The organism is Massilia sp. DWR3-1-1 (genome assembly GCF_049898325.1).
Lineage (GTDB): Bacteria > Pseudomonadota > Gammaproteobacteria > Burkholderiales > Burkholderiaceae_D > JAFCUW01.
The window spans coordinates 1-56058 of sequence record NZ_JAFCXL010000006.1; the positions used below are offsets into that span (position 1 = coordinate 1).

Sequence of the window (56058 nt, forward strand, 5' to 3'; positions counted from 1 at the left end):
TTCTTGCGAATCCCCCACTTTCATCCTTAGATCGTATGCGGTATTAGCGTAACTTTCGCTACGTTATCCCCCACTCCAGGGTACGTTCCGATATATTACTCACCCGTTCGCCACTCGCCACCAGGTTGCCCCGTGCTGCCGTTCGACTTGCATGTGTAAGGCATGCCGCCAGCGTTCAATCTGAGCCAGGATCAAACTCTTCAGTTCAATCTCTGTTTGTCGGACCTTTCGGCCCGAATTCGTCCCATTGGTCCGAATTCGCTCACTCAAAATACTGACAGGCCACTTCTTGCGAAGCGCCTATATTTCTTTTTTGTGAACATTTGATAATTTAAGTATTCAAGGACCGAAGTCCTTGGCACTTTCATCAAACGCCCACACTTATCGACTGTTAATTGTTAAAGAACTTTATTCGGTGTTGCTTACTGCGCGGTACGAAGCGTTGTGTTCGTTGCAGCAGAGAGATGAGATTATGTAGGATAAGTCCTGCACTGTCAAGCTCTTTTCACGCAACTGCTGTTGAGGCAGTCCCCGATGAATCGGTCGCAACATGTTGATTTGTTGCAGCTTTTTAACCGGGAGGCGAACTATAGCAAAGACCGCCGGCCCCCGCAAGGGCCGCCGTCCACAATCCGAAACAAGTTGTGGCGGACAGGTAGAATGGCAGCCTCCGCCCCATCTCTTCTGCCCCCATGACCATTACCCTCTCTACCCTCAACGCCCGCTACACCCACGCCTCCCTCGGCTTGCGTTATCTATTGGCGAACATGGCGGAGTTGACGGGGCAGACCCAGATCCAGGAATTCGTCATCGGCGCCAAGACCACTGAAATCGTCGAGCGCCTGCTGGCCAAACAACCGCGCATCATCGGTTTTGGTGTCTATATATGGAACGTCGAGGAAACCACGCGCGTCGTGGCCATGCTCAAGCGGGTGGCGCCGCAGGTAACGGTGGTGCTGGGCGGCCCCGAGGTCTCCCATGAAACGGCGCTGCAGGAGATCGTCAGGCTGGCCGACTACGTGGTGACGGGATGGGGAGAAGTGACCTTCACTGCCCTGTGCCGCCAGATCCTCGACGGCCCGCAGCCTTTGATGAAGGTCCATGCGGGGGTGCAGCCGCCACTGGCCGAACTGCAGCTGCCCTACGCGCTCTATTCCGACCATGACATCGCCCACCGCACCTTGTATGTGGAGGCCTCGCGCGGCTGCCCGTTCAAGTGCGAGTTCTGCCTGTCGGCGCTGGACAAGACCGCATGGCCGTTCGCGCTCGACACCTTCCTCGCGGAGATGGAAGCGCTGCACGCACGCGGGGCGCGGCTGTTCAAGTTCGTCGACCGCACCTTCAATCTGAACATCAAGACCAGCTTGAAGATCATGCAGTTCTTTCTCGATAAGCTGGCAGCGAACCCCGATGATCCCGTCTACGCCCACTTCGAACTGGTGCCGGACCACCTGCCCGACGCGCTCAAGGAGGGCATTGCCAAATTCCCGCCGGGCGCGCTGCAATTTGAAATCGGCATCCAGAGTTTTAATCCGACCGTGCAGGCCTTGGTGAGCCGCCGCCAGGACAACGCCAAGGCGGCCGAGAATATCCGCTGGCTGTGCGAGCATTCGCACGCCCACCTGCACGTCGACCTGATCGCCGGCCTGCCAGGCGAGGACGTGGCCAGCTTCGCCCGCGGCTTCAATCAGCTGGTGGCCTTGCAACCGCACGAAATCCAGTTCGGTATCCTCAAGCGCCTGCGTGGCACGCCCATCATCCGCCACACCGAAACGTTCGGCATGGTGTTCGATCCCTACCCGCCTTACACCATCCTGGCCACCGACAAGATCGATTTCGGCACCATGCTGCGGCTGGTGCGCTTTGCCCGCTACTGGGACCTGGTGGCCAACTCGGGCCGCTTTGGCCACACCATCGGCACCATGCTGGGCGACGCCCCGTTCGAGAACTTCATGGCCTTTAGCGACTGGATGTATGGACAGACCGATGCCACCCACCGCATCGCCCTCGATCGCCTGGCCGCGCTGGTGACGCGCTGGCTGCAGGTGCAGGGCATGGCGCCGGCAGCGGCGGTGGCGCTGGTCGCGCGCGACTACGCCGGCAAGCTCGATGGCGCTGCCAAGGCGGCGGCACCGCAGCGCCAGGCCCGCCACCTGGCCGCCTGAGACGAGCACGCGCCGCACACGACAGAACATCGGTGTAGCAGATGCGGCCAAAGTCTTTTACACTGGCGTAATGCCAATTGAAAATGCGCCAACCCTCGACACCCATGCAAGCGATGCCGGCGCAGCCGATGCCATCGTCGCCGGCGGTATCTGGCAAGTGCACGCGCTGGGCAATCGGCGCACCATCAAGGCGCTCAGCAAGCAGGTGGCCGACCTCAAGGACGCGCCGCGCACCTGGGACCTGTCGCAGGTGGCCAGCATCGACCATATCGGCGCCCAGCTGTTCTGGAACGCCTGGGGCAAGAAGCGCCCCGCCGACCTGATCCTGGCGCCGCGCCAGGAAGAGCTGTTCAAGCGGGTCGAAGAATCGAGCAAGGCCACCGCGCCGCGCAAGGCCGAGCGCATCAACTTCGTGATGAAGCTCGGTGTGCTGATCCTGAGCTTCTTCGAGCACATGCGAGGCTTCATCAAGCTGATCGGCCAGGTGGTGCAGGACATCGGCCGCTTCCTCCGCCATCCCGTCAGCGGCCCATGGCGCGAGATCTCCGCCAATATTTATCATGCGGGCTTCCAGGCGCTGGGCGTCACCGCCCTGGTCGGCTTCCTGATCGGCATCGTGCTCTCTTACCTGTCGGCCCAGCAGCTGCGCATGTTCGGCGGCGATATGTACCTCGTCAATATCCTCGGCATGAGCGTGATCCGCGAGCTCGGCCCCTTGCTGGCGGCGATCCTGGTGGCCGGCCGTTCCGGTTCGTCGATCACCGCGCAACTGGGCGTGATGCGGGTCACCGAGGAACTCGATGCCATGCTGGTGATGGGGATCTCGCACGGTTACCGCCTGATCATGCCGAAAGTGCTGGCCCTGGCCATCTCGATGCCCCTGCTGGTGGTGTGGACCGATTCGATGGCCCTGATCGGCGGCATGATCTCGGCCAAACTCGAACTGGGCCTGTCGGCCCGCTACTTCATTCAAAAGCTGCCCGACGCCGTGCCACTGGCGAACTACAGCATCGGCCTGTTAAAGGGCTGCGTATTCGGCATCCTGATCGCGCTGGTGTCCTGCCATTTCGGCTTGCGCATCAAACCGAACACGGAGAGCCTGGGCGTGGGCACCACCACCTCGGTGGTGACCGCCATTACCGTGGTGATCCTGGCCGACGCCGTGTTTGCCATCATTTTCAACGGCGTGGGGTTCTGATGGCCGACCCCAGCAAAGCCGATCGCGCACCGCCGCGGCTGACCATGATGCCGGTGCAGGACGTCGGCCCGCCCGTGGTGGAGATCGATGGCCTGTGGACCAAGTTCGGCAAAACCGTCGTGCACCAGGACCTCAACCTGGAAATTTACTCGGGCGAGATCCTGTCGATCGTGGGCGGCTCCGGTACCGGCAAGACGGTGCTGCTGCGGCAGATGCTGGGCCTGGAGCGACCCGCGCGCGGCACCGTCAAGGTGTTCGGTGAAGACATCAGCGCGGCCGGCGCCGACCAGCTGCGCCGCATGCGCAATCACTGGGGCATGCTGTTCCAGCAGGGCGCGCTGTATTCGGCCCTGACGGTGTTCGACAATATCGCCCTGCCCATGCGCGAACTGCGGGCGCTGCCCGAGGACGTCATCTACGACGCGGTGCTGCTGAAAATGACCATGGTGGGGCTGGGCATCGAGCACGCCTTTAAAATGCCGGCGGACCTGTCGGGCGGGATGATCAAGCGGGCCGCCCTGGCGCGCGCGCTGGCGCTCGAGCCGCAGCTGCTGTTTCTCGACGAGCCCACCGCCGGCCTCGATCCCGACCTGTCGGACGCCTTCGTCACCCTGATCCAGTCGCTGCACCGCGAACTGGGACTGACGGTGGTGATGGTCACGCACGATCTGGACACGCTGTTCGCGCTGTCGACGCGCATCGCCGTCCTCGCCGAAAAACACGTGATCGCCATCGGCCCCACGCGCGACGTGCTGGCCGTCGACCATCCCTTCATCAAACAATTTTTCCTCGGCGCGCGTGGCCAGCGCGCCCTCGAAGTGCTCGACGAGCACGACGAAGAACTCAAGCAGTACGAGCAGGAGAACGAACAACTGGAGCAGGCGCACCAACAGCAGCAGCAGGAGCGGCAGGAACAGCACGAGCACAATACGCTCGACGAGAGCGCCCAGAAATCGCCTGCGCCGACCAGCCAAGCACCGGAGAATTAATATGGAAAACAGATCGCACGCCCTCATGACCGGCTTCTTCACCATCGCCCTGCTGATCGCAGCGGTGCTGGCGGGGCTGTGGTTCAATCGCGACCGCACCGAACGGGTGCCTTACGTGATCGCCACCACCGAGTCCATTCCCGGCCTGAATCCGCAGGCCGCGGTGCGTTACCGCGGCCTCGAAGTGGGCCGGGTCGACGACATCAATTTCAATCCGGCGGTGGCCGGCCAGATCGTCATTCGGCTGTCGGTCGACCAGGAGACGCCCATCACCACCACCACCTTCGCCACCCTGGGCTACCAGGGCGTGACGGGCATCGCCTTCATCCAGCTCGACGACGAAAAGACCGGCTCGCCCCTGCTCAAGAGCGAAAAGGGGCACCTGGCGGCATTGCCGCTGCGTCCCGGCCTGCTCGACATGCTGGAAAAGCGCGGCCTGGTCATTCTCGACAAGACCAACCAGATCACCACCAAGCTCAACAACTTGATGAGCGACGACAACCAGAAAATCATGATCGGCGCCTTCGACAAGATCGGCAAGACGGCCGAGGCCTACGGGGCCATCCCGAAACAGCTCGAGCCGACCTTGAAACGCCTGCCGGAACTGAGCGCCAAGGCCGAACAAAGCCTGGCTTCGTTCAATGAACTGTCGGGCAGCGCCACCCGCATGAGCAAAAACATCGACCGCCTGGCCACCACCCTGCAGGCGCCAGACGGCCCCATCACCCGGCTGACCGACACCATCGACAAGGTTGGCGGCAACCTGCAGGACGTCACCAGCGACCTCACGCTCGAGACGCTGCCGCACGTGGTGTCCATGACGGACGAAGCGCGCATCTCGCTGCGCGCCGTCAAGCGCACCGCCAATTCGCTGTCGGACCGCCCGCAGGGCCTCATCTTCGGCAATTCCCCGGCCACCCCGGGACCTGGCGAAGCCGGTTTCGTCGCCCCGACCAAATAAGGAGCATCGATGAACCCTGTTTTCCACCGCCTCGCCGGCGCCGCCGCCCTCGCCCTGATCCTGGCCGGCTGCGCCGCGGGCGCCAAGACGAGCAACATCGTCACCTACGATTTCGGCTCTCCCGCGCGGCCCATCGTCGCTTCCGCGGCAGCCGGCGCGATCCCGGCCATCGTCGTCACCGACGTCACCGGCAACGCCGCCTTCGACAGTGAGCGCATGTACTACCGCCTGAACTACGCCGATCCCTTGCAGGCACGCCCGTATGCCAACAGCCGCTGGTCGACCACCCCGCTGCAGCTGCTGACCCAGCGCTTCAAATCGCGCGTGGGCCAGGCGGGCCTCAAGGTGCTGTCGGCCACCGACGCCTCGACCGGCGTGCCGCTGCTGCGCATCGACGTCGATGACTTTACCCATACCTTCGACAGCACCAGCGCCAGCTACGGCGAGGTGGTGCTGCGCGCGTCGCTGTTCAATGGCCGCATCCTCACCGACCAGCGCACCTTCACGCGCAAGGTGACGGCCCTGACGGCCGACGCCGGTGGCGGCGCGCGCGCGCTGGCCGAAGCGACCGACGCCGTTGCAGCCGACATGATCGGCTGGCTGGGGACGGCGCAGCAGCGCAAGCAGTGACGCCTGCAATGGACCAGGCCGATGGGGCTGAAGGGCTGGAAGCGGCGCCCGCGCCGCCGTCGGCGCGCGAGCGCCGCAAGGGCTCGCCGATCGCCCGCGCCGCCCTGCTGGCCTACCTGCTGCTGATCGTCTACGCCAGCTGGTTTCCGTTCACCGGCTGGCGCAGCACGGGGCTGTCGCCATTCGCCTATCTGACCCTGGTGCCGCCGCGCTACTGGACGGCGTTCGACGTGGGCGTCAATATCGTCGGCTACATCCCGCTGGGCATGCTGATCGTGCCGTCGCTCAACCCGCGCCTGCGTGGCATGTGGGCCGTGCTCGTCACGGCCGTGCTGGGCGTGCTGGTGTCGGGCACCATGGAAGCGGTGCAGACCTATCTGCCCAGCCGGGTGCCTTCCAACCTCGACATCCTGACCAACTCGCTGGGCTGCTTCATCGGCGCCTTCATCGGCGCCGCCGGCGCCCGCAAGTACCTCAACCAGAGCCGCATGCTCAAGATCCGCGAGGCCTGGTTCGCCCAGCACGCCAGCCAGGGCCTGGTGCTGGTGGCGCTGTGGCCGCTGGCCCAGGTGTACCCGCAAAACTACCTGTTCGGCAACGGCCAGGTGCTGCCGATCCTGTCCGAGTGGCTCTCCGACTGGCTCGAGCGCGATATCGACCTGGTGGCCCTGCTGCATCCCGGTGCGGCCATGACGGTGGAGCAGTACTGGCTGTCGGAAACCATCATCACCGCCTGCGGCATGGCCGGCGCCGTGCTGATGATGATGTGCCTGCTGCGCCCGGGCGCCCCACGCATGCTGCTGATGCTGCTCACGCTGGCGGCGGCGCTGGTGCTAAAAACCCTGGCCAGCTCGCTGCTGTTTACCCCCGACAATGCCTACGTGTGGATCACCCCGGGCGCCCAGGGCGGCCTGCTGATCGGCGCGATTTTACTGGCCGGCCTGGCCTTCGCGCCGCAGGTGGCGCAGCGCCGGCTGGCCATCGTGACGATTCTGCTCAGCCTGGTGGTGGTCAACGCGATTCCCGCCAACCCGTATTTTGTGTCGACCCTGCAAGGCTGGGTGCAAGGAAAATTCCTCAACTTTAATGGGGCGGCGCAGTTTCTGTCGCTGCTGTGGCCGTTTATTGCCCTATGGTATTTGCTGCTGCCGTCCCATCAACTCAATCGGCAGTAGCGGGTATCATGAGCGCATTCCCGCTTGCCGAACGATCACAGAGAGCCATCATATGAGCGATACCATGAGCGAAAAACCGTATTTTGAAAAACACGTGTTCTTCTGCACCAATGCCCGTGAAGACGGCCGCCAGTCCTGCGGCCACCAGGGCGCCGTCGCGGCCCAAAGGCACTGCAAATCGCGCGTCAAGCAACTGGGCTTGAATGGCCACGGCAAGATCCGCGTCAACCAGGCCGGCTGCCTCGACCGCTGCGAAGAAGGCCCGGTGCTGGTGATTTATCCCGAGGGCACCTGGTACACCTATGTCGACAACAGCGACATCGACGACATCGTCGACAGCCATCTGGCCGGTGGCGTGGTCGTCGAACGCCTCAAAATCTGACCATCATTTCACTCCCATGAGCAAACAAACCGAACGATTCTCACTCGCCGGCCACGCCGGCAACATGGAATGCGTGATCGACTATCCCGACGTCGAGCTGTACCCCGTGCCGCGTGGCATCGCCCTGGTGGCCCATCCCCACCCCCTGTACGGCGGCACCATGGACAACAAGGTGGCCCATGCCCTGGCGCGCACCTTTGTCGGCATCGGCTACCTCGCCGTGCGTTTCAATTTCCGCGGCGTGGGCGCCTCGGAAGGGGTGCATGACAATGGCCACGGCGAAACGGACGACATGGCATTGATGTACGCGCACATCACCGCAAAGTTCCCCGGCCTGCCCGTGGCGCTGGCGGGCTTTTCCTTCGGCACCTTCGTGCAATCGCAATTCCAGCAGCGCCTGATCGCCGCCGGCACGCCGGCCGAGCGCCTGGTGCTGGTCGGCGCCGCCGCCGGCAAATGGGCGATGGCCGACGTGCCGGCCGACACCATCCTGATTCACGGTGAAACGGATGACACCATTCCCCTCACCGACGTGCTCGACTGGGCGCGCCCGCAGGACATTCCCGTCATCGTCATTCCTGGCGCCGACCACTTTTTCCACCGCAAACTCGGTCATATCAAGACCCTGGTGACCCAGATGTGGCGGCGTGATTAACCGTGCGCCAGCCCGGTCACCGTCTATAATTGACGTTCTTTTTTAGCGGCAATGTCTGAACGACATTGCCTGCATTGTTCACCTCATACCTGGTCATTCCCATGAAAAAATTACTTGCGGCCCTGGCCGCCAGTCTCGCGCTGATGAGCGCGGCTGTTGCACAAACCTTGCCGCCCCCGACCATTGCTGCGAAGTCGTGGATCCTGCTCGACTCCACCAGCGGCCAGGTGATTGCCGCGCAAGACCAGAATGCGCGCATCGAACCGGCATCGCTGACCAAGGTCATGACGGCCTACGTGACGTTCCAGGCGCTGCGCGACAAAAAGATCGACATCAACCAGATGGTCAATGTGTCGGTGCGGGCCTGGAAAGTCGACGCCAGCAGTTCCAAGATGTTCATCGACCCCGCCACCCCCGTCAAAATCAATGATTTGCTGTACGGCCTGATGGTGCAGTCCGGTAACGATGCCGCCGTCGCCCTGGCCGAAGCGGTCGCCGGCGACGAAGCGGCCTTCGTCGAACTGATGAACCGCGAAGCGCAGCGCATGGGCATGAAAGACTCCCATTTCGCCAATCCGCATGGCTTGCCCAGCGCCGACAATTACTCGACGGCCCAGGACCTGTCGATCCTGGCCGCCCGCGTGATCCGCGATTTCCCCGAGTTTTACAAGATCGACTCCGTCAAGAGTTTTACTTATAACAAGATCACCCAGCCCAACCGCAACCGCCTGCTGTGGCTCGACCCCACCGTCGACGGCATGAAGACGGGCCACACGGAAGCCGCCGGCTTTTGCATGATTGCCTCGGCACGCCGCCCCAACGGCACCCAGGGCGAACGCCGCCTGATTTCGGTGGTGCTGGGCACCACGTCCGATTCGGCGCGCACGCAGGAAAGCCAGAAGCTGCTCAACTGGGGCTTCCAGAATTTTGACACCGTCAAGCTGTACGCCAAGGGGCAAGCCATCCAGACGCCCGAAGTATGGAAAGGTTCCAAGGGGACCGTCAAAATCGGCTTTGCCAATGACGTGCTGGTGACGGTGCCGAAAGGGGTGGCCGGCAAAATGAAACCTGTGCTCGAGCGCAAGGATCCGCTGGTCGCGCCGCTGCCCCTGAACGGCAAGGTGGGCACGCTGAAAATGATGGTCGACGGCAAGGCGATCCTGGAACTGCCCGTGGTGGCGCTGGAAGAAGTGCCGCAGGCGTCGATCTTCGGCCGCGCCTGGGATTCGCTGCGCTTGATGTTCAAATAAGGCGCGCAATGGCTGACACACAGCATCAGGCAAGCACCACGGACGCGCTACGCCTGTCCCCCATCGTCGCCGGCATGTGGCGCATGGATGAATGGGACATGTCGGTCGAGCAAAGGATCAGCTTCATCGAGCAGTGCCTGGCGCTGGGCGTGACCAGTTTCGACCATGCCGACATCTACGGCGGCTACGGTGTCGAGGCACTGTTCGGCGAGGCCCTGCGGGCGCGCCCGGACTTGCGCCAGCGCATGCAGATCATCAGCAAGTGCGGCATCAAGCTGGTCGCGCCGCAACGCCCCGCGCACACCATCCAGCATTACGACACCAGCGCCGCGCACATCATCGCCTCGGCCGAGCATTCGCTGCGCCAGTTGCACACCGACCACCTCGACCTGCTGCTGATCCACCGCCCCGATCCCCTGATGGACTTCGACGAGATCGCCGAAGCGTTTACGACCTTGATCGCGGCGGGCAAAGTGCGCCATGTGGGCGTGTCCAATTTCAGCCGGCACCAGTTCGACAGCTTGCACCGGCGCGTGCCACTGGCCACCAACCAGGTGGAATTTTCCCCCTTGCACCTGGCGCCCCTGTTCGACGAAGTCTTCGATGGCCTGCAAGACCACGGCATTGCTCCCATGATCTGGTCGCCGCTGGCGGGTGGACGCTTGTTCACCGGCAGCGATGCGCTCACGCAAAACTTGCGATCGGTGATACAGGGCATTGCCGACGAGCTTGAGCAACCGTTCGTCAGCGTGGTCTTTGCGTGGATCATGCGCCTGCCCTGCCAGCCGGTGCCACTCACGGGCAGCGGGCGCATCGCCGCCATCGAGCAGGCCGTGCGGGGCGCCAACATTCGCCTCAGTCGGCCGCACTGGTTCGCCATCCTGCGGGCGGCGCGGGCGCACGAGGTCGCCTGAGCGCAGCCATGGCCGACAGCCCCCTCCACATCGTCGATGGCAGCGCCCTGAGCGGCGCGCAAAAGAAGGATCTATTGAACCGGCTGGCGCGCATCGAGGGCCAGTTGCGGGGGGTGCAAAAGCTGATCGCCCTGGCGGCGGTGCCGGGCGACTGCGACGGGGTCGCCCAGCAGATGGCGGCGGCGCGCAAGGCGCTCGATCGCTCGTTCGTGCAACTGCTCACCAGCAGCATGCTCAACCAGAGCAACAATGCGGCCACGCTGGAAGACGCGCAGGCCAGTGCCGCCAGGCTGGCGGCGATGCTCGACAAGTTTGCCTGAAGCCTGCGGGTCAGTCCGTAAACACTTCGGGCGGCGGGATCCTGGTCCAGCCCTGCAGCCAGGCGATATTGAGCAGCAAGGTCGCGCTCACATAGACCACGAAAAACAAGACAAAATACCGCGTCTGCAACCACGCCAGCAAGCCCAGGTTGACCGCCAGCACCAGCAGCAGCCACTTGTTTTTCGGCTGTTTCGAACTGGGAAAACGCACCGTCGACACCATCAGCGTGCCCACGCCCACCATCAGCAGCATCACCAGCCACGCCTGCAACATGGTCGTCAGCGGCGCCGGCCAGGCCACCACCACGGCGGCCACGCAGGCGGCACCGGCGGTGATCGGCATGCCGACAAAATAACGGGGATCGGTGCGGCCCACGCTGACGTTGAAGCGGGCCAGACGCAAGGCGCCGCAGGCGACAAAAATAAAGCAGGCAATGCCGCCGGCGCGCAGCAAGGTGGGATGATCCTGGCCGAACTGGGCAAAGCCGTAGCAGTACAGCAACAGTCCTGGGGCGCAGCCGAAATTCATCACGTCGGCAATCGAATCGAGCTGCATGCCAAAGTCGGACTGGGTGTTGGTGGCGCGCGCCACGAAACCGTCGAGGGCGTCGAAAATACCGGCCAGCACCAATAAGATCGCCGCCATGCGGTAGGCGGACGGGTCGCCCACGGGCGCATTGTCGACCGAGATGACGATGCTGCCGAAGCCGCAGGCGATCGACAAGAGGGTGACCATGCTGGGCAGGGCGAACTTGGCGCGCGCCATGCGCTGTTGGCGGGTAGATTTCGACATGGGGGCTCGGATTGACGAAGAATTGTTCATTTTACAGGGCGTTGCCGCAACAGGCGGCCCGGTACGGCGCGAAGCAAACCTCCCACAAACGATAGAATGGCCTAAAATTGGTATGACCTCCCGTCTATTGTTGCCCAAAAGATTGAGATTTGCCCGCCTTCGCCGCCCCTTTTCCCGATATTGTCCTTCTATGCCATTGACTGCCCGCTGCCATCTCGTTCTGCCCTTGCTGGTCCTTGCCCTGCTGAGCGCCTGCGGCGGCGGCGGCAGCACGGGCAGCGCCCCGGCGGCGACCACCAGCACGACGACCACGGGCAGTTTCGATACGAGTGCCTACCCTGCGGCGCCCGCCAGCGTGGGCAATGTGGCCGCTGACGGGCGCAACTGGATCAACTACCGCCGCAGCCAGCTCGGCGTTGCCGCCTTGCTGCAAAATGCCCAGGTCAACCAGGCGGCGCAGAACCATTCGGACTACCAGCGCCTCAACAACACCGTCACCCACGACGAAGAGAGCGGCAAGGCGGGCTTTACCGGCGTGGGCCTCGATGCGCGGCTGGCCAGCGCCGGCTACCAGCTCAGCCGCACCGGTTTCGTCTATGGCGAAATCATTTCCGCCACCAGCAACACCTCGGGCTTTTTCATGGCCGAAGAACTGGTGACGGCGATTTATCACCGCTTCGTGATGTTCGAGCCCGTGTTGAAGGAGATCGGCACGGGCTTGAGCACCAACGCCAGCAAGTACAGCTATTTCACCGCCGACCTGGTCGCCAGCAATGGCCTTGGTCCCGGCCTGGGCCGTGGCAAGCTGGCGGTGTGGCCGTTCAACGGCCAGAGCGCAGTGGTGCCGAATTTTTTCAGCGACCAGGAAGAGCCCGATCCCGTCGCTGGTATCGACGAGGTCGGCTATCCGATCAGCGTCCATGCCGACGCCGGCGCCATCGTGCTGGTATCGAGCTTTACGGTGCGGCCCCGCAACGGCGGCAATCTGACCGTCAAGCTCTTGCAGCGCACGCTCGACGACAAGTCGCCACTGACCGATCTGAAAACCCAACGTTCGACAGCGGCGATCATCCCGCTGTCCCGACTGGCCGCCGCCACCGTCTACGACGTCGCCTTCAGCGGCACGGTGGACGGCGTGCCGGTGTCGCTGAGCTGGTCGTTTACCACCCGCTAGGCGGGCGCCCCCAATGCCGCACGACCATTGCGGCGACCCGCGCGCGGCCGACGCCGCCCTCCTCGACACGGGCGCGGCCACGGCCCGCGTGCTGGGCGACGGCGCCCTGTACCTGCGCATGCTGCGGCGATTCAGGCACGATTACCCGCCCGGCGCGCACGGGCTGCACGCGGCCATCGCCAGTGCCGACCTGCCCCTGGCGCAGCGCCTGGCGCACACCCTGATGGGCAGCGCAGGCATGATCGGCGCCCACCAGTTGCACCAGCGCGCCGACGCGCTCGAACAGCACTTGCGTACCCACGGCGCGCACGGGGCGGGCGGACCGTTGGCAGGGCTTGAGCACGCCCTGGGGGCCGTTTTGCTGGTGGTGGAAGGATTGCTGGATGGCGATGCGGCCGCTGACGGGACCGCGCCGGGCCAGCTGCCTGCGCCACCGCCAGAGAGCGCCCTGGCGCTGCTTCAGCTGGCAGCGCTGCTCGATGCGGGCGATGGCGCCGCCCTCGATTTACTGGAGCAGGCGGGACCGGTTTTGCAGGAGGCGCTGGGAGAAGCGGCTTACGGTGAAGTCATGCTGGCGGTGAACGCTTTTGATTTTGAACGGGCGCTGGCATCGTTGCGGCGCGCGCCGCCCGCCGCCGGGCTTACCCCGTAAACGCCGCTTCGTCGTCGAAGCCGTCGGCGCATTCCTTGTTGCAGAAGCGCTTGACGCTGTCGAGCGCTTTTTCGCAATACCAGCACGAGCCTTTCGGCGGCAGGCTCTGGCGCGGTCGCACCGCCCTCGGCGCCGCCGTGCCAGCGGCGTCGGCCACGCCGGGTTCCCCATTCGTCACACCCTCTTGCACGGTTCCCACGATGTCCCCCTTCGAGCGGCAGCCCGCCAAATTTCTACGGCAAGATTACTTCACTGAAATAGCGCGGGCATGATGTGCCGCAAGCAAGGCCGGTGGCCATTCGCCGAAGCCGCGACGACACGACACAGCACAAGTTACGCCGATTGCGGGAGGTCCGCAATCACCAGGCCGTGCTGTCGCGGCATCCCAACAGCATAAGAAATGGGCGAATCCTCACTTTACAAACACACCAAATTCTGGCGGTTTGCGCGGGCCCGGCGCGTTTATTTCAGGGGTTCAACGTGGATGATGACGGCGTCGGCCGTCGTGCGGATGGCGGTGGGCACAAACTGCACGCCGGCATAGCGTAAGTCGTCCATGCGGAAGTGGTAGACGGGCACATCGCGCATCGACTTGCTCAACAGCGCATTGGCAAGCGCGCCGAACTGCCGCTCACGGTCACCATCGACGCCGTCGACGGTCACGCGGTCGAGCTGGGGATCATTGAGGAACACGGCGCCGCGGGCGACGTCGATCGACAGCCGCCCCGACAGCGACACGGTGCCCCGCCATGCCTGCTTGAGAAAGGGCGGCGCCACCGACGCGTCCAGGTGCAGGCCGACCCGTTCGGTGCCTGGTTGCAAGGAAAGCGTGGGGTTGCTCAGTCGGACATCGAACAGGTCCATCATGCGCTTGTTCAGCGGGAAGCGCTTGGCCACGCCCGCCTGCAAGCTCGACAGGGGAACGCTGACGTCGCGCGGCCCGGCCAGGTTGGCGCAGGCCCCCAGCACCATGGCGGCGGCCAGCATGGGGACACGGCGGCGGCAGGTGGTACGGAAGCAAGACATAAGGAATCAGGCAAAAGCGGATCGACAGCACAAGCCTAGCATGTCGCCCGTCACCTCGCTCAGGCGTAGCAACGACGGCCTGACCGCCGTCAGCGGGCTCAGGCCAGGCAACGCCGGTACAGGGCCAGATACGCGGCCGCCGCCCGCTCCCAGGTGAACTGGGACGCATGCAGGCGCACCCGCTCGGCGCCGCCGTGTTCGTTGAAATCGGCCAGACCCGCCTCGAATACCTGCGCCATGTGCGCAGGGTCGAAGTTTTCAAAGTAATAGGCAGCATCGCCGCCCACTTCGGGCAGCGCCGTCAAGGTCGACAGGAACACCGGCTTGCCATGGTACATCGCCTCGATGACGGGCAAACCGAAGCCTTCCGCCAGCGACGGAAAGGCAAACGCCTCGCAATTGGCGTAGTACCAGTTCTTGTCGGCGGCACTGACGGCGCCGGTGATGATGACGCGGTCCGCCACGCCCCAGGCGGCGGCCTCGGCGAGGATTTTTTGCCTGTACGGTTCCTGCAGCACGCCGGCGATGAGCAACTGGCGCCCGTTGCCCCGCAACAGCGGCACCAGCACGTGAAAATTTTTCTTCGGGCACACCATGCCGAGGGCGAACAGAAACGGCTGCGTCGGTACCACTGCCGGGCGGTGGCCCGCGGGCGGCGCACTCCAGTCGGCGCCGTTGTGGATCACGGACAGCTTGGCGCGGGCCTCAGGAAAATGGCGCACGATATCGGCGGCCACAAAATGCGAGATGGCGACGATGTGGTCGGCCCCCGCCACCTTGATCTGCATGCGCGCCATGTGCTTGCGCACGCGCGCGCTGTCGATGCCCTGCTCGTGCAGCTGGTTGAGGTCATGCACCGTCATGATGGTGCGGCCCCGCACGCGGGCGGGACCGAAGCGGCAATACTGGTCGGCAAAATGGACGAGCTCGAATTGCGCGCGCTGGGGGAAAAACCAGCGGTGAAACTTGCGGTGGCGCACATAATTGGCGGCGTCGCCCAAAAAGCCCTGCTGCGGCGGATAGGTGTACGCGCTGACCTTCAGGTCGGTCTGGGCCTGGCGCACGATTTCGCTGCCCAGTCGGTGACCGAAGCTGTGCAAGCCGGTATTGGCATGACGCATCGAATCGAAGGTGAGCAAGACGGCAGGCTTCATGATTCGGCGCAGGCGCGCAAGGGCTGGCTGCGCCAGCCGCGCACGACCGCGGCGACGGCATCGACGCCGATCGCGGCCATGCAGGTGCAACTGGCGGTGCCCGTGCAGCTGGCGCAACGCGCGGGCGCGGTCAGCGACTGCGCCTGCGCGCCCAGCGCGCCCCAGCGGGCGATGTCGATCGGTTGAATGGGCGGAAACAGGCCCAGCGCCGGCCGGCCCAGCGCGGCGGCCACGTGCAGGGGCCCGGTGCCGCTGGCGATCAGGCCGTCGGCCACGCCGATGGTGGCGGTCAGGCGCGTGAGGTCGCCAGCGCCGCACAGATTGTGCACATGCGGCAAGGCGAACAGACCGGGCGCATCGCGCAGCAAGGCGGCGCCCTCGGCGGGGCTGCCGGTGACCCAGATCGCCAGCCCCGGCAGCGCCAGCAACTGGCGCGCCAGCGCCTCGTAGTGGGCCAGCGGCCACTCGCGGCCATTGCCGTTCGATTTAGGATGGAGGATCACATTGAACGGGGCCTGCCCGCGCAACGCCTCGGCAGCGGCCAACTGGGGCGCGCGCAGGCCGTACAAGGCGGGGATGTCGGCCAGCGGCGGCATGAAATCGATGCCGAGCGGGCGCAACAATTCAAAATTCAGCTGCGCCTCGTGCCGCGTCGAGCGCGAGCGATTGAAATGGGCCAGCCGGTTGCAGGTGAGCCAGTGGAACAGGCGGTGGCTGGTGCCCACCCGCTGGCGCACGCCGGCGCGCAGGGCCGCCTTGGCCAGGCGCCGGTTGGGAAAGGCGAAGATGACGATGTCGTAGGTCTTGCCCGCAAACACGGCGGCGGGATCGTCCTCGTTGTCGAAGGCGATCACGTGATCGACATTGCTGCATTGCTCGACAACGGGCGCGGCGTAGCGGCGGCACAACAGATCGACGGTGACGCCGGGCCAGCGTTGCTTGAGATAGCCGGCCAGCGGCAAGGTCAGTACGACATCGCCGATATTATCGGTGCGGCAGATCAAGATGCGTGACTGGCCAAGCTGGGGCGCGGCAGGCGCCGCCCCGCCCTCAAATGATACAGTTTTCCGCCTGCCAGGAGAAAAACCGTATCGAAATAAAGAGGTCAACATGCTTATGCTCGTCCGAAAAAAACCGCCGCCGGCCGGCGCGGCAAGCGGATTGCCCTACTTTAGCTTGCAAAAAGGCGGGGCAAGCTGATTGTAGTGCCCGGCCCCGTCAATTGCCGACTATTTTTGTAAAGCTGGGCAAAGACGGGGTGCGCTGTAGCTTATTTGCCAATACAGAAGCGGCCGAAAATCACGCCCAGCAAGTCGTCCGATGAAAACGCCCCGGTGATGCTCGACAGCTGCGCCTGCGCCAGCCGCAGTTCCTCGGCGAACAGGTCGAGCAACTGGTCGGTCTGGGCCGCGTGCGCCGCCGCCATGGCCAGGTGCTCGCGCGCGGCGCGCAGGGCGATCAGGTGGCGTTCGCGCGCCAGGTACAGCGACTCGCCCGTCTGCTGCCAGCCGGCGATGCGCAGCAGTTCCTCGCGCAGCAGGTCGATGCCCGCATTCTGCTGGGCCGACAGGTAGACATTGACGGCGTCCGCCGCCACGTCGATGCCGGCCTGGTGACCGGACAGATCGATCTTGTTCCAGATGCGCAGCACGGGTACGCCGGCCGGGAAGGCGGCGACGATGGTGTCGTCGGCGGCGGTGGGGCCGTAGCTGGCATCGAGCAGGTGCACGATCACGTCGGCCTTGACCACCTCGCCCCAGGTGCGCTCGATGCCGATCCGTTCGACCTGGTCGACTTCTTCATCGAGCGCGCGGATGCCGGCGGTGTCGATGATGTGCAGGGGGATGCCTTCGATCTGGATGGTTTCGCGCACCTTGTCGCGGGTGGTGCCGGCGATCGGCGTGACGATGGCGATGTCGGCGCCGGCCAGCGCATTCAGGAGGGACGACTTGCCCACATTGGGCTGCCCGACCAGCACCACGTTCAAGCCTTCGCGCAGCAGCGCGCCCTGCGCCGCCTGTTTGAATACCTTGTCGAGCGCATCGACGATCAGCGCCAGTTGGCCGCGGGCGTCGGATTTTTCCAGGAAGTCGATTTCCTCTTCCGGAAAATCGAGCGTCGCCTCGACCAGCATGCGCAAATTGATGGTGCGCTCGACGAGCGCGTGGATGGTGCTCGAAAACGCCCCCGACAGCGACTGCGACGCCGACTTCGCCGCCGCCTCGGTGGAGGCGTCGATCAGATCGGCCACCGCCTCGGCCTGCGCCAGGTCGAGTTTGTCGTTGAGGTAGGCGCGGCGGGTGAATTCGCCCGGTTCGGCCAGCCGCAGGCCCGCCTCCGCGCCCGCCTGCAGCACCCGCGCCAGCAGCATTTGCAGCACCACCGGCCCGCCGTGGCCGTGCAGTTCGAGCACGTCTTCGCCCGTGTACGAATGGGGGCCCTTGAACAGCAGCGCCAGGCCCTGGTCGATGACGCTGCCATCGGCGGCCATGAAGTCGATATACGTGGCGTGGCGTGGTTTGAAGGCGACGCCGGGGAACAGCGCGGCGGCCAGCGCCGACAAATCCTTGCCGGAGGCGCGCACCACGCCGATGCCGCCGCGCCCGGCCGCGGTGGCGATGGCGGCGATAGGAGAAGAGTCTAGTTTCATGGGGGAGGATTTTACCCCCGTTCGCGCCAGGCCGGCCGACTCAAGGCGGGGGCGGCTCCTGCTGCGGTATCTGGCGCATCAGCTGGCGCGCCATCAGCGCCACCGCCAGCACGCCAATGGCCAGCACCGCCCACAAGATCAGGTTGCGGCTGCGCGCCCCGACTGCGGCCAGTTGCGCCTCGCTGGCCGAGGGCGCGGCGACGGTTTGCGCGCGCATCGGCCCCACCGTCGCCGACTCCAGCCTGGCCAGTTCCGCTTCCGTGAAAGCCGGTGCGATGCGCGCCACATTGACCGCCACGCCAGTGACGCCAGCGCGGCCGACGGCGAGCGTGTACGGCGCCGCGCCGTTGGCAAGGAACACGATACTGGCCGGTTCCCACGCGAGCAGCAAGGCCGGCGCCGGGATCAGCGCGCTGGCCGGACGCAGCACCCATTCGTCGAGGTGGGCATCGTCGAGGCCCAATTGCCCCGACGAGCGCACCTTGCCGTCCTGCGCCAGCCGGTAAAACGTCGCGCTCCACAAGGGTTCGAAATCGTGGCGCGGCTGCTCGCCTTTTTTCAGCACGGGCACCTCGACGTAACGCCCCAGCAGCGCTGGCGCGACCACGTTGCGTTCGCCGAACTGCAGGCTGACCGACTGCACCGGCAGGGCCTGCGCCGCCGGGTAGACGATGTCGTTGGCAAACCGCCCCGGCTTGCCAACGACGAGCAGGCTTTCGGTGGGGCGCGGGGCCGGCGCGGCCGCCCGGCGCTCAGCCTGAATGCGGGGAAATTGAGCGGGCGTGCCGTCGCGCCAGCTCAGGCGCGCGTAACGAAATTTGCCTGCCGTGTCGAGCTCAATACGGTCGTTTGCCAGCGTCCTGGCATCGGCATTTTGCAGCCAGCTGACCAGCCCATCGCCGGCCGCCGTCCAGTGATTGAGGTCCGTGCTCACTTCGACGGCGAGATGCGCCGTGTAGTTGGCGATGCCGGCCGGCTGCGTCAGGCGCAAGGCGTGGACGGCGGGCGCGGCGGCATCGTCGTCGCTCAGGTCAAGCACCAGCGCGCTCAGCACGGCGCCCGGGCGGGTGTCGGCGCCGCTGCGCGTTTTCACGGCAATCACCCTGCCGTCCTCGGAGGTACTCACCTGCAGCGACGTGGCAGCGGCAGCGCCGGGCTGTGCGTGCACGGGAAAAATCGTCGCCTCGGTGCTGCTGACCTGCTCCTCATGCCGGGCCGGCGGCGTGCGCACGGCGAAGCTGATCGGCTGGCCATTGCGATCAAACATACGCAAATCCGCAAGGCTGGCCGATCGCGAGGCCAGATAGACCTGCTGGGGAACGCGCAATTGCGCCAGCGCCTGCTTGCCCGACACCTGCAACTGCGTCACGTGCGCGTACAGGGCCGGATGGTCGGCCGGCGCCGCCGCCGCCGCTGGCGCGAGGCAGGCCAGGACGATGCCCAGGCCAGCGATTTTTACGGGATGGGTCATGCGCTTCTCCAGTTCAGGCAGGATTCATGGACGGCGCCGATTCGGGCGACGGCGGCGGCGGCGGCGACGCCGGCGGGAACGGCGCCAGGTAGCCGATCACCAGCATCAGCACGCCGACGCCGACAAACGACACGATGCGCGCGACGCTGCCGACACTGGCCAGATCGACGATGAACAGCTTGGCCACCACCACCGCCAGCAGCGCCGCGCCGCTCAGCCAGCGGCGCAGGCGCGCGGCACGCTCGGCGCCGGCGGCGGCGCGGCGCATGACGACCAGCGCCGTCAGGCTCCAGGTCAGCGACAGCATCGCCTGCACGGTCTGCGAGTGCGCCAGCGCGCCAACGGTGTAGTCGATCTGCAGCAGGTGGGCAGCGCTGCGCAGCAGGATCAGGTTGAGCCACAAATAAGCGGCCAGCTTGCCCGCGCGCGGCAGCCACGCCACCAGCATGACGGCGCTGTCGACACGCTGGCGGTAGCACGCAATGGCCAGCACGAAGGCAAACGCGGTGCCCAGGTCGAGCGGATTGAGCAGGGGCAGATAAGGCAGCGGCGCCATCGTGCCGTCGTGCGTCAGGTTCGCCTGCACGGCCAGGGCCACGGCCAGGACCACGCCGACCGGCAGCAGGCGATGCTTGTACCAGGCGCTGACGGGCCGGGTCGGCCAGCGCGCGGCGCCCGCCCGTCCCAGTAGCCAGTACAGCACCGCCATCATCAGCGACGCGCTGATGTAGCTGATCCAGTTGGGGTTGACGAACCAGCCTGCGCGGCCGAGCAGCGCGCTGCGCAGCGGGTCCTCGACGTACAGCCACTGTCCCAGCAGGCGATGGCCCAGCGGCCAGATCATCAGCCACGGACCGGCGCTGCGCACCACGTGCAACGCGTGCAGCCAGGGCAGCGCCACTGCCCAGCCATGGCGCTGCCAGTACCCCATCAGGTACTCGGCGGCCAGCCACAGGCAGGCAAATGCCAGCCAGGTGGGCGCGCCCGCCGTGCCCTTGCCGCTGAACGACAGTTGCAGCAACTGGGCCGTCGCCAGCGCCAGCACCAGCCATGCAGAAGTGCTCAGAAACCGCAGTGTCGGCCACCCCAGGCGGGTGGCGGCATGGGCGAAGGCCAGTGCCGACAAGGCTACCCCGATGGCCAGCATGCGCGCGACATCGGTGATGCCGTCGATGGCGTCGTCCTGCATCGCGGCCGCCAGCGTGGCGTGCTCAAGCGCCCAGCCCGCCAGCAGGAACAACACCACCTTGTACCACCAGTAAGCGGCCCAGCCCAGCAGCACGTTGGCCAGCAGTGCTGTGCCGCCGTCGCTGTCGGCCTGATCGAGCAGCCTGCTGCTCACCAGCGTGGAGAAAAACACCATCATGGCGCCGGGCAGCAGCGCCGCCACCCCGTCCTGCGGCGCGTCGATGGTGACGCCGAACATGGCCAGGCCGGCCAGTATCTGCGCCACCAGCGCGAGGGTGCGCGCCATCGGCCAAGTGGCAAACCGGGCAAAGAGCGCCAGCAGCACGGCCACGCCCAGCGCGCTGCCCACCAGCAAGGTCGCCAGCGCCACCGGCACCTGCGCAGCATGAAAGAACAACTGCCCCCAGGCGGCGCCCAGTAGCCACAACGCGGCCAACGCCAGCAAGGCGTTGGCGCCCACCGTATATGCGCCGGAGCGGCCGTCGCCACCGCGCTGGCGGAACGCCACCGCCATGGCGAGGGTGGCGCCGGCCAGCAGCAGGAAGCCCAGCCAGACGTTGTCGACGCCCGGTCCGCCCCGGTGCAGCCCCGTCATGGCGGCGACGAACGCCACCCAGGCGCCAGCCTGCACCAGCAAGCCAAAGCCCCAGGTGAGCGGGCGCCGTTGCCGCAAGCCGATCCAGACGATGCCGGCCCCTTCCAGCGCCCAGGCGCCCGACGTCCAGCGCTGATCGACGGCGAACGGCAACGCCAGCGTGGCGAACACCACGCCCAGCGCCAGGAACGATTCGACCAGCATCTTCCACTGCAGGCCGCGGCGGCGCCACAGCAGCGAGGCCAGTGCCGTATAAAACAGGCCCAGCGCCAGCGCCGACAGCGCCATGCCGTAGTGGCGATCGCGCACCAGCGCATATTGCAGGCCCACCGCCACCACCGGCGTGGCGAACACCAGCGTCGCATCGACGTAGTGCTTCAGATGGAGCGCCTGCTTCGACGCGTAAGCGATGGCGACGGCGACGTAGAACAGGAAAAACAGGAGCAGGAAGCCCTGCGCGGACGGGTAGTCGACGGCGCTGTATTTGAGTACGCCCCAGGCTGTTCCGATCAGGAAGGTGAAGCCGAAGCCGAGCAGGTTGAGCATGCGCCAGGCGCGTTTCAGGGCGATCGCCAGCACGCCGCCATTGAGTACGGCGTAGTATGAAAACAGCGCGATGTGACTGCCTTGCCCCGTCGAGACCATCAATGGCGCGGCGAAGCCGCCGCAGATGCCGAACACCGCCAGCCAGACGGCGTTCTGCAGCACTGCCAGGATGCAGGTGAACGCGGTGAGCGCAAACAGCAGCGCAAAAGCGAAGCCGGCCGCGATCAGCTGGTAGCGCTGGAAGGCGCCGAACACCACCAGCATCAGGATGGCCAGCGCGGCGCCCTGCACCGGCAAGGCGATTTCGCGCCGGGACAGGCGCACACGCCAGCCAAAGCCGAGCAGCGCAAGGTCGGCCAGCACCACCCCTGCCAAGCGTAGTTCGATGGGAATGAGGCCCTGTTCAGCGGCATATTTGAGCAGGAAGCTGACCCCGATAAAGAGGATCAGCAAGCCGAATTTGGCCACCAGGTTGCCCGTGAAAAGCCAGCGCCTCGCTGCCAGCAGCCAGGCGGGTGGCGGCGAGGGTGGCACGGGCTCGGCGGCAGTGGTGGCAAGGGCGGGCTCGGTGACGGCATCGACCGGTGCGGCAGCGTCGACCGCCGGCGCCGGCTCGGGCTCAGGCTTACGTTCGGGTTCCGGCTCAGGCTCGGGCGCCGGCTCAGGCACCGGCGCTGGCGGGACCACCGGCGGCTGCGCCGCATCGGCGGCGGGCGTCGCCAGCGATGCCACCTCGATCCGCCGCAGCCGCTCCACCAGCAGCGCCAATTGCGTGTGCATCTCGTCTTGACGATGCGTGATCGTGTCGATCGTATCCGGGTCATGGCCGCCGGTTCTCGTGCGCGAAAACAAGAACGCAACCAGCACCGGATAGCCCAGCAAAAACCCGATCCCAAGCGATATCAGCTCCATGCATCCCCCGTGGCAGGCCGGGGCTTGCCCCACATCAGATTTGCCACCGGCGCTTGCCAGTCTAGAGTTGACGGGAAGCAGTTCTTTGCGCAGGGTCAAAATTGACTGGAGTTATGATTATCGGGACGAAAAAAAAGGACCAGTCCGAAGACCAGTCCTTTGATATCGCCAGCGCCAGGTGGCTTACGCCGCCTTCGCCTCGGCGAACTTCTTGGTGATCACCCATTGCTGGCCGATCGACAGGATGTTGTTGACCACCCAGTACAGCACCAGGCCGGACGGGAAGACGAAGAACATGACCGAGAACGCCAGTGGCATGAACAACATCATCTTCGCCTGCATCGGATCGGCCGGGGCCGGATTGAGCTTGGTGGTGATGTACATCGAGATCGCATACAGCACCGGCAGGATGCAGTACGGGTCGTGTTGCGACAGATCCTGGATCCAGCCGATCCACGGCGCGCCGCGGAACTCGACCGACGCTTGCAGCACCCAGTACAGGGCGATGAACACCGGCATCTGCACCAGGATCGGCAGGCAGCCGCCCAGCGGATTGATTTTCTCCGTTTTGTACAGCTCCATCGTCGCCTGGTTCATCTTGGCGGGATCGCTTTTATACCGCTCGCGGATCGCCTGCATCTTCGGCGTCACCAGCTTGACCTTGGCCATGCTCTTGTAGCCGGCCGCCGACAGCGGGAAAAACAGCAACTTGATCAGGATCGTGAAGGCGATGATGGTCCAGCCCCAGTTACCGAGCACGTTGTGGATCTGGTTGATGACCCAGAAAATCGGCTTGGCGATGATCGTCAGGAAGCCATAGTCCTTGACCAGGTCGAGACCGGGCGAGACTTTTTCGAGCAGCGTTTCATCCTGCGGACCCGAATAGAGCTGGGCCGTGGTGCTGACGACGGCGCCCGGCGCCATCGTGCCCAGCGCGCTGAGGGTACCGATGGCGTAACGGTTGGTGTCGACCTTCTTGGTGTAGATCTCGCGCGCGGTGTTCGGCTGCGGCACGATAGCCGACACAAAAAAGTGCTGCGAAATGGCGATCCAGCCGTTGCTGGCCTTGGCCGAGTGCTCGGCCTTGCCGTTCTTTTCGATCTTGGCGAAGTCCAGCTTCTGGTACTTGTCTTCCGGCGTGTACAAGGTCGGGCCGGTGAAGCTGCTGTTGAAGAACGAGTCGCCTTCGGGCTTGTTACCGTCGTGCATGAGCTGCAGGTACAGCTGCGGCGCCACGGTGGCCGTGCCCACGTTGGCGACGTCGTGACGCAGGTCGATGACGTAGGAGCCCTTGTGGAAGGTGAAGGTCTTGGTCAGCTTGACGCCGCCCGCTGCCGATTCGAGCACCAGTTGCACGTCGCTGGCGCCATCGATGACGCGCACGCCCGGCTTGGCCGTGAAAATGGTGTTGTGGTTCGGCAGATCGGCCGCGCCCACCAGGCCGGTCTGGGCCAGGTAAGCGTGGTTGCTGCTTTCGTCGAACAACACTTCATTTTTGGTCTTGTCCACGCGTGGCTGACACCACTGGAACAGGCCAAAACAGCCGCCGAACCAGCCCGGGTGACCGGCCTGCTTGTACTTGAGCAGCTCGAGGCGACGCACGACGCCGCCGGCGGTGTCGATGTCGACCTTGAGCACGTCGGTGGTGATGGTGACGATCTCGCGCTGGGGCGCTGCAACGACGCCGGGCACTGCGCCGGCGCCCGCCGCTGGCGTGGGCACGCCAGCGGCGGTGGTGCCGGCTGCGGCAGGCGCCGTCGCCACCTTGGCCGGCGTGGTGCGCGGTCCGAAGAAGGACTGCCCGCCGTTCGCCACCGTCCAGTCGTTCCACAGAACGAACAGCGAGACGGCGAACACGATCCACATGATGGTACGTTTATTGATTTCCATTGAGGTTTCTGTCAGCAGTGAGAGTCAGGTGAATCGGAGATGAATTCAGTGGTGGCAAGCGCAGGCGCTTGAGGTCGTGTCGGCCTTAGGCGGCACCGGATCGAAGCCGCCCGCGTGCCACGGATGGCATTTGCCGAGCCGGCGTGCGGCCAGCCAGCTGCCGCGCGCGGCGCCATGGGTATGGATCGCCTCGATCGCGTAGTGCGAGCAGCTGGGATAAAAACGGCAGCGCTGCCCCAGCATCGGCGAGAGCAGCACCTGGTAGGCGCGCAGCAGCAGCACGAGCAGCTTGTTCATGGCGCCGGCTTTGCAGCCACGTCCACGTCGGCGGCCGCGTCAACGACCTGCTGCCCGGCCAGGCGGGCCAGGCGCGCCGAGTCCTTCGCCTGCTGCGCGAACAGGCGGGCGATTTCGGTGCGCACGGCCAGCTTGAGCGCGCCGTTGGTGGCCGGGCCGCTTTTCGCGTTGACCGGTTTTGCCAGCCGCACGATACAGTCGAGCGCCGGCAGCGCGCACTGGCGAAACAGCTCGCGGGTGACGCGCTTGATCGTGTTGCGGGTGACCGCGCGCGGCGCAAACCGTTTGGCCACGACGACGCCGAGCCGTGCGTGAGGCAGCTCGGTGGGGCGGGTGTAGAGAACGAAATGCGCCGTTTTTTGCGCCGGGCGCAAACGAAAAACGGATGAAAATTCATCCGTTTTAACGATACGCCGAACGCGCGCGAAGTCGTGTGAACCTTCGCCCGTCATGCCAGACTTATACAGCCAGGCGTTTGCGGCCCTTGGCGCGGCGCGCATTGAGGACATCGCGACCGCCACGGGTAGCCATGCGTGCACGGAAGCCGTGCGTGCGCTTGCGACGGACGACGGAAGGTTGGTAAGTACGTTTCATGGTGGTCTCGCTTAAAGCTAAATAAAGTGCAAAATCGGATCTGACGTCCCGTCAGTGTAGGGCGCAAATGACATTTCGCAGAGGTTTAAGCCAGCGTCACGCCACAGCTACTTCTTCTTCGCCCGCTGTCGCACCATCGGGCCAAATACAGTCAACTTCGACTGATTGACACAGAGTCCGGTCGGGGAACCCTGAATTAGACACCAAATCACTGTCCGCTGTCAACGCTGGCGTCACTTTTGCCCGCCGCCCCCTTGCCGCCACACCACACTGGCCCGCGCCCGCCGGCACCGCGGCAGCGGGAAATATCGTGACTTGCCGATCCAGGCGGCGTCAACAAATTCGACGTCCCCCTGTGGATAACTTCGGCCTTCACAGGTAGAATAGCGTGTTACGTGTGAGCTTTTCACACCCCTGTTACGACAAGACGATTCATGGAAAATTTTTGGCAGACCTGTTCCGCGCAGTTGGAACTGGAGCTGACCCCGCAGCAATTTAGTGCCTGGATCAAGCCCCTGGTCGCCCTCGATTTCGAGGACGGCCGGCTGCGCATTGCCGCGCCCAATCGCTTCAAGCTCGATTGGGTCAAGACGCAATTCGCCACCCGCATCACCGCGCTGGCGGCGCAATACTGGGAAGCGCCGATCGAGGTGCAGTTCGTGCTCGACCCGAAAAACGCCATGCCGAAAAAAGCGGCGACGCAGGTGGTCGCCCCCGCCCCCGACAGCATGGGCAACGACATGCGCACGGGCGCGCCGATCGGCCAGCAGCAGGGTCCCGGTCAGAGTTTTCCGCCCCAGGACAACATCGCCAATTCGCCGCGGCGCGAGCAGAGCCGCATCAACACCGACCTGACGTTCGACAGTTTCGTCACCGGTAAGGCCAACCAGCTCGCGCGCGCCGCCGCCATCCAGGTGGCCAATAATCCCGGCGTGTCGTACAACCCGCTGTTTTTCTACGGCGGCGTCGGCCTCGGTAAAACCCACCTGATCCACGCCATCGGCAACCAGGTGATGGCCGACCAGCCGGGCGCGCGCATCCGCTACATTCACGCCGAGCAGTACGTGCGCGACGTCGTCACCGCCTACCAGCGCAAGGGCTTCGACGACTTCAAGCATTACTACCATTCGCTCGACATGCTCTTGATCGATGATATTCAATTCTTTGGCGGCAAAAGCCGTACCCAGGAAGAGTTTTTCTACGCGTTCGAGGCGCTCATCGCCGCCAAAAAACAGATCATCATCACCAGCGACACCTATCCCAAGGAAATCACGGGGATGGACGATCGCCTGATCTCGCGGTTCGATTCCGGCCTGACGGTGGCAATCGAGCCGCCCGAGCTGGAAATGCGGGTGGCGATCCTGCTGAAAAAGGCCAATTCGGAAGGCGTGAATTTCTCCGACGATGTCGCCTTCTTCGTGGCCAAGCACTTGCGCTCGAACGTGCGCGAGCTCGAAGGGGCGCTGCGCAAGATCCTCGCCTATTCGCGCTTTCACGGCAAGGACATCACCATCGACGTCGTCAAGGAAGCCCTGAAGGATTTGCTGTCGGTGCAGAACCGCCAGATTTCGGTGGAAAACATCCAGAAGACGGTGGCCGATTTTTTCAATATCAAGGTGGCCGACATGTACTCGAAGCGGCGCCCGGCCAATATTGCCCGCCCGCGCCAGATCGCCATGTACCTGGCCAAGGAACTGACGCAAAAGAGCCTGCCCGAAATCGGCGAACTGTTTGGCGGGCGCGATCACACCACCGTGCTGCACGCGGTGCGCAAGATCGCGCTCGACCGCACCAAGAACGCCGAATGCAACCACGAACTGCACGTGCTCGAGCAAACCCTGAAGGGCTAGCCGCTTGGTGAGGGGGGAGGTCGCCCCCTCCTCCCAGGGCCGCCAAAACCGCTATCCAGCCAGCAATTTCTGGCAAAATAGCAGTGATACAAATTGCCCAAGATTTACAAATCAAGCAACACCCAGTAAACCCCGTTAATACGATCAACCTACCGAGGATTATTATGCAATTGGTCAAAACCACCCGAGATACGCTTCTCCGGCCACTGCAGATCGTGAGCGGTATTGTCGAGCGTCGGCACACCATGCCGATTCTGGCCAATATCCTCATCCGCAAGGACGGCGAGAACGTCTCTTTCCTGTCGACCGACACCGAAGTGCAAATCACCACGCACGCCCAGATCGGTTCCGGCGCGGATGTGACGGGCACCACCGTCGCTGCCCGCAAGCTGCTCGACATCCTGCGCGCCCTGCCCGAGTCCGGCGACGTCACCATGACCTTGCTGAACAAGCGCCTGACGGTGCAGACCGGCAAGTCGCGCTTCGCCCTGCAAACTCTGGCCGCCGAAGAGTTCCCGACCGTCAACGTCGCCGACACCTTCAACGCCAGCGTGACCCTGCCACAAAAAACCCTCAAGCACCTGTTCCAGATGGTCCATTTTTCCATGGCCCAACAGGACATCCGCTACTACCTGAACGGCCTGCTGCTGGTGCTCGATGGCAAAAACGTCATCGCCGTGGCCACCGACGGCCACCGCCTGGCCTTCTGCCAGGTGGAGACGGAAGAAGAATTTACGCGCCAGGAAGTGATCATTCCCCGTAAAACCATCATCGAACTGCAGCGCCTGCTGGAAGAAAGCGACGAGACCGTCCAGCTCGACATCGCCGCCAGCCAGGTCAAGCTGACCTTTGCCGACATCGAACTGGTGTCGAAACTGGTCGAGGGTAAATTTCCCGATTACACGCGGGTGATCCCCAAGGGTTACAAGAACGATTTCACGATCGGTCGCGATGAACTGCTGCGCTCGCTCCAACGCGCCGCCATCATGACGAGCGACAAGTTCAAGGGCGTGCGCTGCATCATCACCCCGGGCAGCATGAAAATCAGCTCGACCAATGCGGACCAGGAAGAAGCGGTCGAAGAACTCGAGATCGACTACGGCGGCGAAGCGGTCGACATCGGTTTCAACGTGACTTACCTGCTCGACGTGTTGAACAACCTGAAATGCGACCAGATCAACATCGCCCTGGGCGATTCGAACTCGTCGGCCCTGATTTCGATTCCGGACAATCCGGATTTCAAATACGTCGTCATGCCCATGCGCATTTAAACGCACGGGGCAGGGGCGCCCGTCCGGCCCCTGCCCTGCGCGCTGTAACGTTTTAGTCTTTAGTACCGTCTCCAGAGAAAGCAGTCCATGTCCGAAAACACCGCACCAGTTCCCAATTCCGACGAATACGGCGCAGCACAGATTCAAATCCTGGAAGGGTTGGAAGCGGTGCGCAAGCGGCCGGGCATGTATATCGGCGATACCTCCGACGGCACCGGCCTGCACCACCTGGTCTTCGAGGTGCTCGACAATTCGATCGATGAATCGCTGGCCGGCCATTGCACCGAGATTCACGTCACCATCCACTCCGACAATTCGATCTCGGTCACCGACAACGGCCGCGGCGTGCCGACCGGCCTGAAAATGGACGACAAGCACGAGCCAAAACGCTCGGCGGCGGAAATCGTCATGACCGAATTGCACGCTGGCGGCAAGTTCGACCAGAACTCGTACAAGGTGTCGGGCGGCCTGCACGGCGTCGGCGTTTCCTGCGTCAACGCGCTGTCGAAACTTTTAAAATTGACCATCCGCCGCGACGGCAAAGTCCACCAGATGGATTTTGTGCGCGGCGTGCCGCAGGACCGCGACGTCGAGATGCGCAACGGGATCGCCGTCTCGCCCATCCGCGTGGTGGGCGAAACGGACAAACGGGGCACCGACGTCCATTTCTGGGCCGACGAAACGATTTTTAATCACGTCGAATTTCACTACGAAATCCTGGCCAAGCGTATCCGCGAACTGTCGTTCCTGAACAATGGCGTGAGCATCAAGCTGTCCGACCAGCGCACGGGCAAGGAAGAATTGTTCGCCTTCGAGGGCGGCACGCGCGGCTTCGTCGAGTACATCAACAAAACCAAGACCGTGCTGCACCCGACCGTGTTCCAGGCCACGGGCGACCGCATGTCGGACCAGAACACCAACATCAGCGTGGACGTGTCGATGCAGTGGAACGACGCCTACAACGAACAGGTGCTGTGCTTCACCAACAACATCCCCCAGCGCGACGGCGGCTCGCACCTGACCGGTTTGCGCGCGGCGATGACGCGGGTGATCAACAAATACATCGACGAACACGATTTCGCCAAGAAGGCCAAGGTTGAAATCAGCGGCGACGACATGCGCGAAGGCCTGACCTGCGTGCTCTCCGTGAAGGTACCGGAGCCAAAATTTTCCTCGCAGACCAAGGACAAACTGGTGTCCTCGGAAGTGCGCGGCCCCGTCGAGGAAATTGTCGCCAAGACCTTGTCGGACTACCTGGCGGAAAAGCCGAACGACGCGAAAATCATCTGCGGCAAGATCGTCGAAGCCGCCCGCGCCCGCGAAGCGGCCCGCAAGGCCCGCGATTTGACGCGCCGCAAGGGCGTCATGGACGGCATGGGCCTGTCCTCGAAGCTGGCCGACTGCCAGGAACGCGACCCCGCCCTGTGCGAACTGTACGTGGTCGAGGGTGATTCCGCAGGCGGCTCGGCCAAGCAAGGGCGCGACCGCAAGTTCCAGGCCATCTTGCCCCTGCGCGGCAAGGTGCTGAACGTCGAGAAGGCGCGCTTCGAGAAAATGCTGTCGTCCGAGCAGATCACCACCCTGATCGCCACGCTGGGCACCTCGATCGGCCCCGACGAGTTCAACATCGACAAGCTGCGTTATCACCGCATCATCATCATGACCGACGCCGACGTCGACGGCGCCCACATCCGCACCCTGCTGCTGACGTTGCTGTATCGCCAGATGCCGCAACTGGTCGAACGGGGCCACGTCTACATTGCCCAGCCGCCCCTGTACAAGGTCAAGGCGGGCCGCGACGAGCGTTATCTGAAAGATGACGTCGAAGAAGCGAGCTACATGATGACGGTGGCGCTGAACACCGCCTCGCTCACCCCCCGTGACGGCGCCGAGCCCATCAAGGGCGACGCGCTGGCCGAACTGGTACGCCAGTTCAACCTGTCGAACGCCATCATGATGCGCCTGACGCGCGTGATCGACCGCGCCGCGCTGACCGCCATCATGACGGGCGTCACGCTCGACATGACGACGCTGGAAGGCGCGACCGCCTCGGCCGCCTCGATGCAGGAGGTCATCGCCGACCGTGCCGTCACCGTCACCGTGCGCTCCGACGACCTGACGGAAAAGCACAGCCTGCGCATCGAGCGTATGCACCACGGCAACATCAAAGTGACCTCGATCGATGCCGACTTCACCGACAGCGCCGACTACAACGTGCTCGCCGCCGCCGCTGCCACCTTCAAGGGCCTGATCGGCGAAGGGGCGTTCATTCGCCGCGGCGAAGGGGACCGGGTGAAGGAATCGGCCGTCACCGACTTCCACCACGCCATGAACTGGCTGCGCGACGAAGCCGAGCGCACGGTCACCAAGCAGCGCTACAAAGGGCTGGGCGAGATGAATCCGGAACAGTTGTGGGAAACCACGATGGACCCGAAAGTGCGCCGCCTGTTAAAAGTGCAGATCGAGGACGCGATTGCGGCGGACCAGATTTTCACCACCCTGATGGGCGACGATGTGGAGCCACGGCGGGCGTTTATCGAGTCGAATGCACTGCGCGCAGGAAATATCGACGTTTAAACTTCTGTTGTTGGACAACCAACGTTAGAATCGAAGGCCCGTGGCATTCCATGGGCCTTTCCACATCAGGGCTTCGATGGCTGCCACCTTGTTCGCATTGGGTTTTGTCGTGAATCTTGCCGCCCCCTGCGCGGGTTTGCGCGCGCGGTGGTCCGTGTGACGACGGCGTTGACGCTGCAGGCCGCACCGCGGCGCTTGAGCACGGCGGTGGTGCTGTCGCTGGTGGCGCACGCCTTGCTGCTGTGCATGGCGTTGGGCGGCCAAAGCTTCGGCCTGCCCGGCTTGAATTTTCCGTGGAAACAAGCGCGCCTGGATGCCAGTGATTTACGGATCACGCTGGCGCCCGCGCCGGTGCCCGCGGCGGCGCCGCCGCTGCCGGCTGCGCCCGTCACGCCGGCGCTCCCTGCGCCGCCCCTGCCCGCCGCCCCTGCCCCATCGCAGCGCGGCGACATGAGCGCGGTGGTGATGCCACCGGCACCCCCACCGCCGCTGCCGCCGTCCCCCTCACCTGCCGTCATGGCGACCGCGATGCGGCCCGATGTGAACCTGCCGCTGGCGCCGAATGCGCCGCCCGTGCGCGCCGCCCCGAACATCGTTGCGCGCGAGGGCAGCGACGCCGCCAGCGAAGCGGCCGAAGCGGAGAGCCGGCAGCGCGAACAGGCGGCCCGGGAGCGCGCGCTGGACGAGCAAGGGCGCGAGCGCGACAGGCTCAGTGCGGAAAAGCTGCAACAGGCCGAAGCGAAGGCGCAAGCGCAACGGGCGGCGGCGCGCCAGGATGCGGCCATCGCCGAGCAAGCGGCCCTGCGCGAGGCAGCCCGCCTGGACGGGGAGCGCCAGGCGCTGGCGCGGCAGGAAAGCCAGCGCCGCGAGGCACAGCAGCAAGAACAGGAGCAAGTGCGAGAGCAAGTGCGAGGGCGAGAGCGCGCCAGGGCAGACGAGAAAGCGCGCCAGGAACAGCAGCGCGCCGAGGCGACGCGGCAGGACCTCGCACGACAGGAAGTGGTACGACAGGAGCAGGCAAGGCAAGCCCAGCTTGAAGCAGCGGCACGCCAGGCGCAGCAGGCACAGCAGGCACAACAGGACGCCGCGCGGCAAGACGCCATCAAGAAAGAGGCCGCGCGCCAGGAAAGTGTGAAACAGGAAGCGGCGCGGCAAGCCGCTCTGCAGCAGGAGGGGGCACGCCAGGAGGCCGCGCGCGAAGCACAGCGGCAACAGGCGGCCCAACAGGCAGCGCAGCAGGCGGCCCAGCAGGCGGCCCAGCAAGACGCGGCACGGCAAGCGGCGGCCCAGCAAGACGCTGCAAAGCAGGCTGCGGCCCAGCAAGAGCGGACCCGCCTGGACCAGGTCCAGCGCCAGCGCGCCGAGCAGGAAGCGCAGCGCGAGGAGCGCCTGCGCGCCATCGGCAAGCAACTCAACGCGGAAGCGGCCCAGCGCGACGCCGCCGCCAACCAGCCGTCGCGCTCGCTACTGCCAGGCATCAGCAGCCTGCGCCGCGGCTATCTGCTGGGGCGGTCCGATCCCAATGCCGAGCTGGTGCAATACGCGCAAAACATGGGCAAGAAGATCGAAACGAATATGACCTTCGACACGGTGCGCGAGATTGTGAAGCAGCCGCACGTGCAACCGGTCGTCACGGTGGCGATCCGCGCCGATGGTTCCGTGGAGAAGGTGACGTTCGTCGTGTCCAGCGGCGTGGCGGCGATTGATGAGGCGGTGCGTAAAGTTGTCGCCAGCCAAGCACCTTATGGTGCCTTCCCGCCCGCATTGGCACGCCAGTATGACGTCGTAGAGATTCGCCGCACGTGGATCTTCGACATGGCGATCCGCCTTCAATGAGGCGCCATTACATCGCTTGCGCGTCAGCGCATTACCCTATTTCGACTTCGTCGGCACGCCACGTTTTGATGTCCCGGCGAGTAGCGTACGTAGCGAGCGCGGCCCTTCTTCCCGGTAGAGAACGTCACTGATACGCCAACCGTCCGCCTGACGCGCCACCGTGTAGGTAATCAATGTTGCTTTGTCGGTCACAGGATCTTTGAACGTCACGTCCACGGTGTTCGGGGATGTAAGGGCGATGCGCAAATCGACGACTCGCGGATCCTGGGAATTGAATAAAAGATCGAAATCCAGAGTGCAAATCGCCTGCGTACGCTGCTGGCAGGCGCTTTCTTCCACGATCATCTTTGCCAGCCTTTTGTCGAAAAATTGCGACAGCGTCGAAACCGGCTGATGGGCGAGACCTTCACCGAACACATCAGAATCACTCGAGAGCGCCTCCCAGGCAAAGTTGCGATACATCGATGCGACGGGTACGAGCCTGTCGCGCGGCGCCGCCGCACAGACTTGCCCGACGGCGGCCGTGGCCAGGACCAGGGTGGCTGCGCACATCCGTTTAGCGACGATAAACAACATAGACTGCCTCCTCTCGTTCATAACCAGGACCAGGCCAAAACCCGCGTTGGATAACATCAGAGATTCATCCACCTCGTACAGGGCACCTGATATCCGATAAATTCGTATGTCAAAGACAGGCAAGTACCGCGATTCATTGGCATTCAATATCGATCTTGCGTGGCAACGCATTCGATACCGTGACGCTGCACTGCTCGATCCTGTCATCGAGCCGCCTGTGCAAACTGAGGTCGCCCAACTCGCCGTACGCGCACTTTATCCAGATCCCACCCGGGTTCGGCGGACGAAGATCATAGGTATTCGTCCGCGCGGTGTTGCTGCGGGTCGTCGTATAAAAGGCCAACTCGGCGTCCTGTTCCGGCGGGCCGCCCGTTGGCGCGGCGAACGAAAGCCTGAACGGCCCATTCACGTGAGGGATCCATCCGTCAAAAGCAATGCCCGCTCGTAGGGCGCTCTCCGGCAGCTCGGCCGGGCAGACGATGTGCTGCACGGATGGCCGTGCAGCGGGCGCCCCGCCACACGTTGCCAGGGCGACGAGAAACAGTGACTGACAAAGTTTGCGCATGATTATTCGATCACCGAGAATGCGTCCGCGTTATCACTTGGGCGCACAAAACTGCCATCCTTGTTCTTGCCGCGCCTGGGGATGAAACGCGACGATATTACTGTTTTTTCGGCAGCATTCCACTGGTCCATGATGCGCATGCCGTCTGACGTTTGGCCCAAGTAAAACGCAGCATGGTTCCCCTTTGATTTTCCCGGCCATTTGCCTTTTTGGAAGGTTGCAATCGCGGTACCCAGGTGCAGCGAACGGTCGCCCATCACTTGCGTCCCTTCACGCCAATTCACCGCCGCCGGCGCACCCGAAAACTCGCGCACCAAGGCGACACATTCACCATCGCCCACTTTTGGCTGCTTTGCGAGGCTCATTGCGTCCTTGTACACGTACGGCATCGCGTTCTCCCTGAAATTGCCCGAACGGGCGACTCCCAAGTTTCAACGCTTCAGGTGACTCAACTTTTGCTGTAACGCAATTGAACGCTTCGGACCAGGCAACGCTGCCGCGCAGAGCGCAGGCGCCGAACGCGTAGGATTTGCTGTTTCTCCGGCGGAGCTGCCTTCCCGCCCCTACCACGGCCACATCCCGTGTTTACGTTTTCTCAAAAAAATTGCCTCTTTACATAACTTTACAAGCCAAAGCCTTCAGGAAAGGGCCGTTTTCCCGTTAAATAGCTATCTCTATGAAAGGCACCCCATGAGCTCGACAATCAGCGGCACCAGCACTTCCACCCTCGCAACGGCCTTGTTTGACAAGCTCGACACGAAAAAAAAGGGGTATATCGAGCAGGCTGACCTGCAAACCGCTTCCGGCACGGCCAGCGATGACACCAAGACCGCCGAGGTATTCAAGGCGCTCGACAAGGACAGCGATGGCAAGGTCACCAAGAGCGAATTGTCGGTGGCGCTGGAAAAAGTGGGCGACGAATTGAATGCGCAGAGAGATCAGTCGCGCGTGACGGCCGGCACGGCCGCTACCGCCGATACCACTGGCGCAGCGGGCGGCCCGCCGCCCGCCGGTGGCCCAGGTGGGCCGCCGCCAAGTGGTGGCGGCGATAGCGACACCAGCAGTGACAGCGGCTCGACGACCACCAGCACCAGCACCGCCAGCACCGCCAGCAAAGCCAGTACCGCCAGCACCAGCAGCAGCAGCACCGAATCGACGGTGAAGTACGTTGCCGCGGCCGATACGGACAATGACGGCACGGTCACTGACACCGAACAAGCCGCCTACAAAAAGGCGCAGGCAGCGGCGGAACTGAAGTCGGCGGAAACGAAAGCGGCGGAATTGAAGGCGCAGACGCAGGTGGAAGAGTACAAGGCCATCAGCACCACCGGTGGTGTCGCGGAAACATCGACCACCCAGGCAATCGACGAGTCTGCCTGATCGGCGATGCCGCGCCGATGAAAAAAAACCCGCAACACGCGGGTTTTTTTATGGGCGCAAGCACTGTGCTCAAGCCGGTACTTGCGGCGCCTGCTCCGCGTCGGCATCGATCGCCGCGACAATCTCGGCCACCTTGGCGATGGCCGCTTCATTGCCCTGCTCGGCCGCCTGCACATACAAGGTCAGCGCCTGCTCGAAATTCTGCTCGACGCCCACCCCATAAAAATACATCGACGCCAGGTTGCACTGGGCGACGGGGTTGCCTTGCACGGCAGCCAGTTGGAACAACTGGGCAGCCTTTTCAACGTTTCGTTCAACGCCCTGGCCGTTGTCGTACATCACGCCCAGATTGGTCTGCGCCGAGGCATTGCCACTCGAGGCGGCGCGGCCCAGCCACAGCATGGCTTGTTCGTTGTCTTGCGGGACGCCGCGACCAAGGTCGTACATCACCCCCAGGTTGTACTGGGCCATGGGATTGCCCTGGTCGGCGGCCAGCTGGTACCAGCGGACCGCCTGGCGCAGGTCGGGGGTGACACCGGCGGCGCGTTCATACAGCACACCCAGGTTGTACTGCGCGGTGGCATTGCCCTGCTCGGCCAGCGCCTTGCAGATTTCCAGTGCGCGAGCGCCATTGCCCGCCTCGACGGCGGCAGCGGCTTCGTTCAGCGCTTGATCTTCTGGTGAAAGTTGTTCGTTTGCTGCTTGCATCGATAAAGCTCCTGGTCGGATTCTGCGGCGCGGGCGCGGCCCTGGCGTCCTTGCCAAGCTGGGTATGGCGTCAAAGCATCAAAATTATCACATACCAGCCAGGGAAGGCGGAATATCTCTTGTAGCGCCTGAAACCTTACGGACGCCCTTCCCTGCGGCATGCCTGTTCGATTCACGGGCAGCTGCCGTAGGCATAGTAGCCGCTCGAGGTGCGCCGCACGTCGGTGTACGCGGCGACCGAGTAAAAGCCCAGGTACTGGTTTGAGTTGACGGCATAGACCTGGCCGTCGCTGCCAATGTAAGCGCGGCCAAAATAGACGTGCCAGTAATTGCTGTCATACCAGTGGTTGCAGGTGAACGGGGCGGCGCTGTTGCCGCTGGTGATGCGGTCGATCATGGTCTTGATGGCCACCATCTGGCCGCCGCTCTTGGCGGGGAAATTGACGTCGTCGTAGCCCCACCAGTCCCAGCAGCCGTTCGGGTTGGCCAGCGTCGTCGTTGCCTGCGGATACAGGACGACGATTTTATTCGTGTCGGCCCAGCGGTTGTAGCCGGCGTGTTGATAGAAGGCGGTGCCGACGGTGGCGACGTTCTGCTTGCAACCGTGAAGCGCCACGTGCAGCTTGCAGGCCTGGCCCGCCGTGCAGGCGGCCGGCACGTAGGCGTAGCCGGTGCTGGCCATGCCGTGCGTGGTGGGATTGAAATTGCCCCAGAACGCAGACTGGTCAAAATTGATGAAGGTGCCGCCCAGCGTGCCCACGTTCTTGGCCACCAGCGCGCCGTACAGCCACGTGAGGATGGCGCCGGCCGTGTCGAAGTTGCAGTTGTTGATGTAAGGCGTGTCTTTCACGCTGCAGGCGTTGCCGAAATAATCGGTGGGCATGGCGTGCTCGGCGGCGACGTTGTTTTTATAGCTGATGTTGGCAGCGGGAATATAGTTGCCATACATGGTTTTCAGGTCGTTCATCACCGCCTGCCTGACGGTCGAGTCGAGCGTGCCGGAGAACAGGTACACCCTGGACGAGGCCAGGTTGCTGGTCGAATCGATGTAGCCATTACTGGACCAGATACTGATCACCGACGCCAGGTAGGGCAGATTGCGCGAGCCCGTGTCGGCCATGCAGGGGCCGGTGGCGACGAGCAGATTGCCTTGCGAGCAGTAGACGGGGCCGCCGGCCACGATGCCCGCCCCCTTCCGGATGGTTTTGGAATACGCCACGTGCATCTGCGCGGCCATGTAGGCGCCCGACGACAGGCCGGAGACGGAAACCTCGTTGACGCTGACGTTGTACTTGGGGAGGACGACGGCGCCGAAGGCGTGGGAGGCGAGCAAACAGGCGAAGAGGGCCGACATGGCCGGGGCGAGGCGAGCTTCCATGCTGTCTCCTTATATTTTTTATGGATGCCTGCTTAGGATGGACAATGCGGGTGCTGATGCGCGCTAGCGCTCAAACCAGAATATGCGGCGCCGGACGATTGTCAAGCAAGGCGGAGTGTCAGACGCCGCCGGAGGGCAGCGCCGTCGGTGTGGCGAACAAGCGGCGGCGGGGCCGGGCCAGCTACATGCGTTCGACGATCTGCAGCGCCGCCCGCTCGCTCATGACCAGCACCAGCTTCAGGCGCGCCCGCGTCATGCCGACGAACAGTTTTCTGAAAACCAGCTCGTCGATGGTGGCGAAATCGAGTTCCGTGAAAATGACGGCCGGCGCCGACTGGCCCTTGAAGCGGTACACCGATTCGGCCAGCAGGCCGCCGTCGCGGAACACGGGGTGGCCGAAAATGTCGTAGGCGCCCGTGAACGATTTGAGGGTGTGGGCGTCGCCCAGCGTTTCCAGTTGGAGAATGGCTGATTTTTCGCGGCCGCGAAACGAGGCGATGGCGATGTCCTGGCGCGCAAACCCCGCCGCCAGGCACAAGGTGATGGCGTGCTTGGTCTGCGCCAGCAGGCTGGCCGTGTCCGTGTAGACCAGGTAGTCGATGTCGGCGCCATCGAAGGGGCTGGCCGCTTCCACCGGCGCGCGGCTGGCCGTGTCAGGGGCGAGCGCGGCCAGCATCTCGACGATCTGGCGCGGGCTGCGGTAGTTGGCGTTGGCATGCAGGATGACCCAGCCGGGCAAGGGCACCGCCGCACGGTCGTACAGGTTCTGGGTGGGGTCTTCCAGCCAGATGGCGCGGCCGGGCGCCTTGAGCATGCGCAGCAGGATGTCGCGCCAGGCGATGGAGAAATCCTGGCCCTCGTCGACGATCAGGACGTCGAATTGCCAGGTTTCCGGCAGATCGGCGTCGGCCAGCGCCGTTTCCATGTCGCGAAACACCTCGGGCGAGCCGTAATTGGGCGTTTCGCCGCGCGCGCGCAGGAAGGCGTCGCCCAGCATGTGGAAGGTGGCAACGCGCCCGCCGGCCGGCACCAGGCGCTCGATGTGGTCGGCCAGCGGACGATTGAAACACACGTACAGGGGACGCAGGCCGGCGTCGATGGCGGCGCCGTATTCGGCCAGCGCCAGCTGGGTCTTGCCGCTGCCGGCGGTGCCGATCACGCGCAGGCGGTAGGGAGAAAAATCGAGCCGGCGCGCCCACGTGCACAGCCCGCCCGACAGGCGGGTGACCATGCGGGTGGCGCAGCCGATCATGGCGCTGGGATCAGGGTGCAGGCTCAGGGTGTCGCCCAGGAAGCGGGCGACCTTTTCGAAGTGCTCGACCGATTCGGCGGGGTCCGTCAGCGGCAATAGTTCGCGCACCATGTCGGCCAGCTGCGCCTTGTTGCTGGCGTCGATGATGTGGCGGGGGTCGATGCCGGCCAGCAGCGGGTCGCGCACGAGGTAGTCGGGGCAGTACAGCAGGTAGTCGATCGACAGGGTCGCGTCGCCGAAGCGGCGGCACATGGCATCGATGGTGCGCACGATGTGCGCTTCGATATTGCGCGGCTTGCCCCGGTAATTCTTGACCAGGCCGTCCGGCGTTTCGGTCAGGAAGCCGGCCTTCTGCTCGATCAGCAGCAGCCGCCCGCTGGGGGCGAGGATAATGAAATCAACTTCGCCATAGGCCGAGAAGCCGTGTTCGGCATTGGTCCAGTGGACACCGTGGTAGATGCTGTAGGGTGTATCGGCCAGGCTCGCATCGAGGGCGGCCAGGGTTTCGATCTCGCGCGCGGCCGCACCGGTCACGGACATTTCGCGCCAGCCGGCGGGGTGGATGTGCGCCATAAAAGCGTGGCCAGGCCTTGCGGCGGCGACAGTGGAAAAGCTTATTTTATGCGCTGTCGGGGGGCGCACGGCCGGCGCCACGGACTTTTTTGCGGGCAGAAGGGGCAGGACTGGCCGGGGCGGCCACCAATGCCCGCCTCAGCGGCCCGGACTGGCGTCGATGGCCCTTGCCTGCTGCCGCAACCGGGCGCGCAAGCGCCGGTTGTCCAGCGCCAGGGTAAGGATGAAGACGATGCCCAGAACATGCACGGCGTCAGCGCCAAGGTAATGCCAGAACGTCCACGCGAGGAGGGAACATGCCATCCCGGCGATCAATAGTGCCAGCTGATCTTTCATCGTGCGACGGGCAGTGCGACCGTTTTTGCAGCGCTGCCTTTGTACAGCCGCGGATCGCGCTGAAGCTGGCCAAGCAGCCAAGGCGGGTTGAATTTATGCAGTCTTGCGACAAACATCACGTCCGCCAATGAGGTACCTCCAGCAAGAGAGCGAGCTGTCGCGACGGCGAGACTACCGATGACCGCACCCACATAGTAGGTGGCGGAACAGGCACCGACGACAGCCAGTGCTTCCATCCTGGTTCCCGCACCGATGACATCCAGAACGGTCACGCGGGTGCCCAATTTTTCAACAAGCCCCAACACCGACGCCGTCGTACCCAGCGCCATTTGCAGGGTCCCAAACAGCGCTTCAGGCGCCGCCAGATTTAGTCCATTCATGTTTTCTTTGAAGTACTTGTAAAAATCTGACATGGCACTCTCCTTCTTGGTCAATGGATTACTCTACGGAAATCCCCTCATTAAATATTGACCTTCCACAGCCCATATTGAATCCTTCCGGACCGCAATTTACTGCCCCACGGCAACCGCGCGGACGATGCGCGCCGGCACTTGTAGAATCACTGTCAACGCCCCCACGAAAGTTTGCATGCGCACTAGCGACTGGTTCCTGTTGATCGGCTGCCTGATGCTGGCGCGCGGCCTGGCCGCCACCACCATCGCGCGACTGCCCGTCACCTCGGCCATGGTGTACCTGCTGGTGGGCGTCGTGCTGGGGCCGATGGTGATGAATGTGTTTCGCTTCGATCCCGTCAATAACACCAGGGTGCTGGAAACCCTGACCGAGATTGCCGTCCTCATTTCGCTGTTTTCCGCCGGCGTCAAGATGCCGGTGCCGTTCATTTTTACGCGCTGGTCGCCGTCGATCCGGCTGGCATGGCTGTCGATGTCGATCACGGTGGGCGTCGTCACGGTGTTTTCCTATTACGTGCTGGGCTTGCCGCTGGGCGCCGGCGTGCTGCTGGGGGCGATCCTGGCGCCCACCGACCCGGTGCTGGCCACCGACGTGCAGGTGCGCCACGCGGGCGACTACGACACCCTGCGCTTCACGCTGACGTCGGAAGCGGGCATGAACGACGGCTCCGGCTTTCCGTTCGTGATGCTGGGCCTGGCATTGCTGGGCGCGGGCGACGTCGAACTCGGCGCCTGGGGCTGGAAGTGGGCGTTGGTGGACGTGGTGTGGGCGACCGCCGCCGCCATCGTCATCGGCCTGGCCGGCGGCACCGCGCTGGGGCGGCTGGGCTGGGCGCTGCGCAACCAGGAACCGAAGCACGAGGTGCTCGACGACCTGGTGGGGCTGGGCCTGATCGCCGTGGTCTATGCGGTCAGCGAACTGGCCCATGCCTGGGGTTTTCTGGCGGTGTTTTTTGCCGGCCTTGCGCTGCGCCATACGGAACTGGTGCTGGCGGGCGCCCACAAGAACCGCCAGGGCTTGCTGGTGCCGGACGACCCGAAAGCCGATCCCGCCAACGACGAGGTGCCCGACCGCGCCACCACGCCGCTGGCCGTGAGCGCCGAAGCGCTGGTGTTCAAGGAACACCTGGAACGCCTGTCGGAACTGACCCTGGTGCTGCTGCTGGGCGGCATGCTGACCCTGTCGAGCTGGAACTGGCGCACCTGGGGCACGGCGCTGTTCCTGTTCGTGATCGCGCGTCCCTTTAGCGTACTGCTGGGGCTGGCTGGAACGGGCTTGTCGATGCGCATCAAGCTGATCATCAGCTGGTTCGGCGTGCGCGGCATCGGCTCGCTGTATTACCTGATGTACGCGCTCAACCACGGCCTGCCGACGACGCTGGCGCGCGATCTGATCCAGATCACGGTGGTGGTGGTGGGGCTGTCGATCATCGTGCACGGCGTCAGCGTGAAACCCTTGATGGACAAGTTCGGCAAGAAGCGGGCGCCGGTCGGCACGGAACGGCCCGAATGAGGGTGAGTGCGCCTGAATGAGTCCGAATGAGTCCGCCAAACGCGCCTGCGCCGCAGCGGGCCGGCAAGGCCTTATACTGGGGCCTGATATCGAATTTCACAGGACCATCATGACGCGCCGCGCCCTCCTTTTCCCCGTTCTCGTCTGCTCGCTGCTCACCGGCTGCATCCAGGGCTCGGCCAGCTACATGGCCGAGGACTCGGCCAACGCCATTTCCCTGCGCGCCGAACAGGAATATTTTTGGAACGACGCGGTGGCCCTCACGGTGGTGGTGGCCAATTTGCCCGAGTGCCAGCGCCAGTTTCCCATGACCACCGTGGGCACGGGCAGCGTCGAGGTAGAGCTCTACAGCGCCGGCGAGTCGGTCTATTCGATGCGGGTCGGCGCCCAGGTCATGCGGGTGGAATTGCAGACCTGCACGCGGCTGACCGAACCGACGCCGCAGGAACTGGGCCAGCGGCTGGGCACTTTCCGGCTCGACGCCGACAAGAAACTGGTGTTCGAAAAGGCACCCGAGGCCGCAGTGCCGGCCGCGGCCGATGCAGCGGCCGGCACCGCGACGCCCGCATCGCCAGCACCTTAAGCACGCGGGCGCCTCATTCGTCGCCCCCGCGGCGGCGCAACTGGACCGCCGCGCTCGGCTTGCCCACCGCGTCCAGCGCCCGCTCGAGCAGGCTCGGCTCGGCGCCGCGCTGCAGCGTCCATTGGGTAAAATATTCGTGCACGGTGCGCCACGGCGGGAAGGTGGGCGGCATGCTGCGCCACGGCACCCCGGTATCGAGAAAATACAGAATGGCGCAGAACACATCGTACAGATCGTGCTTGCGCGGCCGGGTTTTACGGCGCGCCGCTTCCAGCAGCGTGCGGATGCGTTCGAAATCGTCGCGCGAAATATCGCTCGGGTAGCTGGGCCTGGCCATCGTCACCCCCAAACAGGGTTGGAGGGCTGGAAGCGGAACAGGTTCCCCGCTCGCCAAACAAAAGTGCGCGCCTGCTGGCCGCCAGGGCCAGCGCGATCAGTCCTTGGCCAGCGCCAGGAACTCGGTGCGCAGTCCCAGGTTGCGCTGCAAGGCGCCCAGCATGGCCGAGGTGATGGTTTCCTCGCCCGGGGTGCGGATGCCGCGGCTTTCCATGCACAGGTGGCGGCACTTGATGACCACACCGACCGCTTTCGGCTCGAGTACCTCCATCAAGGCATTGGCGATCTGGATCGTCATGCGCTCCTGTACCTGCAGGCGCTTGGAGAAGCAGTCGACCAGGCGGGTCAGCTTGGACAGGCCGACAATCTTGCCTTTTGGCAGATAACCGATCGTGGCCTTGCCGAAGAACGGCGCCAGGTGGTGCTCGCAATGGCTGTAGACAGGGATGTTGCGCACGACAATCAACTCGTTGTATTCCTCGGCGCCATCCTCGAACGCTTTCAACAGCGTCACCGGGTCCTGGCCGTAGCCGGACGTCCAGTGTTTCCACGCCTTGGCCACGCGCGCCGGCGTTTCGACCAGGCCAGGACGGTCCGGATTTTCACCCAGGCTCAGTAACAGGCGGCGCCAGTCGTGTTCGGAAAAATCATCATGGTCGGACATCGGAATACCTTCAAAAATTCGATTTGCCTACAGTATATAGAAATTTCACACTTCCCTTGGCCGCCCCCCTCGGCCGTCTGGTCGTGGCCGCGCTGCAAGTTTGCGCAAACCGAACCCGGCCATGCGGCGCCTGCGCTAGCGTGAAGACATCCACGCCGACGGGGGAGCGACCCATGTTGAATAGTTCAGTTCTGGAAGTTGCGATCGGCCTCAGCTTTTGCTACGCCAGCCTGGCCCTGATCGTCAGCACCGTCCAGGAGGCGCTGGCGTCGGCGCTGCACCTGCGCGCCCACACCCTGCTCGACGGCATCAAGACCATGCTCAACGACCCGCGCTTTAACGGCATGGCGCGGGCGCTCTACAGCCACGCCCTGATCAACCCGCACGACGACGGCCAAGCGGGCCAGCAGGACGCCCTCAAGCACAAGCCCTCGTATATCGAGCCCTTGCACTTCGCCATCGCCCTGATCGATACGATCGGGCGGGTACCGGGCAATATCGACAAGCTCGGCCAGGACATCGACACCCTGCGCGATCCCCAGTTGCGGCGCGCCCTGCAAGGCATTTATTTGCGCGCCAACGGCAACTTCACCGAGTTCGAGGATGGCGTCGCCGCCTGGTTCGACAGTGCCATGGCGCGCGTGTCGGGGGAATACAAACGCCGCTCGATGCTGGTGAGCGTGCTGCTGTCGCTGCTGCTGACGGTGCTGTTCAATATCGACAGCATCCATTTGTTCAAGGTCCTGTGGCAACACCCGGCGCTGGCGGCGCAGATCGCGGCGGTGCCGACGGCGGCCGACCGCGCCACCATCGATTTAATGTTCAGCTTGCCGATTGGCTGGCAGACCTTCCCGCCCGCCTTCGACGGCAGCTTCCTGCTGCAGGTGGCGGGCTGGCTCATCACCACCTCGAGCAGCCTGTTCGGCGCGCCGTTCTGGTTTTCCACCTTGCAGAAAATCATGCAGCTGCGCGGCACGGGCGCCAAGCCGGACGAGCAGCGCCCGCTGAGCGGGCCGCGCGGGGTCCGGCGCACCTGGAATGACTACGCCGAGGGCGGCCGGTAGGTGTCGACCAGGATGCTCGAGATTGACACGTGGGGAACTTTTTCCGGCCACACATCGTTGGGGCCGAACCAGCGCGCCTCGGCGATTTCATCGGCATCGACGCGGATCTCGCCGCCCGCGTAATCGGCGGTGAAGGCGATCATCAGGGAATGGGGAAACGGCCACGACTGGCTGGCAAAATATTGCAGATTGGTGACCGTCAGGCCCACTTCCTCGAACACCTCGCGGTGCACCGCTTCCTCGATCGACTCGCCCGCTTCCAGGAAGCCGGCCAGCGGCACGTAGCGGGTGGTGGCGGCCCGGGTGTGGCTGGCCATCAGGAAGGCATCGCCCTTGCGGATCAGCACCATCATGGCCGGCGAGATGCGCGGGTACGCCATGTTGCCGCAGCGGCTGCACTTGAAGCAGCGCTCGCCCGTGGCCAGTGCCATCGGGTTGCTGCACGCGCCGCAGAAGCGGTGCGTGCGGGCCCATTCGGCCAGTTGCGCGGCGCGCCCGGCCAGGCCGAGGATGTCGTCGTCCAGCTCGCCGAACAGCGAACGCAGGCCGCGCCAGCCATAGCCACCGGCCGGCACCGTGTCGCGTTCGACCCAGCCGGCCTGGACATAGCGTTCGCCCAGCAGGCCGACCGGCACCAGCTGGTGGGGGCCCAGTTCAAGCTGGGCCAGCGCGGCGGCGTCCGGCAGCGCCAGGTCGGCGTCGCGCACCAGCACCTGGTTGCCGTGAAAAATAAAGGTCAGCGCATCGGCATCGACGCGCGGCGCCATCAAGGGCGTGAAGGTGGCTGGAGTCTGGAGCATGGTGGCAAATTTTAAGTGGCGAGCGGCAATGATACCGGCTTTCCATGCGCGCCGCAGCGCCCCCGGCGAATGGCCGCCGCCCGCCTGCTCGCGCCGTTTAGCGCACGCAGCTGACGTAGGCGCCGTTGCTGTCGGCTTCGCCCACGACCACGGCGCCGCTGGCCAGGTTGACGGTGTTGTGGGCATTGGCCAGCGCGCTCGAGCCCGTCCACGTGGCGCCCAGCGTCCAACCCTGGCCTGCCAGCACGCCCGCTGCCGCCAGTTCCGTCAACTCGGCCTGCAGCGGCAGGCGCCAGCCGGTCAGCCCGCTGATGGTGCTGGTGCTGCAGAAGGCGTTGGCATTGGTCCAGCTGTCGATGCGGGTGACGGGCATGAAGGCCAGCACGCCGCGGCCGACGACGCTGCCAGCGGTGGCGGGGGCCACGCAGACGTTGCCCACCAGCGTGGCCGGCGCCGTGCAGGCAGGCGCCGTGACGCAGCTACCCGCCTGGTTCACTTGCGGCGCCGTGCACACGCGCACCTTGACGGTGAGCAGCGCGCTGGTGCTGGTGGGATTGTAGCTACCGAGCTCCGGCTGGCTGGCGGTGATGCTCGAGGTGCCCGACTTGACGAAGGTGACGACATTGCCGGCGACGGTGGCCACCAGGGGATTGCTGCTGCTGTAGCTGAACGGGGCCGGGCTTTTCGAGGTGGGCGCCGTCAGGGTCAGGGGGGCGTCGCCTTCGGTGGCCGTCAAATCGGGAAAATTGGTCAATGGCACGCCGTTGCCGCCGCCGCAGGCCAGCAACAAGGCGGCGCACAGCGCAGCAACAGCAATCAACAGGCGGTGTTTCATGATGGGCTACGCTCCGGAAAAAATATTGCTCGAATTATAAGCGAACGCGGCATCCACGCCCACCCAGTCTCCGCTCAGGTATCGTCGAGCGCGATCACGCGGTCGCCGTCGGCGGCCACGCAGCCGTCGGCGATCGGGGTCCAGCCCCGGTGCACCACCACCTGGCGGCTGTTGTGGCACAGCTCGATGCGCTCGCTGTCGGGCCAGCGGGCACGGGCGAAGCTTTCCAGCGTGGCAGGCAGGCTGATCGCCAGTTGCCGGGCACGCCGCGCCGCCGGCGGGTGGTCGTCCAGGTGCACGAAGGGCACCAGCGGCGCGATCCACATCAGGTAGCGCGAGGGCACCAGCACGGGCGCGGGCGCGTACGGCGCCGCCGCCAGCCAGGCTTGCGCGCGTTCCCGTAAATCGTCGCCGTCGGCCAGGTCGCCCCAGGCGGCCGCCATCAGCTCGGCAATCCACTGGTTGCAGTTCTGGTAGCGCAGGCTGAACGGGTAGGCGGTGGCGCTGTAGGTACTGGCCAGCAGGCGCAGGGCGCGCGCGCTGTCGAGGGTGGCCGCGTGCAGGGTGGCCGCCGCTGCGGGCGGCAGGCGCACGATCGACACGTAGCCGAGCGCGGGATTGTCGATGCCCATGGCGAAACCGGCCATGCCCTGATCGAAGATGCGGGGGCGCCCTTCGTCGCAGGCGTAATACAGCTGGCGCGCCGACCAGGCGCCGGTGGCCGCGCGCCACGCCACCCCCGTATGCGAATAGCGAATGTTGAAACGGGATAGGTCCAGGCCGGAGCGGCTGACCAGCACGCCGCCGTCCGTGGCGCCCTCCGATGGCGCAGCCTCGCCGCCCAGCTCGGCGCGCACGATGGCGGCAAAGCGCAACAATTTGTCCTGCTGGTCCGCGCTGAGCGGCTGCAGGCGGTCACAGAAGGCGGGCGAGCCGGACTGGGCACTGGCGGCGCCGCTGGCCAGCAGCGTCACCAGCGCCAGCGGCCGCCGCCACCTCACAGAGTGACCTTGCGGGCGGCCAGTTCGTTATAGACCTCGTCGGCCAGCACCAGGAAAAAAGCCTGGCGCCGGGCACCCTCGCCCTGGGCGAATTCGAGGCCATACGCGCGGTTTTGCACGTGCACCAGGGCGCCGCCGGCGAGGGCCTGGCGCTCGACGATGGTTTGCGGCAAGTCGAGCACGATGCGGCGGGTCGCATCGTCACCCAGTTGCATGGCCAGGCGGGCGCTGTTGGCGCGACCCGGGGTGGGCGTCACTTCCAGGATCTGGTAGGTGCCATCGGCGCGGCGGTTGTTGTTGTTGTTGGTCGAACTGTTGCTCGATCCTTGCAGCGAATCGGACACGCTGCCGCTCGAGGCCGAGCCGGCGCTCGAGGCGGACGAGGCGACGCTGTCGGCATGGGCCAGCGGCGCGCTGGCGGCGGCGGCGAAAACGGCAGTGAGCAGGGCAGCGCGCAGGCGGATAGTCGAGGTCATGAAAACTCCTGAGGGGGTGAAACGGACGAGAGCATAAAAAATATGCCGCCTAATATAGCAGGGCGCACCGCCGGTGGCGACCGCCGAGCGGGGGTGTTACAAAGTGGCGCCCGGCCGCAGCGCCGCCTCGCCCGTCAGGGCCAGCGGCAGCGCGCGCGCCCAGCGGTTCGACGACAGGGAAAAGCTCAGCGCGCGCACCTGGTGATACCAGCCGGCCGGCACGTAGAGCATGTCGCCCGGTTCGACAATGCACTCGATGAACGTGGCCTGGCGGGCCAGCGGAAACTGCGCGAAATCGGGCGCTTCCGGATCGACGGGCGAGCCGAACAGCAGCGAATTGGCTTCGCGCACGTACAGGAAGGCGTCGTGATGGGGCGGCGCCAGCACGATGCGCTTGGTGCCCCAGATCTGCGCAAAGATGTTGTCGTCGAAATCGCAGTGCAGGGGCGTGACGGTGCGCGCCGGGCCGATCCAGAACCGGGGCGGCCCCATCTTGTCAAAATACGCCGGCCAGTGGCACAGGCGGTTCAGTTCGCGCAAGGCCAGGTTGCCCAGGTAGGGCGGCAGGCCGGGCGCGTCGGCCTCGACCAGGTCGAGATACTCGCCCATCGACATGTCCTGCATGGCGCGGTCGGCGGCGAAAGCGGTGTTGATGTAGTCGCCCACCCGCGCCCGCACGGGCAGGCCGGCAAATTGCTCGCGCAGCACGGCCGGGGCCAGGCTCGTCAAGGGCCAGCGCCCGACGATGCCGGTAATAATAAAAGGCAGGCCCTGCGCGGCGCGCGCGCGAAAGGCCGCCCCGTCGAGCCGCTGCAGGCGTTCAATCGCAGTGATGGACGGCAACGAGCGGGCGGCCAGCTTGATGGCCTCGCGCATGGCGTCGATCGACGAGACGGCGCGGATGGCCGCATCTTTCTGCGCGCGGGCCTGCTGCTCGGCCAGCGCCTGCGCGGGCGTCGCCGGCACCGCTTGCCGGGGCGGCAGGCGGCTGGCGGGCGCTTCTTGCTCGGGAAGGTGGTTCGTTGCCATCACTGCTTTCAGGTTCAGGCGGCCGCACCGTCGGCGCCGCAAGAACGCGATGATAAGGCAAACGGGCCGGCCCGCGCGGCGAGAGCTTAAAGCGACAGCACCATGGTGCGCGGGCAATGGTCGCTCGTTTCGATGCGTTGCTGCTCGAACGTGAACACGGGGGTCTTGACCGAGGTGGGCGCCTGCTTCTGCCGGGCCAGCAGGGTGCCGCTCATGACGATGTGATCGAGCCCGGTAAATCCCTTGCACGCCGCATCGAGCTGCTTGAGCGGCACCTGGTGCAGCGCCGGCGTGCCATCGGCGATTTCTTGCCACAGATAGCTGGTGCGCACGTAACCGGCGGCGTCGGGCAGGTTGTCCGAGGCCGGCAGGCTGTGGTCGGTGCGCACCTCGTTGGCCGGCACATTGGCCTGCAGTTCCTCGTCGATGCGGCGGTTGAAGTCGCCCAGCAGCACGAAGTCGGGGCTGGCGCGCGCCACCGTCTTGATCCACTGTTCCAGGATCGGCACCTGGCGGTTGAGCACCCGGCAGGCCGGGTCCGGGTCGCTGAGCTTGCGGCCTGGATAGCGTCCGCTGGACACCAGGTTGGCGCAACTGGCCTTGAGGTGGACGTTCATGAACGTCAGCGGCTTGCCGGCAATCTGCAGCTGCAGGGCCAGGCCGGGGCGTACCGCGTGCGAGGCGGGGTCGGCCGGGTCTTCCTTGACGGCCAGGGCGGCATGGGTGGTGCACACGCCGGGCATGCTGCTCAGGCTGCGATCCCAGGCGAAGCCGACCGTCTGGAACTCGTCATGGGCCGCCACGCAGGTGGCAAAGCGCGCCGCATGCTTGCCCAGCATGTCCTCGATCACGGCGACCGAGCGGATTTCCTGGAACGCCAGCACCTTGACATCGTCGGTGGCGATCAGGTCGCCGATGGTCTTGCGCATGGCGTCGAGCTTGCGCTGGTAATCGGCCGCCGTCTCGACGGGCGCCGTGCCGGGGCGCGAGTACGCCGAGCATGGCGCGATCAGGCCGCCGGGGGCCAGGCGCGCCGTCGCCGCCCGGGTATCGGCTTCGCATTGCTGCGCCAGCTTGACGCTGTCCGGCGTCGCCACCGTTTCGCCGGGGCGGCGCTGGGGCCGCGTGTTGCACCACGACACGGCGGTGCACACCTGGTGGTGCAATTGATAGTCGCTGGCGCTGCCGGCCCAGGCGCCGTTGAACGAGGTGACGCCGAACTGCACGCCGCCATCGGCGTAAGCGGAACCAGCGGGCAGGACGCCCAGGGCCGCGACCAGCAGCATGATGTTTTTCATAAGGATGCCCTTTGTCTGGTGATTTCTCTAGCGCGACTGTAGCGCATTTTGGCGGGCCCTCGCATGAGAAAATATGGCCACATGACACCGACCGAACTGCCTCCTGCGATCGAATTGCAGGCTGAGACTTTAATCCGCGATACGGGCGCGCGCCTGACGCGGCCGCGCACCCGTGCGCTGGCGTTTTTGCTGACACAGCCAGCGCCCCTGACCCACCATCAAATTCACCAGCAACTGCCCGGCGAGGCGCTCGACGCCGTCACCCTGTACCGGGTGCTCGAATGGCTGACCGAGAATGCGCTGGCGCACCGCATCCTCGGCGCCGACCAGGTCTGGCGTTTCAGCGCCAAGGGGCAAACGGGCCATGCCGGCCACGATCACGCCCATTTTCAGTGCACCAGCTGCGAGTCGGTCACCTGTTTCACCGATGTGCCGGTACCGCGCCGGCCCAAGATGCCGGCCGGCTTCACCAAACACGAAGTCGATTTCCTGATCAAGGGAATCTGCCCCCTGTGCGGCAAGCAATAGAAAAATAGCCTCAGGCGACACCCTCACGGCGCCTCGCGGCCGGCAGCGGCAGGCTTGCGCGCCAGGCACAGGTAGCCCAGCAGCGCTCCCGCGACGAGGGCGATGCCGCTGCTGGTGAGCACCAGCTGGTTCGCCGCCAGCGCACCGTGCTCGCGCGTGACGATGGCGTACAGGGCCGTGGTGTACGACAAGGCCACCACCACCCAGCCGACCGCGCGCCGATAACGCAGCGCGCCGGCGCGGGCGCTGGCCTGGCGCAGCAGGCGCACCATCAAGCGGCTGTCGACGGTGTCGGAGATGGCCATGCCAGCCGTAAATACCAGGCCAGCCAGCAGCGCCATCGCGCTGCCGCCGCCGGCAGCCGTGGCGTAGGCCCAGAACACGGCCTGGGTGGCCGTCTCGAACACCAGCGCGAACACGATGCCGGTGCCGACCATCGCCAGCGGGTGCGAACTGTTGCGCAGGCGCGCCGGCAGCAGCTGGCGTTTCCAGCCGCGCGGCTGGTAGCTTTGGCCATTGCGTTGTCCATTGAGCAACTCAACCACATTGAGCGTGCCCACCGCGATCAGCAGCAGCGCCGGCAGCCACTCGATGACCAGGCGTAGCGCCGCAGGCACGCTGATGCCGGCCGTGAATTCTCCCACCAGCACGGCGATGGCGGTGACGGTCAGGCCGTGCCCCAGGGCGAACAGGGTGCCGGCCCAGGGCGCCACGCGCGAGGCGGGCCGCGCGTCGAGCGTGCGGTACACCATGTTGTCGATCATGGCGATGTGGTCCGGATCGAGCCCGTGGCGCAAGCCCAGCACCAGCATCAGCGCCAGCCCCGATACCGGCAACAGTTGTGTTTCCATGCCGCTCCCTATTGCGTTTGCAAACCCCGGCCGTCAAGGCCCGTCGCGGCGGCGCCGCAGCAGCAGCGCGGCCAGCCCCAGCATCAGCGCGCCGGACAGGCACTGCACGGCGAGCGCGGGCAGCACCGACGATCCGGCGGCGCTCGCCGGTACGAAGCGGGGCGTGCGCGCGGCGTCGGCGGCGCTGAGCGGGCGGTCGCCAAAGATATAAGGATAATGGAAATTGCGCACCGTCTCATGAAAAGCGGCGATGCGGTCCTGGTAGGCCAGTTGCGCCTCGAGGTCGCTCAGCGAAGGGTGTTGCACTTGGTTTTAGAGGCTGCCCTTTCCATAGGTGAACACTATAGGAAGCAGAGATAACTTTTGGAAATATTATAATAATAAAAAAGCCGCACCAATTAAGGTGAGGCTTTGTGTTGTTTACATTCCTAAACTTGTTACGGTCTAGAACGGGATATCGTCGTCCATGTCCGAAAAATTCGGCGCCGGTTTTGGCTGCGGGCGGGCGGCCGGGGCCGGTGGCGCCTGGCGCTGCTGCGCTTGCGGACGGCTTGGCGGGGCGCTGTCGTAGCCGCTGCCGTCGTCCATGCCGCTGTCGCCGCCCATGCCTTGACGGCCGCCCAGCATTTGCATGTTCTCGGCGACGATGTCGGTCGCGTATTTTTCGACGCCGTCCTTGTCCGTGTATTTACGGGTTTGCAGGCGGCCTTCGACATAGACCGACGAGCCTTTTTTCAGGTACTGGCCGACGATTTCGGCCAGGCGGCCGAAAAACGAGATGCGGTGCCATTCGGTCAGCTCTTTTTGCTCGCCCGTGTTCTTGTCTTTCGACTTGTAGCTGGTGGCCACGGCGATGTTGGCGATGGCGTCGCCGCTGGGCATGTAGCGAATTTCCGGGTCGCGGCCGAGATTGCCGACGATGATGACTTTGTTGACTGAGGCCATGTGGTACTCCAATGGATTTTTGTGAACCCTGACACTGCATGTGTCCGAACGTCAGGGAGTGGGCGCCCGAAGGCAGTGGCTATTATATCGTGTGCCATATCGTGCGCGATGGTCAAATTGCCATCGCCCCCCTGTACCGGGCGGCGATTCGCGGGCGCCCCTTCGGCTTTGCGCGCACGCACGGGCGAGCACAAAAAAACCCGTCATTTATTTTACTTTTGTAGCTGCTTTGCCATTGGAAATCTGCAAATTCCGCCCATCTGGCAAGGCTGTCCCTGTTGCGCCCGTCCCCATGGCCACGCCAGGGGCATGCGGCCTCGGCGGCGTCGGTGGTATGACGCCGCGCAACAAAAACCGCTATAGTGATACGTTCTCTTTTTGGCCCGCCTGTCGCGTCAGACGTCGAGCGCCGGCCTCGCACCTTTACCTGAAAGCCAGCCCGTTTAAATGGATGAAATTCGTATTCGTGGTGCGCGCACGCACAACCTGAAGAACATTAACCTCGACCTGCCACGCAACAAGCTCATTGTCATTACCGGCCTGTCCGGCTCGGGCAAATCCTCGCTGGCCTTCGACACCCTGTACGCGGAAGGGCAGCGTCGCTACGTCGAATCGCTGTCGGCGTATGCGCGCCAGTTCCTGCAACTGATGGAAAAGCCCGACGTCGACCTGATCGAGGGGCTGTCGCCGGCCATTTCGATCGAGCAGAAAGCGACCTCGCACAATCCCCGTTCGACCGTCGGCACCGTCACCGAGATCCACGATTACCTGCGCCTGCTGTACGCGCGCGTGGGCACGCCGTATTGCCCGAATCACCCGGAACATCCGCTGGCGGCGCAAACCGTCTCGCAGATGGTCGACGCCGTGCTGGAAATGGCGGAAGGCACCAAGCTGATGATCCTGGCGCCCGTGGTGGCCAACCGCAAGGGCGAGCACGTCGACCTGTTCGCCTCGATGCAGGCGCAGGGCTTCGTGCGCTTTCGCATCCAGAGCGGCACGGCCGAGGGCCGCGTGTACGAAATCGACGACATGCCGAAGCTGAAGAAAACCGAGAAGCACACGATCGACGTGGTGATCGACCGCATCAAGGTGACGGGCGACATCAAGCAGCGCCTGGCCGAGAGTTTCGAGACGGCCCTGCGGCTGGCCGATGGCCGCGCCATGGCGCTGGAAATGGACAGCGGCGCCAGCCACATGTTTTCGAACAAATTCGCCTGCAACGAGTGCGGCTATTCGCTGCAGGAACTCGAACCGCGCCTGTTCTCGTTCAATAACCCGATGGGCGCCTGCCCCGAATGCGATGGCCTCGGCCATATCGAGTTTTTCGATCCCAAGCGGATCGTCGCCTTTCCCAACCTGTCGCTGGCCTCGGGCGCCATCAAGGGCTGGGACCGGCGCAACCAGTTCTATTACCAGATGCTGTCGAACCTGGCGGCGTTCTACGAATTCGACATCGACATGCCGTTCGAGAAGCTGCCAGAAGCGGCGCGCCTGGCCGTGCTCAATGGCTCCGGCAAGACCAGCATCCCGTTCACCTACGTCAACGAGCGAGGCCGCACGGTGGTGCGCGAGCATACCTTCGAGGGCGTGGTCACCAATTTGCAGCGGCGCTACCGGGAAACCGATTCGATGGCCGTCAAAGAGGAACTGGCCAAGTTCATCAACGAGAAGCAGTGCCCCGCCTGCGACGGCGCCCGCCTGCGGGTGGAAGCGCGCTACGTCAAGCTGGGCACCGGCAAGCAGCAGCGTGCCATCTACGAGATCGCCAACAAGCCGCTGCGCGCCTGCCTCGATTATTTCGAGAAGCTGACCTTGAAAGGGGCGAAAAAAGAGATCGCCGACCGCGTCGTCAAAGAAATCATCTCGCGCCTGAAGTTTCTCAATAACGTGGGGCTCGATTACCTCTCGCTCGACCGCAGCGCCGATACCCTGTCGGGCGGCGAAGCCCAGCGCATCCGCCTGGCCTCGCAAATCGGCTCCGGCCTGACGGGCGTGATGTACGTGCTCGATGAACCGTCGATCGGCCTGCACCAGCGCGACAACGACCGCCTGATCGAAACGCTCAAGCACCTGCGCGACATCGGCAACAGCGTGCTCGTCGTCGAGCACGACGAAGACGCCATCCGCACCGCCGATTACATCGTCGACATGGGCCCGGGCGCCGGCGTGCACGGCGGCGAAGTCATCGCCGAGGGGACGCTGGCGCAGATCCTCAAAAACAAGAAGTCGCTGACGGCGAAGTATCTCAATGGCACGCTGAAAATCGAGGTGCCGAAGCAACGCCACATCGCCGATCCGAACCGCCAGCTGGTGATCACGAATGCGACGGGCAACAACCTGAAAAAGGTGTCGCTGAACCTGCCGGTCGGCCTGATGACCTGCGTGACGGGGGTGTCCGGCTCCGGCAAATCGACCCTGGTCAACGACACCCTGTATCCGGCGCTGTCGCGCCACTTGTACGGCTCGCAGACGGAACCGGCGCCGCACGATGCGATTAGCGGCCTCGAGCACTTCGACAAGGTCATTTCGGTCGACCAGGCGCCCATCGGCCGCACGCCGCGCTCCAATCCGGCCACCTACACGGGCTTGTTCACACCCATCCGCGACCTGTTCGCCACCGTGCCGTCGGCCAAGGAGCGCGGTTACAGCGCCGGGCGTTTTTCCTTCAACGTCAAGGGCGGCCGCTGCGAAGCCTGCCAGGGCGATGGCGTGATCAAGGTGGAAATGCACTTCCTGCCCGACGTGTACGTGCCGTGCGACGTCTGCCACGGCAAGCGCTACAACCGCGAAACGCTCGAGGTGCAGTACAAGGGCAAGAGCATCACCGAAGTGCTCGACCTGACGGTGGAAGATGCCCACGAGTTCTTCAAGCCCGTGCCGGTGATCGCCCGCAAGCTGGCGACCCTGCTCGACGTGGGCCTCGGCTACATCAAGCTGGGGCAAAGCGCGACGACGCTGTCGGGCGGCGAGGCGCAGCGCGTCAAGCTGTCGCTCGAATTGTCCAAGCGCGACACGGGGCGCACCCTGTACATTCTCGACGAGCCCACCACCGGCCTGCACTTCAAGGACATCGACCTGCTGTTAAAAGTGATGCACCGCCTGCGCGACCAGGGCAACACGCTGGTGGTCATCGAGCACAATCTCGACGTCATCAAGACAGCCGACTGGATTGTCGACCTGGGGCCGGAAGGCGGCGCCGGCGGCGGTCGCATCGTCGCCTTCGGCACGCCGGAGCAGGTGGCGGTCAATCCGGAGAGCGTGACGGGCAAGTACCTGGCGCCGCTGCTGCAGTAAGCATCAGGGCCAGCGACGCACCATAAAAAAAAGCCGGGACGCACAGCGCCCGGCTTTTTTCATGCTGCGTCTGGTCCTGCGTGGCGCAGGCACCCCGCGCTGCCATGCGCCCTTCCCTTATGACGCCATGCGCCTTTGCAGCGTTTTTCTCGTCTCGATCAGCTCCTGCGGCAGGTGGTACGCCAGCTTGTCGAACAACTCGTCGTGCAGCTTGACTTCCTCCTGCCAGGCGGCCGCATCGATCGAGGTGATGTTCTCGAACTGCTCGCGGGTAAACGCCAGGCCGTCCCAGTTCATGTCCTCGAACGTGGGCGTGATGCCGAACAGGTGCTCGACGCCGCCGGCCTTGCCTTCGATCCGGTCCAGCATCCACTTGAGCACGCGCATATTGTCGCCGAAGCCGGGCCAGACAAAGCGTCCCGCGTCGTCGGTGCGGAACCAGTTGACGCAGAAGATAGCGGGCATCGTGTCCGGGTTTTTCGCGCCCAGGTCCAGCCAGTGCTGGAAGTAGTCGCTCATGTTGTAGCCGATGAAAGGCAGCATGG

At 64.5% G+C, this 56058-nt stretch carries 54 protein-coding genes, 1 rRNA gene and 1 pseudogene (1 of these 56 only partly in view); 23 read left to right on the plus strand and 33 right to left on the minus strand.

Annotation, left to right across the window (positions count from 1 at the left end):
• A 16S ribosomal RNA gene (locus ACP7EY_RS07705) occupies positions 1-207 on the minus strand; the annotation flags it as partial.
• 485 nt (positions 208-692) lie between these two features.
• On the opposite strand from ACP7EY_RS07705, the gene ACP7EY_RS07710 reads away from it, so the two are divergent.
• The 11 genes from ACP7EY_RS07710 (at position 693) to ACP7EY_RS07760 (ending at position 10639) form a co-directional block, all read left to right on the plus strand.
• Positions 693-2165, plus strand: a complete 1473-nt coding sequence (locus ACP7EY_RS07710) for a DUF4080 domain-containing protein (RefSeq protein ID WP_426192113.1) — start codon at positions 693-695, stop codon at positions 2163-2165.
• A 70-nt stretch (positions 2166-2235) separates the two neighbouring features.
• Complete coding sequence (locus tag ACP7EY_RS07715; RefSeq protein WP_426192115.1) at positions 2236-3363, plus strand: MlaE family ABC transporter permease; 1128 nt, start codon at positions 2236-2238, stop codon at positions 3361-3363.
• A complete protein-coding gene (locus ACP7EY_RS07720) occupies positions 3363-4352 on the plus strand; it encodes an ABC transporter ATP-binding protein (RefSeq protein WP_426192117.1) in 990 nt (329 codons plus the stop codon). Before ACP7EY_RS07715 ends, ACP7EY_RS07720 begins: the two co-directional genes overlap by 1 nt.
• 1 nt (position 4353) lies before the next feature.
• Positions 4354-5313 carry an MlaD family protein gene (locus ACP7EY_RS07725; protein WP_426192119.1) on the plus strand — a complete coding sequence of 320 codons (960 nt, stop codon included), beginning with the start codon at positions 4354-4356 and terminating at the stop codon, positions 5311-5313.
• A gap of 9 nt (positions 5314-5322) precedes the next feature.
• Positions 5323-5943, plus strand: coding sequence for an ABC-type transport auxiliary lipoprotein family protein (locus ACP7EY_RS07730; protein WP_426192121.1), 621 nt, complete (start codon positions 5323-5325; stop codon positions 5941-5943).
• Between the two features lie 8 nt (positions 5944-5951).
• On the plus strand, positions 5952-7118 hold the full coding sequence (locus ACP7EY_RS07735; RefSeq protein ID WP_426192542.1) for a VanZ family protein: 1167 nt from the start codon (positions 5952-5954) through the stop codon (positions 7116-7118).
• 64 nt (positions 7119-7182) lie between these two features.
• The gene (locus tag ACP7EY_RS07740; RefSeq protein ID WP_426192544.1) at positions 7183-7500 is read left to right on the plus strand and encodes a (2Fe-2S) ferredoxin domain-containing protein; all 318 of its coding nucleotides are present in this window, start codon (positions 7183-7185) and stop codon (positions 7498-7500) included.
• Between the two features lie 16 nt (positions 7501-7516).
• Complete coding sequence (locus ACP7EY_RS07745; RefSeq protein WP_426192123.1) at positions 7517-8155, plus strand: alpha/beta hydrolase; 639 nt, start codon at positions 7517-7519, stop codon at positions 8153-8155.
• A 101-nt stretch (positions 8156-8256) separates the two neighbouring features.
• Entirely contained in the window at positions 8257-9405 is a 1149-nt protein-coding gene (locus ACP7EY_RS07750) for a D-alanyl-D-alanine carboxypeptidase family protein (RefSeq protein WP_426192125.1), read from the plus strand.
• 8 nt (positions 9406-9413) lie between these two features.
• Positions 9414-10319 carry an aldo/keto reductase gene (locus tag ACP7EY_RS07755; RefSeq protein WP_426192127.1) on the plus strand — a complete coding sequence of 302 codons (906 nt, stop codon included), beginning with the start codon at positions 9414-9416 and terminating at the stop codon, positions 10317-10319.
• 8 nt (positions 10320-10327) lie between these two features.
• Positions 10328-10639, plus strand: a complete 312-nt coding sequence (locus ACP7EY_RS07760) for a metal-sensitive transcriptional regulator (RefSeq protein WP_426192129.1) — start codon at positions 10328-10330, stop codon at positions 10637-10639.
• 10 nt (positions 10640-10649) lie between these two features.
• On the opposite strand, the gene pssA is transcribed toward ACP7EY_RS07760, so the two are convergent.
• A complete protein-coding gene (gene pssA, locus ACP7EY_RS07765; protein ID WP_426192131.1) occupies positions 10650-11432 on the minus strand; it encodes a CDP-diacylglycerol--serine O-phosphatidyltransferase in 783 nt (260 codons plus the stop codon).
• Positions 11433-11622: 190 nt separating this feature from the next.
• Between pssA and ACP7EY_RS07770 the strand changes: the two genes are divergently transcribed.
• Both ACP7EY_RS07770 and ACP7EY_RS07775 read left to right on the plus strand, forming a co-directional pair.
• Positions 11623-12606 carry a CAP domain-containing protein gene (locus ACP7EY_RS07770; RefSeq protein WP_426192133.1) on the plus strand — a complete coding sequence of 328 codons (984 nt, stop codon included), beginning with the start codon at positions 11623-11625 and terminating at the stop codon, positions 12604-12606.
• 13 nt (positions 12607-12619) lie between these two features.
• Complete coding sequence (locus ACP7EY_RS07775; RefSeq protein ID WP_426192135.1) at positions 12620-13258, plus strand: Hpt domain-containing protein; 639 nt, start codon at positions 12620-12622, stop codon at positions 13256-13258.
• Here the strand turns inward: ACP7EY_RS07775 and ACP7EY_RS07780 are convergent.
• The 11 genes from ACP7EY_RS07780 to rpmH all read right to left on the minus strand — a co-directional run bounded on the left by ACP7EY_RS07780 (position 13248) and on the right by rpmH (position 25581).
• The gene (locus ACP7EY_RS07780) at positions 13248-13457 is read right to left on the minus strand and encodes a hypothetical protein (protein ID WP_426192137.1); all 210 of its coding nucleotides are present in this window, start codon (positions 13455-13457) and stop codon (positions 13248-13250) included. The two genes, ACP7EY_RS07775 and ACP7EY_RS07780, sit on opposite strands and share 11 nt — an antisense overlap.
• 263 nt (positions 13458-13720) lie before the next feature.
• Entirely contained in the window at positions 13721-14284 is a 564-nt protein-coding gene (locus tag ACP7EY_RS07785) for a DUF1439 domain-containing protein (RefSeq protein WP_426192139.1), read from the minus strand.
• A gap of 98 nt (positions 14285-14382) precedes the next feature.
• A complete protein-coding gene (locus tag ACP7EY_RS07790) occupies positions 14383-15438 on the minus strand; it encodes a glycosyltransferase family 4 protein (RefSeq protein WP_426192141.1) in 1056 nt (351 codons plus the stop codon).
• On the minus strand, positions 15435-16442 hold the full coding sequence (locus ACP7EY_RS07795) for a glycosyltransferase family 9 protein (protein WP_426192143.1): 1008 nt from the start codon (positions 16440-16442) through the stop codon (positions 15435-15437). The genes ACP7EY_RS07790 and ACP7EY_RS07795 overlap by 4 nt, the downstream gene beginning before the upstream one ends.
• Before the next feature lie 266 nt (positions 16443-16708).
• The gene (gene mnmE, locus ACP7EY_RS07800; protein ID WP_426192145.1) at positions 16709-18088 is read right to left on the minus strand and encodes a tRNA uridine-5-carboxymethylaminomethyl(34) synthesis GTPase MnmE; all 1380 of its coding nucleotides are present in this window, start codon (positions 18086-18088) and stop codon (positions 16709-16711) included.
• A gap of 40 nt (positions 18089-18128) precedes the next feature.
• A complete protein-coding gene (locus tag ACP7EY_RS07805; protein WP_426192146.1) occupies positions 18129-19559 on the minus strand; it encodes a DUF3999 family protein in 1431 nt (476 codons plus the stop codon).
• A gap of 13 nt (positions 19560-19572) precedes the next feature.
• On the minus strand, positions 19573-22668 hold the full coding sequence (locus tag ACP7EY_RS07810; RefSeq protein ID WP_426192148.1) for a DUF2339 domain-containing protein: 3096 nt from the start codon (positions 22666-22668) through the stop codon (positions 19573-19575).
• A gap of 315 nt (positions 22669-22983) precedes the next feature.
• Entirely contained in the window at positions 22984-24690 is a 1707-nt protein-coding gene (gene yidC / locus ACP7EY_RS07815; protein ID WP_426192150.1) for a membrane protein insertase YidC, read from the minus strand.
• A gap of 45 nt (positions 24691-24735) precedes the next feature.
• Entirely contained in the window at positions 24736-24987 is a 252-nt protein-coding gene (yidD, locus tag ACP7EY_RS07820; protein ID WP_426192152.1) for a membrane protein insertion efficiency factor YidD, read from the minus strand.
• Positions 24984-25439 (minus strand): ribonuclease P protein component, encoded by a 456-nt coding sequence (gene rnpA / locus ACP7EY_RS07825; protein ID WP_426192153.1) that lies wholly within the window; start codon positions 25437-25439, stop codon positions 24984-24986. Before rnpA ends, yidD begins: the two co-directional genes overlap by 4 nt.
• 7 nt (positions 25440-25446) lie before the next feature.
• Positions 25447-25581, minus strand: coding sequence for a 50S ribosomal protein L34 (gene rpmH, locus ACP7EY_RS07830; RefSeq protein WP_010401996.1), 135 nt, complete (start codon positions 25579-25581; stop codon positions 25447-25449).
• Positions 25582-26015: 434 nt separating this feature from the next.
• Here rpmH and dnaA point away from each other — a divergent pair, with 434 nt between their 5' ends.
• The 4 genes from dnaA to ACP7EY_RS07850 all read left to right on the plus strand — a co-directional run bounded on the left by dnaA (position 26016) and on the right by ACP7EY_RS07850 (position 33115).
• On the plus strand, positions 26016-27431 hold the full coding sequence (dnaA, locus tag ACP7EY_RS07835; protein ID WP_426192155.1) for a chromosomal replication initiator protein DnaA: 1416 nt from the start codon (positions 26016-26018) through the stop codon (positions 27429-27431).
• Between the two features lie 164 nt (positions 27432-27595).
• Positions 27596-28702, plus strand: coding sequence for a DNA polymerase III subunit beta (dnaN, locus tag ACP7EY_RS07840; protein ID WP_426192157.1), 1107 nt, complete (start codon positions 27596-27598; stop codon positions 28700-28702).
• 87 nt (positions 28703-28789) lie between these two features.
• Complete coding sequence (gene gyrB / locus ACP7EY_RS07845; protein WP_426192159.1) at positions 28790-31279, plus strand: DNA topoisomerase (ATP-hydrolyzing) subunit B; 2490 nt, start codon at positions 28790-28792, stop codon at positions 31277-31279.
• Positions 31280-31435: 156 nt separating this feature from the next.
• Positions 31436-33115, plus strand: a complete 1680-nt coding sequence (locus ACP7EY_RS07850) for a TonB C-terminal domain-containing protein (RefSeq protein ID WP_426192161.1) — start codon at positions 31436-31438, stop codon at positions 33113-33115.
• Between the two features lie 36 nt (positions 33116-33151).
• Here ACP7EY_RS07850 and ACP7EY_RS07855 read toward each other — a convergent pair whose 3' ends face one another.
• The 3 genes from ACP7EY_RS07855 to ACP7EY_RS07865 form a co-directional block, all read right to left on the minus strand.
• On the minus strand, positions 33152-33691 hold the full coding sequence (locus ACP7EY_RS07855; RefSeq protein WP_426192162.1) for a hypothetical protein: 540 nt from the start codon (positions 33689-33691) through the stop codon (positions 33152-33154).
• A 133-nt stretch (positions 33692-33824) separates the two neighbouring features.
• Positions 33825-34256, minus strand: a complete 432-nt coding sequence (locus tag ACP7EY_RS07860; RefSeq protein ID WP_426192164.1) for an STY0301 family protein — start codon at positions 34254-34256, stop codon at positions 33825-33827.
• A 2-nt stretch (positions 34257-34258) separates the two neighbouring features.
• On the minus strand, positions 34259-34621 hold the full coding sequence (locus ACP7EY_RS07865) for a BPSL0067 family protein (RefSeq protein WP_426192166.1): 363 nt from the start codon (positions 34619-34621) through the stop codon (positions 34259-34261).
• A gap of 325 nt (positions 34622-34946) precedes the next feature.
• Here ACP7EY_RS07865 and ACP7EY_RS07870 point away from each other — a divergent pair, with 325 nt between their 5' ends.
• Positions 34947-35636, plus strand: a complete 690-nt coding sequence (locus ACP7EY_RS07870; protein WP_426192168.1) for an EF-hand domain-containing protein — start codon at positions 34947-34949, stop codon at positions 35634-35636.
• 69 nt (positions 35637-35705) lie between these two features.
• Here the strand turns inward: ACP7EY_RS07870 and ACP7EY_RS07875 are convergent, their stop codons facing one another.
• From ACP7EY_RS07875 to ACP7EY_RS07895, 5 genes are all read right to left on the minus strand, one after another.
• Positions 35706-36344, minus strand: a complete 639-nt coding sequence (locus tag ACP7EY_RS07875) for a tetratricopeptide repeat protein (protein WP_426192170.1) — start codon at positions 36342-36344, stop codon at positions 35706-35708.
• A gap of 172 nt (positions 36345-36516) precedes the next feature.
• On the minus strand, positions 36517-37722 hold the full coding sequence (locus ACP7EY_RS07880; RefSeq protein WP_426192172.1) for an extracellular catalytic domain type 2 short-chain-length polyhydroxyalkanoate depolymerase: 1206 nt from the start codon (positions 37720-37722) through the stop codon (positions 36517-36519).
• 181 nt (positions 37723-37903) lie between these two features.
• On the minus strand, positions 37904-39547 hold the full coding sequence (locus ACP7EY_RS07885) for an ATP-binding domain-containing protein (protein ID WP_426192174.1): 1644 nt from the start codon (positions 39545-39547) through the stop codon (positions 37904-37906).
• A 138-nt stretch (positions 39548-39685) separates the two neighbouring features.
• On the minus strand, positions 39686-39883 hold the full coding sequence (locus tag ACP7EY_RS07890) for a hypothetical protein (protein ID WP_426192176.1): 198 nt from the start codon (positions 39881-39883) through the stop codon (positions 39686-39688).
• Positions 39880-40296, minus strand: coding sequence for a hypothetical protein (locus ACP7EY_RS07895; RefSeq protein ID WP_426192178.1), 417 nt, complete (start codon positions 40294-40296; stop codon positions 39880-39882). The genes ACP7EY_RS07890 and ACP7EY_RS07895 overlap by 4 nt, the downstream gene beginning before the upstream one ends.
• Before the next feature lie 175 nt (positions 40297-40471).
• On the opposite strand from ACP7EY_RS07895, the gene ACP7EY_RS07900 reads away from it, so the two are divergent.
• Both ACP7EY_RS07900 and ACP7EY_RS07905 read left to right on the plus strand, forming a co-directional pair.
• Entirely contained in the window at positions 40472-41809 is a 1338-nt protein-coding gene (locus ACP7EY_RS07900) for a cation:proton antiporter (RefSeq protein ID WP_426192180.1), read from the plus strand.
• A 109-nt stretch (positions 41810-41918) separates the two neighbouring features.
• Positions 41919-42392, plus strand: coding sequence for a hypothetical protein (locus ACP7EY_RS07905; protein WP_426192182.1), 474 nt, complete (start codon positions 41919-41921; stop codon positions 42390-42392).
• 61 nt (positions 42393-42453) lie between these two features.
• Here the strand turns inward: ACP7EY_RS07905 and ACP7EY_RS07910 are convergent.
• Together ACP7EY_RS07910 and folE are read right to left on the minus strand one after the other, a co-directional pair.
• Positions 42454-42729: pseudogene (locus ACP7EY_RS07910) on the minus strand (transposase); the annotation flags it as partial.
• 96 nt (positions 42730-42825) lie between these two features.
• Positions 42826-43392, minus strand: a complete 567-nt coding sequence (gene folE, locus ACP7EY_RS07915) for a GTP cyclohydrolase I FolE (protein ID WP_426192184.1) — start codon at positions 43390-43392, stop codon at positions 42826-42828.
• 173 nt (positions 43393-43565) lie between these two features.
• Here folE and ACP7EY_RS07920 point away from each other — a divergent pair, with 173 nt between their 5' ends.
• Positions 43566-44456, plus strand: a complete 891-nt coding sequence (locus tag ACP7EY_RS07920; RefSeq protein ID WP_426192186.1) for a hypothetical protein — start codon at positions 43566-43568, stop codon at positions 44454-44456.
• Here ACP7EY_RS07920 and nudC read toward each other — a convergent pair.
• The 6 genes from nudC to ACP7EY_RS07950 all read right to left on the minus strand — a co-directional run bounded on the left by nudC (position 44435) and on the right by ACP7EY_RS07950 (position 49895).
• Positions 44435-45256: an NAD(+) diphosphatase gene (nudC, locus tag ACP7EY_RS07925; RefSeq protein WP_426192188.1), complete on the minus strand. Its 822-nt coding sequence runs from the start codon at positions 45254-45256 to the stop codon at positions 44435-44437. The two genes, ACP7EY_RS07920 and nudC, sit on opposite strands and share 22 nt — an antisense overlap.
• 97 nt (positions 45257-45353) lie before the next feature.
• Entirely contained in the window at positions 45354-46091 is a 738-nt protein-coding gene (locus tag ACP7EY_RS07930; protein ID WP_426192190.1) for a hypothetical protein, read from the minus strand.
• Between the two features lie 74 nt (positions 46092-46165).
• Positions 46166-47092 carry a DUF2145 domain-containing protein gene (locus ACP7EY_RS07935; RefSeq protein WP_426192192.1) on the minus strand — a complete coding sequence of 309 codons (927 nt, stop codon included), beginning with the start codon at positions 47090-47092 and terminating at the stop codon, positions 46166-46168.
• Positions 47089-47568 (minus strand): hypothetical protein, encoded by a 480-nt coding sequence (locus tag ACP7EY_RS07940; RefSeq protein ID WP_426192193.1) that lies wholly within the window; start codon positions 47566-47568, stop codon positions 47089-47091. Before ACP7EY_RS07940 ends, ACP7EY_RS07935 begins: the two co-directional genes overlap by 4 nt.
• 96 nt (positions 47569-47664) lie before the next feature.
• Positions 47665-48597, minus strand: a complete 933-nt coding sequence (locus ACP7EY_RS07945; RefSeq protein WP_426192195.1) for a cupin-like domain-containing protein — start codon at positions 48595-48597, stop codon at positions 47665-47667.
• 86 nt (positions 48598-48683) lie between these two features.
• Positions 48684-49895: a hypothetical protein gene (locus tag ACP7EY_RS07950; RefSeq protein ID WP_426192197.1), complete on the minus strand. Its 1212-nt coding sequence runs from the start codon at positions 49893-49895 to the stop codon at positions 48684-48686.
• Positions 49896-49976: 81 nt separating this feature from the next.
• On the opposite strand from ACP7EY_RS07950, the gene ACP7EY_RS07955 reads away from it, so the two are divergent.
• Positions 49977-50423: a Fur family transcriptional regulator gene (locus tag ACP7EY_RS07955; protein ID WP_426192199.1), complete on the plus strand. Its 447-nt coding sequence runs from the start codon at positions 49977-49979 to the stop codon at positions 50421-50423.
• A 23-nt stretch (positions 50424-50446) separates the two neighbouring features.
• Here ACP7EY_RS07955 and ACP7EY_RS07960 read toward each other — a convergent pair whose 3' ends face one another.
• The 3 genes from ACP7EY_RS07960 to ssb form a co-directional block, all read right to left on the minus strand.
• Positions 50447-51274 carry a hypothetical protein gene (locus ACP7EY_RS07960; protein WP_426192201.1) on the minus strand — a complete coding sequence of 276 codons (828 nt, stop codon included), beginning with the start codon at positions 51272-51274 and terminating at the stop codon, positions 50447-50449.
• 33 nt (positions 51275-51307) lie between these two features.
• Entirely contained in the window at positions 51308-51580 is a 273-nt protein-coding gene (locus ACP7EY_RS07965; RefSeq protein WP_426192203.1) for a DUF3526 domain-containing protein, read from the minus strand.
• 138 nt (positions 51581-51718) lie between these two features.
• A complete protein-coding gene (gene ssb, locus ACP7EY_RS07970) occupies positions 51719-52219 on the minus strand; it encodes a single-stranded DNA-binding protein (RefSeq protein ID WP_426192205.1) in 501 nt (166 codons plus the stop codon).
• A gap of 447 nt (positions 52220-52666) precedes the next feature.
• Between ssb and uvrA the strand changes: the two genes are divergently transcribed.
• Positions 52667-55513 (plus strand): excinuclease ABC subunit UvrA, encoded by a 2847-nt coding sequence (gene uvrA / locus ACP7EY_RS07975; RefSeq protein ID WP_426192207.1) that lies wholly within the window; start codon positions 52667-52669, stop codon positions 55511-55513.
• Positions 55514-55630: 117 nt separating this feature from the next.
• Here the strand turns inward: uvrA and ACP7EY_RS07980 are convergent, their stop codons facing one another.
• Positions 55631-56058 carry the end of a phosphoenolpyruvate carboxykinase (GTP) gene (locus ACP7EY_RS07980; protein WP_426192209.1) on the minus strand. Its footprint extends 1426 nt past the window's final position, so the window shows 428 of its 1854 coding nt (coding positions 1427-1854); the start codon falls outside the window, past its right edge; it ends in the stop codon at positions 55631-55633.

Bases quoted from the DNA above. Each gene is read 5' to 3' on its own strand.
- ACP7EY_RS07710 (WP_426192113.1), top strand. From the start codon at position 693: ATGACCATTACCCTCTCTACCCTCAACGCCCGCTACACCCACGCCTCC.
- ACP7EY_RS07715 (WP_426192115.1), top strand. From the start codon at position 2,236: ATGCCAATTGAAAATGCGCCAACCCTCGACACCCATGCAAGCGATGCC.
- ACP7EY_RS07720 (WP_426192117.1), top strand. From the start codon at position 3,363: ATGGCCGACCCCAGCAAAGCCGATCGCGCACCGCCGCGGCTGACCATG.
- ACP7EY_RS07725 (WP_426192119.1), top strand. From the start codon at position 4,354: ATGGAAAACAGATCGCACGCCCTCATGACCGGCTTCTTCACCATCGCC.
- ACP7EY_RS07730 (WP_426192121.1), top strand. From the start codon at position 5,323: ATGAACCCTGTTTTCCACCGCCTCGCCGGCGCCGCCGCCCTCGCCCTG.
- ACP7EY_RS07735 (WP_426192542.1), top strand. From the start codon at position 5,952: ATGGACCAGGCCGATGGGGCTGAAGGGCTGGAAGCGGCGCCCGCGCCG.
- ACP7EY_RS07740 (WP_426192544.1), top strand. From the start codon at position 7,183: ATGAGCGAAAAACCGTATTTTGAAAAACACGTGTTCTTCTGCACCAAT.
- ACP7EY_RS07745 (WP_426192123.1), top strand. From the start codon at position 7,517: ATGAGCAAACAAACCGAACGATTCTCACTCGCCGGCCACGCCGGCAAC.
- ACP7EY_RS07750 (WP_426192125.1), top strand. From the start codon at position 8,257: ATGAAAAAATTACTTGCGGCCCTGGCCGCCAGTCTCGCGCTGATGAGC.
- ACP7EY_RS07755 (WP_426192127.1), top strand. From the start codon at position 9,414: ATGGCTGACACACAGCATCAGGCAAGCACCACGGACGCGCTACGCCTG.
- ACP7EY_RS07760 (WP_426192129.1), top strand. From the start codon at position 10,328: ATGGCCGACAGCCCCCTCCACATCGTCGATGGCAGCGCCCTGAGCGGC.
- pssA (WP_426192131.1), bottom strand. From the start codon at position 11,432: ATGTCGAAATCTACCCGCCAACAGCGCATGGCGCGCGCCAAGTTCGCC.
- ACP7EY_RS07770 (WP_426192133.1), top strand. From the start codon at position 11,623: ATGCCATTGACTGCCCGCTGCCATCTCGTTCTGCCCTTGCTGGTCCTT.
- ACP7EY_RS07775 (WP_426192135.1), top strand. From the start codon at position 12,620: ATGCCGCACGACCATTGCGGCGACCCGCGCGCGGCCGACGCCGCCCTC.
- ACP7EY_RS07785 (WP_426192139.1), bottom strand. From the start codon at position 14,284: ATGTCTTGCTTCCGTACCACCTGCCGCCGCCGTGTCCCCATGCTGGCC.
- ACP7EY_RS07790 (WP_426192141.1), bottom strand. From the start codon at position 15,438: ATGAAGCCTGCCGTCTTGCTCACCTTCGATTCGATGCGTCATGCCAAT.
- mnmE (WP_426192145.1), bottom strand. From the start codon at position 18,088: ATGAAACTAGACTCTTCTCCTATCGCCGCCATCGCCACCGCGGCCGGG.
- ACP7EY_RS07805 (WP_426192146.1), bottom strand. From the start codon at position 19,559: ATGACCCATCCCGTAAAAATCGCTGGCCTGGGCATCGTCCTGGCCTGC.
- ACP7EY_RS07810 (WP_426192148.1), bottom strand. From the start codon at position 22,668: ATGCACACGCAATTGGCGCTGCTGGTGGAGCGGCTGCGGCGGATCGAG.
- yidC (WP_426192150.1), bottom strand. From the start codon at position 24,690: ATGGAAATCAATAAACGTACCATCATGTGGATCGTGTTCGCCGTCTCG.
- yidD (WP_426192152.1), bottom strand. From the start codon at position 24,987: ATGAACAAGCTGCTCGTGCTGCTGCTGCGCGCCTACCAGGTGCTGCTC.
- rnpA (WP_426192153.1), bottom strand. From the start codon at position 25,439: ATGACGGGCGAAGGTTCACACGACTTCGCGCGCGTTCGGCGTATCGTT.
- rpmH (WP_010401996.1), bottom strand. From the start codon at position 25,581: ATGAAACGTACTTACCAACCTTCCGTCGTCCGTCGCAAGCGCACGCAC.
- dnaA (WP_426192155.1), top strand. From the start codon at position 26,016: ATGGAAAATTTTTGGCAGACCTGTTCCGCGCAGTTGGAACTGGAGCTG.
- dnaN (WP_426192157.1), top strand. From the start codon at position 27,596: ATGCAATTGGTCAAAACCACCCGAGATACGCTTCTCCGGCCACTGCAG.
- gyrB (WP_426192159.1), top strand. From the start codon at position 28,790: ATGTCCGAAAACACCGCACCAGTTCCCAATTCCGACGAATACGGCGCA.
- ACP7EY_RS07855 (WP_426192162.1), bottom strand. From the start codon at position 33,691: ATGTTGTTTATCGTCGCTAAACGGATGTGCGCAGCCACCCTGGTCCTG.
- ACP7EY_RS07860 (WP_426192164.1), bottom strand. From the start codon at position 34,256: ATGCGCAAACTTTGTCAGTCACTGTTTCTCGTCGCCCTGGCAACGTGT.
- ACP7EY_RS07865 (WP_426192166.1), bottom strand. From the start codon at position 34,621: ATGAGCCTCGCAAAGCAGCCAAAAGTGGGCGATGGTGAATGTGTCGCC.
- ACP7EY_RS07870 (WP_426192168.1), top strand. From the start codon at position 34,947: ATGAGCTCGACAATCAGCGGCACCAGCACTTCCACCCTCGCAACGGCC.
- ACP7EY_RS07875 (WP_426192170.1), bottom strand. From the start codon at position 36,344: ATGCAAGCAGCAAACGAACAACTTTCACCAGAAGATCAAGCGCTGAAC.
- ACP7EY_RS07880 (WP_426192172.1), bottom strand. From the start codon at position 37,722: ATGGAAGCTCGCCTCGCCCCGGCCATGTCGGCCCTCTTCGCCTGTTTG.
- ACP7EY_RS07885 (WP_426192174.1), bottom strand. From the start codon at position 39,547: ATGGCGCACATCCACCCCGCCGGCTGGCGCGAAATGTCCGTGACCGGT.
- ACP7EY_RS07890 (WP_426192176.1), bottom strand. From the start codon at position 39,883: ATGAAAGATCAGCTGGCACTATTGATCGCCGGGATGGCATGTTCCCTC.
- ACP7EY_RS07895 (WP_426192178.1), bottom strand. From the start codon at position 40,296: ATGTCAGATTTTTACAAGTACTTCAAAGAAAACATGAATGGACTAAAT.
- ACP7EY_RS07900 (WP_426192180.1), top strand. From the start codon at position 40,472: ATGCGCACTAGCGACTGGTTCCTGTTGATCGGCTGCCTGATGCTGGCG.
- ACP7EY_RS07905 (WP_426192182.1), top strand. From the start codon at position 41,919: ATGACGCGCCGCGCCCTCCTTTTCCCCGTTCTCGTCTGCTCGCTGCTC.
- folE (WP_426192184.1), bottom strand. From the start codon at position 43,392: ATGTCCGACCATGATGATTTTTCCGAACACGACTGGCGCCGCCTGTTA.
- ACP7EY_RS07920 (WP_426192186.1), top strand. From the start codon at position 43,566: ATGTTGAATAGTTCAGTTCTGGAAGTTGCGATCGGCCTCAGCTTTTGC.
- nudC (WP_426192188.1), bottom strand. From the start codon at position 45,256: ATGCTCCAGACTCCAGCCACCTTCACGCCCTTGATGGCGCCGCGCGTC.
- ACP7EY_RS07930 (WP_426192190.1), bottom strand. From the start codon at position 46,091: ATGAAACACCGCCTGTTGATTGCTGTTGCTGCGCTGTGCGCCGCCTTG.
- ACP7EY_RS07940 (WP_426192193.1), bottom strand. From the start codon at position 47,568: ATGACCTCGACTATCCGCCTGCGCGCTGCCCTGCTCACTGCCGTTTTC.
- ACP7EY_RS07945 (WP_426192195.1), bottom strand. From the start codon at position 48,597: ATGGCAACGAACCACCTTCCCGAGCAAGAAGCGCCCGCCAGCCGCCTG.
- ACP7EY_RS07950 (WP_426192197.1), bottom strand. From the start codon at position 49,895: ATGAAAAACATCATGCTGCTGGTCGCGGCCCTGGGCGTCCTGCCCGCT.
- ACP7EY_RS07955 (WP_426192199.1), top strand. From the start codon at position 49,977: ATGACACCGACCGAACTGCCTCCTGCGATCGAATTGCAGGCTGAGACT.
- ACP7EY_RS07960 (WP_426192201.1), bottom strand. From the start codon at position 51,274: ATGGAAACACAACTGTTGCCGGTATCGGGGCTGGCGCTGATGCTGGTG.
- ssb (WP_426192205.1), bottom strand. From the start codon at position 52,219: ATGGCCTCAGTCAACAAAGTCATCATCGTCGGCAATCTCGGCCGCGAC.
- uvrA (WP_426192207.1), top strand. From the start codon at position 52,667: ATGGATGAAATTCGTATTCGTGGTGCGCGCACGCACAACCTGAAGAAC.